This window comes from Paenibacillus endoradicis, assembly GCF_024721975.1.
On sequence record NZ_JANQBB010000012.1, the window covers coordinates 1 to 57219 of the forward strand.

Consider the following 57219-nt stretch of genomic DNA (forward strand, 5'->3'; position numbering starts at 1 on the left):
CTCGTTGTTCAGTTTTCAAAGATCAAGTGAAAATATCAAAGCGTTTCTCATTTACTTATGTAAGTGTGATTCGCATTTCGTTTTCGTGTGTGTCTCGCAATCTCTCGCGGCGACAAGAAATAATATATCATAGGGGCTGACCATAATGCAACCCCTTTTTAAAACTTTTTTCGATTTTCTTTTTAAGAATGCTAGAAACCCTTATATATCAAGGGTTTTCAGTTATCTTTGCGAACGGACATTAAGTACGTATTTCGATAATTGCTTAGGCGAAGCTATTCTGGCATACATTCTAAAGATAATTTTATATCTCTTTGTAATCGATTTTCTAATTTCACCGTCTAATCTGGAGTCTCCAAGATCAAATAACATCTCATCTAACTCTTTACGCAATACATAATCAAATTCTTTACATTCTCTATCGTTAAATAGCATTCCGAGCATTTTGTTAGCTCCTCCTTCATTTTATACCTTAAAAAACATACAAAAAAGACGATGTTAAACATCGTCTTACAGTTATGCTCATATTTGGCTTTTTTTATTACTTCTGAGAAACTAACATTTTATGTCGTTGCTAACCACATCGTTAATGTACTTTCAATGATCGCTGCTACAAAGAGAACAATCGTTATATATACTGCCATAACACCACAACGCTTCAATGTTTCTTTATAAGCAACTCCAATAGCATCTAATTTACTATGATCCATTAATAAAGCACCCATTGTACTAAATAGTAATCGACCAAGCCTCAATCCATATGCTCCCGCTACAATTAGTGCTGGTATTTCTAATATCCCATGTGGTAATAAAGTTTTGAATATAAGATCCCATACACTTATATCTATAGTCCCATCTAATGAGAGCTGAATAACGAATCCGAGAATCATTCCATTTACAATTAAGAAGAAGATCGGAAAGAGTCCAAAGAAAGCCCCTAGAAAGATAACTAATATAGATTTAATTGCGTTATTGAAGAAAATGACTGACATAAACGTTAAAGTTGGATTACTACTTTGATTCATCTGATCAACTAGTCCATCTAAAGCATTTAATTGCATCATTAGAAATTGTCTGAATGTATCATTCGAACCACCAATATACATACTCACTGCAAATAAGATTGTAGCAACAATAATACTTGATCGGGTTATACGTAAATCTTGCCAAACTTGTCTCAATCGAAACATTTTTCCACCTCTTTATTAAAACTTAGAATATCTTTGTTGTACGAGCATAGATTGTACTAATTAGGATTAGCCAAGCCTTCTGACATTAAGTAAGACGGACCTGGCTGAATAGAGAGGAGATTTATCAATCATGAATTCATTTTTTGTATTTACAGCCAGCAAAATAAAAAAGTATTTTTTCTTAACGATCGCCCTTGTATTTGCAGTAGGGGTTATCTATTCCGAGCGTGATAATATTACCGTGTTCGCACCACAACAACCAATTGCAATTTATAATGTGCCAACTGACAAAAATGTCGTAGCCTTGACATTCGATATTAGTTGGGGGGACAAGCGCCTTGAACCAATCTTGGAAGTACTAAAGGAAAAAGATGTGAAGTCTGCTACATTCTTTGTCTCTTCCGTATGGAGTCAATCTCACCCAGAGCTTGTAAAGAAAATTCAAGATGCTGGATATGAAATAGGAAGCCATGGTCACAAGCATGATAACTATTCTACACTAACCGACGATGAAATTCGCAGTCAGATTACGACTGCCCATAGTATTATAGCAGATGTAACCGGCAAAGCACCTACTCTAATCCGCTTACCTAATGGCGATTTCGATAAACGTGTATTGAAAATTGCGAGCGAATTAGAATATCAAGTCATTCAATGGGATACAGATTCTATGGACTGGTTGAGCCTTGGTACAGATAAAATAGCTGACCGTGTAATAAGTAGAGCCCACCCTGGGGACATCATTCTACTTCACGCAAGTGATTCGGCGACACAAACTCATCTAGCACTCCCAATAATCGTCGACGAACTCCGCAATAAAGGATTTGATTTCGTATCAGTTACTGATCTCATTACACAAACAGAATCGCAAGGTGAAGCTGTTACAAGCTCATCAGTTTCATCAAGTAAACTTTTAAGCGCGCAATAGATCACCTTGCGATTCATATTAATAAATTGATTATGATACTGCTGATCCTGATGGTACAACCACAGGTTCAGCAGTTTCTTTTTTCGTTAATTTAGTCATTAAGTAATTTTGATAGAAATTGCATGCAAACAATGGCAATAACATGAAGATAACAGTGTTTACATTCGTATCACCCTGTAGCGCCGGATAAGCTTCAACTGCAGTTACAACAAACATTAGGAATAACGTAGGAATAAATGCTGCCCGCTTCGTCTGCTTTACTTTGAAATAAGCTGCTACTAGCGCCATAATCATTAACACGATTGGCAACACCCAGAAGAACCAATTATTTGTTCTATCTTGGTACAATACATATCCAAGCAGAATAGCTCCAAAGAACGTTGTATACCCTTGCAATGCATTCCATAAATATTTCTTACGGAACACACTAAGTGCAATATAATTTAGAGTTAAGTAAGCGAAGAACCCCATCTGACTGAATGCACCAATCATAATTCCACCGAGAAACATATTAAATAAATTAAATCCAGTATCTACGAGCCCGATCTTTCCGACCCCTTGATCTGTTAATAACATGATTAAACCACCTACCATACAAACAACTGCACCAATAGCCATCGTACTCCAAAATAAGAAAAACCATTTTTTCAGTGTCACTACAGATATTCCTCCTGAACATTAGTCAATGTATGCTTTTACTGTATTTTACCACGTATCCACAAAAATGCTAACAAACTCCATGATAAAAGATTGAACTTTGTACATGCTATAACTATTAGAGGTAGTTCAAATAGCAGACTTTGCTAACGAAGTACTGCAAGAAGCTTAATCGGCATCGAATATGAAGCGAACTTGGGAAGGATAGCATAAGCTTTCGCTGTATGTTTCTTGCAGAAACATTGTAGGTACGTGTGTACCAATTACGTACACTTGTATTCCTCCTTTCGCAAGTAGCGCTCCATCTACTCGGTACTGAAAGCTCACTTTTTGAACATGCTATAACTATAAGACACTGTTTAAGGGAGTTTTCACTATGCGATATTTCCTAACATTACTATCCATTTTCACCATATGCTCGTTTCTGACGACAAGTTGTAGTTCTGGCAGTGGTGGCGAATCTCAACAAATGAATTACAAAGATATGAAATCAATGGTCATCGATATTCTCAAGACTGAAGATGCACAAAAAGCTTTACAAGAATCTGCTTCAACACAATCAGGATATACTGCACAAAGTTCAACTTTGCTTAATGTTCAAGATCAGGAAAAAATTAAAATTGCTGTGAAAGACGTAATAAGTTCTCCAGATTACGATTCCGTCATTAAGTCCTTAATGACCGATACTCGCTTTGCTGGTGAATTTGCTAAAGCTGTTAATGAAATGAATAAAGATTTACATGAGCAATTAGTGAAAGATCCACAGTACCAAGAGGGGCTTATTGCTGCGTTTGAAAGCGAAGAGATGCAAAAAGTAATATTAAAAGTACTAAAGGGTAGTGAATACCGTAAGGAAGTAATGAGTCTTATGCAAGAATCTTTACAAAATCCAATTTTCCGCCTTGAATTATTAGAACTAATGAAAAAAGCCGTTTCTGAGGAATTATCTACAAAACCCGAATCTGGTGGCAGCGATTCTTCTGGTGGCGATTCTTCAAGCTCATCAAATTCATCATCTAGTAATTCAAGCCAGAAGAGTTCAGATTCCTCATCTAATTAAATTGATCCAGATCATACGCCATAGATAAACACCCATTGTAGCTACCAAGCTACAATGGGTGTTTATTAGTTATATCGTTTGCGACTTTCTTTCACAGTGAGTAGTAACTTTCTCAGCAAGCTCATCATAAAGTTGTCCAATAACAGTATCTGCCGCATATACACTCGGAGAGAAGTTAGGATCAAGCGGATGGTTGTCAGCAACGCCAAGTGGGATTTGAGCAAGCAAATCGCAATGTAACGTCTCTGCTAGCTTACCTCCTCCACCTCTACCGAATACATATTCTCTCTCTCCTGTTAACTTCGATTCAAAGTAAGACATGTTCTCGACAACACCAATGATTTCATGATCTGTCTTAATAGCCATTGCTCCCGCTCTAGCTGCAACAAAAGACGCCGTTGCATGTGGCGTTGTGACAATGATTTCTTTGCTATGTGGAATCATTTGATGAACATCTAATGCAATATCTCCCGTACCTGGTGGAAGATCAAGTAATACATAATCTAACTCACCCCACTCAATTTCAGAGAAGAAGTTGCGTAGCATCTTACCAAGCATTGGCCCTCTCCATACGATTGGGCTATTATCTTCAACGAAGAATCCCATAGAGATTACTTTCACACCAAATCGTTCAATCGGAATGACACGTTCGTTGACTACTTCAGGACGTTGTTCTATCCCCATCATATCAGGGACACTAAAACCATATATATCAGCATCAATGATGCCTACTCTTTTTCCTTGTCTAGCTAATGCAGTTGCCAAATTAACTGTTACCGTTGATTTACCTACTCCACCTTTACCTGAAGCAATGGCAATGAATTGAACATTGGGTTGCTCTGTCAATAGCGTATTACCCATATTGGCTGCATGACCTTGAACAGGCTGACTCACATCCTTCTCAGAGATCGCTGTTTGTTCAGGTGCTGATCCTGCTGGAGCTGCTCCTTCTCGAAAACGACAATACACTGCTGTAGCACCACTTGTTTTTAACATATCGAATAAAGCTGTCTCTATTACGGGATGCTGTTCCTTTACTGCACCGATCACCGTAACTGAAACTTGATTATTTCTGACCATAACATCTCTAAAACTTATTGAATGTGCGCCGTATTGTGTAGTAAGTACGGTTTCAATGATTTCAATCGCTTGCTCTCGTAATAAAGTCATGACTATTCCCACCTTTATAGTTATACGCAAACAGACTACTCTCTATAGCATAGGCGGTTTATTGCAAGAAGTGAAGTCCTCTCTTCAAACTTTTCCACATCATTCAATCTTTTTCCCTTCCGTTTCGTATTGCAATATGCCTTTATAAATGGATGCTGCTACAGTCCGTTGATATTCAGCATCAACCAACAAGTTAGATTCTTTCGGATTAGAAAGGAAACCTACCTCTACTAATGCTGAAGGTAAGTCCTTCATTGCTTTTAGAATGTATATCGTTTCGACTGTAGCTGCTGATCGCTGTGTATTTTCAAGATTATATTTCAATTGTTGTTGAATGCTTATTGCAAGTTGCTCACTCGCTTTCGTTCCAGTCTTATGATAGAACGTTTGTGCACCTGACCATTTCTCTGATGGAATACTATTCATATGTACACTAATCAACATCTCTGGCTTAGCATCTTGGAGCATTGCTACTCGTTTCATCAAATCTTCTGTTTTTCGTCGACTATAGGATCTGGTATCATCTTTGGCTAGATCATAATCACCTTCTCTAGTCATAACTACAATGGCTCCTGCTTCTTGCAAGTAATCACGTAAATATAGCGCAATCGATAAATTCAGATCTTTTTCAATGGCTCCTTGCTTACTTACTGCCCCACCATCCGCTCCACCATGTCCTGCATCAATTGCAATGGTCATCCCTGATAATGGCATGTTCCATGTCGTCCAAGTACTACTCTCAGGAATTACTCTCGTTAGTAAAAATAGTAAAGCTACAACTAACAACGCCCCAATTCCTAACCGACGTTTCCCTTTGGGCGTAAGCCATACAATTAGCCTTCGTCGAAATATAGACATAGAAAAACCACCTCATAGCAATATTCATAGTATTGTACAGCTACTACATGCTTGTACTTCTATGTATATGGGACAAGGTGGTTTTTTATGATTATGGATAAGGACTAATTTACAGTATTATTATGATGTCGTTATACTCATACCTTCAATCAATATTTTTGCAACCTCTGGTCTAGAGAATTCAGGTGGTGGACATACGCCATCACGTAGCATCGCTCTTACTTTAGTTCCTGATAACGCCAAATGAACTGAACTGTCATGTGGACATGTCTTTGTCGTTGCCATATTGCCACAGCTCGTACAGAAGAAGCTATGTTCGAAGTATAACGGTGTAATGTCCAGATCTTCTGCTGGAACAGAACGTAATAAGTCTTGTGCTTCATATGTACCATAGTAATCACCTACACCTGCATGATCACGTCCAACGATAAAGTGAGTACAGCCATAGTTTTTACGAACAATCGCGTGGAATATAGCTTCGCGTGGTCCAGCATATCTCATAGCAGCTGGGAATACGCCTAAAAACACGCGGTTTTCTGGATAATAATTTTCAAGAAGTGCCACGTAGCTCTTCATACGTACATTTGCAGGTACATCATCAGACTTCGTCTCACCTACAAGTGGATTTAGGAATAATCCATCAACAATTTCCATTGCTGTTTTTTGAATATATTCATGCGCACGGTGAACCGGATTTCTTGTTTGGAATCCTACAACAGTTTTCCAGCCATTATTCGCGAAAATTTTTCGTGTGTCAGCTGGGTCAAAATAGTATTCATTGAACTTCTCAGGTAATGGACGATTCAATACCGTGATGTCACCACCGACATACGTATTACTGCGATCATACAGTTTTTGAACACCTGGATGCTCTAGATCATCTGTCTTGAATACTTGCAAGGCCTCTTGCTGTTGATCAACATTATAGATGCTAGCCACATCGATAATGCCATAGATCACATCATCTTCACCTACAAGTGCAGCCTGTTCCCCAACAGAAACTGCAGCAGCCTCTTGCTCAGTGATCGATAAGGTAATTGGAATACTCCATAACGTGCCATTAGCCAAACGCATCGTAGAAACTACTGATTGGTAATCCGCTTCCGTCATAAATCCAGATAGAGGAGAAAAAGCACCTACTCCGATAAGATCCATATCTGATATTGCCCAAGTACTAACGGAGATTTTCGGCAATTGAGCAGCTACTGCAAGTAATTGCTCGCGCTCTTCTCCTTCTGCCACTCGATTAACTAGTTCTCCACCATGTGGTTTAATTTGAGTCATTCTATATTTTCCTCCTAAAACTTTTCATTAGCTACGCGATATACTTCCCTGAAAATGAAAAGTACTTCGAAAGCATAAAACAAACTTTTCATTAGCTTCTTATTTATGAAGACCGCACTCCGTTTTTTCTTGACCAGACCATCTGCCTGCTCTAGGGTCTTCGCCCGGCAAAACTTGACGAGTACAATACTCGCAACCAATACTCGGATAATAATTATCGTGAAGTGGATTGTAGATTACATTGTTATTACGAATGTATTCCCATACATCTTCATTGGTCCAATCAGCAATCGGATTGAATTTCACTAAACCGAATTTAGTATCATATTCAATTTTCTTTGCATTAGCACGAGTAGGAGCTTGATCACGACGTATTCCAGTAATCCAAGCTTCATATTGTGTTAGGATGCGCGTTAATGGCTCAACTTTACGAATATTGCAACATCCATTCGCATCAGTCTTCCATAGTTCAGCTCCATGTTGTTCTGCTTGCTCCTCAGGAGTAATCTTTGGACTTACTTTAACAAATGGGATGCCAGGATAACGATCTACCAAACGATCTCTCGTCTCATATGTTTCTTTGAAATGAAAATCTGTGTCTAGGTAGAAAATATCTGTCGTTGGACTTACTTTTTGCAGCATATCTACAAGTACAACATCTTCAGCACCAAAACTACATGCGAATGTTATATTTGGAAATGTCTCTACAGCATATTTAATAATTTCCTCAGGAGTTGCATTTTCTAACTCAACAGCTTTCACTGCGATCAATTGTTCTTTCTCAATTAAATTCATAGTATTCCCCTCGCTTCTCTCTACAATGATTAAGGCACGCTGTACAAATTATATCTTTTTCTATAAATGACTTCAATATCTATTGTTAACAAAAATTAACTTAGTGCCAATAAAATACTTTTATCCCTATTAAATGAGCAGCATCACACTGTTATAATAGACCTATAGAATTTAGAGAGGATACTTATATGCTGAAATATACAATATGTTTTATTAGAAGAGGTAATGAGCTGTTGTTACTCAATCGTATGAAGGCACCCAATATGGGATTATGGAACGGCGTAGGAGGCAAAATAGAACCTTTTGAGCAACCTATGGACGGAATTATTAGAGAGATTCAAGAAGAGACTGGGCTGAGTGTACAGCAGGTTCAGGAAGCAGGAATTGTGAAGTGGATTAGTTCCGAAAGTGAATCAGGAATGTATTTATACTATTGCGAATTACCCATAGATACAGTATATGCAACACCAATTGAAAAAGATGAAGGGATATTAGCCTGGAAATCAATCGATTGGGTACTAGATCACGAGAATGAAGGTGTAGTAGATAATATGAAATATTTCTTACCGTATCTTCTGCGAGGAGATTTTGATAACCAACATACTTTTACATATGATGAGAATGGTATCGTCAATTATGAATGTCGTACATTAACAACAAAAAAGCTCTCAAGCAACAATGCTTGAGAGCTTTTTCCATGAATATTAACGTTTTGAGAACTGAGGCGCACGACGAGCCGCTTTAAGACCGTATTTTTTACGTTCTTTCATACGAGGGTCACGTGTTAAGAAGCCTGCACGTTTCAAAGATGGGCGTAATTCTGCATCTACTTTAAGTAGAGCGCGAGAGATACCATGACGGATAGCACCCGCTTGACCAGACATACCACCACCATGAGTTAATACTAATACATCATATTTTTCCAATGTATCAGTTAAGTTCAATGGTTGTTTAACGATCAGTTTAAGAGTTTCTAAACCGAAGTACTCGTTAATGTCGCGTTTGTTGATAATGATTCGTCCTTCACCCGGCACAAGACGTACGCGTGCAACAGAGTGCTTACGACGACCAGTTCCATAGTATTGCACTTGAGCCATGAAACATGTCCTCCTCTTTATTACCCGCGAAGTTCGTAAACTTCAGGGTTTTGTGCTTGATGTGGATGTTCCGCACCTGCGTAAACTTTAAGTTTTAATTTCATTTTGTTACCAAGACGATTCTTAGGTAACATACCGTGTACTGCTAGTTCCATCATACGTTCTGGTTTTTTAGAAAGCATTTCACCAGCTGATGTTACTTTAAGTCCACCAGTGTACATAGAGTGACGGTAGTATTTCTTGTCAGCCAATTTATTACCAGTTAAAACGATTTTGTCAGCATTGATAATGATAACGAAATCTCCAGTGTCAAGATGTGGCGTGAACTGAGGCTTATGTTTACCGCGAATTAGCGCTGCTGCTTCGCTAGCAAGACGACCAAGAGTTTTTCCCTCAGCGTCAATCAGAAGCCATTTACGTTCAACTTCATTAGCCTTAGCCATATAAGTGGTACGCATGGATGTTCCTCCTTGATTCAAATACATTCTTCTTTTTTATAACAACGGAATCGTGTGATTCTTCATTCACTGTTGAAAATTCAGTCGTACTTCTCAGTCGGGGCTGTGGGAGAGCCACTAAGAAAGCACAAAATATATTGTACTATAAGCCCATTGAATAATCAAGTGCTTTTCATTTGGCAACCACGATATTATCGCGATTTTCTCACTACATTTAGACTGAAAACTTTTCCAATAAAAGTTAGACTCAACGTAAATACTATCGTGTAATAGTCATTCATTTGGGGTCACTCCAATACGGAAAGTGCACGTCTAATCGACTGATAATAAGAGATTTTTCAAGAACGAAGAATTAAGCGGTCCTTTTGTCAGTGGGGCTGGTTGAACAACTAGTTGACATAATCTATCATATCAGTATACAACGACGTTCCAATTATTAATAGAATAACGTTTGTTATTACCATCAATTACTATACATCAAGGCGAATATTAATGATCTTTAAAGAATCATTTGTTATTCTGTGCTGCTATGCATGCATATCAACTTCAATCACACATTAACCGTGGTCAATTAGAGGTTATACGTCACTAGTTAAAGTAATTGTACACTCAACTAGCTAATCTGTATAGCATACATCTTTTAGCATTAGTCCGATTGGCAGCGCCGTTGGTCCTGCGAGACTTCTCTCACAGCCTTCTAATATAGCTACTATATCTTCTGGGTTACGTTTTCCATGTCCGATCTTAAGGAGTGTTCCTACAATGATGCGAACCATATTATACGTAAATCCATTACCAGTTAATTCTATATGAATAAATGGTCCGTCTACCATTAACTTAGCTTCGTAAATCGTACGAACATGATGCGGCTTAACCGAACGTGTCGACGTAAATGAAGTAAAGTCATGTGTACCAACAATATAAGATAGTGCCTGTCTCATCTTGTCACTATGAAGTGGCACTGGGACATGCAATCGATATTGTCGCCCGAAAAGATCAGGAAACTTTCCATTGTCGATGCTATACCGATACGTTTTACGTTTTGCAAGATGCCTAGCATGAAAATCAAGTGGCATTTCCTTAGCTTCTAGAATGATAATATCATCTGGAAGTTTAGTGTTCATTGCAATTGCAAATCGTTCGATTGGAATTTGTGATTCGGTAAGAAAATGAAATACTTGTCCGCGAGCATGTACACCTGCATCAGTTCGTCCAGAAGCATGAATATCAATCTCTTCCCTCGTTAGAATATTCAGTACTCGCTCTATCTCACCTTGCACTGTTCTACCTTTGGGTTGATTCTGAAATCCATTAAAATCAGATCCATCATAACTAACCTTCATACATATATTTCGCATCTTATGTCTCATCTACTTCCTAAATCTGCTTACACTTTTGAACTAACTTAAAATGAAGGTTCAAAAAGCGGGCTTTCAGCACCGAGCAGGTGAAACGCTACTTGAGAAAGACGGAAGCGCAAGTGTACGTTATTGGTACACGCGAACCTACTATGTTTCTGCAAGAAACATACATCGGAAGCTTACACTATACTTTCCAAGTTCGTTTCAGATGCGATGCCGAATATGCAACAACGCATAAACATCGTTATCAAAGTCCGCTTTTTGAACTACCTCAAGCTCGCAAAAAAAGGTGGCCTCGTAAGGTCCACCCTCTTATCTACTAGCCACGGTCAACTAATTCTAAGTAAACCATAGGTGCAGCGTCACCACGACGAGGTCCTAATTTAAGAATACGTGTGTATCCACCGTTACGCTCTGTATAACGAGGTGCTATTTCAGAGAAAAGCTTTTGAATAGCATCCTTCTCACCGTCAACAGTCTCACGACGAACATAAGCAGCTACTTGACGACGCGCATGAAGGTCACCCTTCTTCGCTTTCGTAATTAGTTTTTCAGCGATTGAACGAACTTCTTTCGCTTTAGCCTCAGTTGTTTGGATACGCTCATATAGGAACAAGTCAGTTACAAGATCACGGAAAAGAGCTTTACGTGCACTTGCATCACGACCTAATTTTTGATATGCCATTTTGATTTCCCCTCCCTTGCTGTTTTCTTCACTTCGATGGTTAAGAGTAACAACTACTCATCCATGCGCAAGCCAAGACCAAGCTCTTCAAGCTTCTCTTGAACTTCTTCTAAAGATTTACGACCAAGGTTACGCACCTTCATCATATCTTCTTCGGATTTCGTGATAAGCTCTTGAACGGTATTGATACCTGCACGTTTCAAACAGTTGTAAGAACGGACAGAAAGATCAAGCTCTTCGATAGTCATCTCAAGCACTTTTTCTTTCTTATCTTCTTCTTTCTCAACCATGATTTCCGCATCTTTGGCTTCATCCGTTAATCCAACGAACAAGTCCAAGTGCTCTGTCAATATTTTAGCTCCAAGGCTTACAGCCTCTTCAGGACGAATACTGCCATCTGTCCAAACTTCAAGCGTTAGCTTGTCATAGTTTGTAACTTGACCTACGCGAGTATTCTCTACGCTATAATTAACACGAGTAATGGGCGTGTAGATTGAATCTACAGGAATAACACCTATCGGTTGATCATCGCTCTTGTTCCGGTCTGCTTGCACATAACCACGTCCGCGATTAGCGAAAATTCTCATATGCAAACGAGCACCAGATGCCAAAGTCGCAATGTGAAGATCAGGGCTCAAAATCTCGACATCGCTATCAGCACGAATATCACCAGCTGTAACGATACCTTCACCGTCAGCATCAATTTCCAATACCTTTTCTTCATCCGAGTGGATTTTTAGCGAGAGTCCTTTCAAATTCAGGATGATTTCAGTTACATCTTCAATCACTCCTGGAACTGTAGAAAACTCATGCAGAACACCGTCGATTTGAACAGATGTTACTGCCGCGCCAGGCAAAGAAGATAACAAAATTCGACGAAGCGAATTTCCCAGCGTAGTGCCGTATCCGCGTTCAAGCGGCTCAACAACGAATTTACCATAAGTGCCTCCGTCGCTTACTTCTACGGTTTCGATTTTCGGCTTTTCGATCTCAATCACTAATAATACCCTCCTTCAAACGTCGCTCCGTTACCTAGTCGTTATTATGTCAAACCTCGTAGTATGCCAAACCTTCACAACCATTATTCACAGATTGTTTCCATTTGATACCACCAAGTCTACAAATTATACGCGACGACGTTTTGGTGGACGGCATCCGTTATGCGGAACTGGTGTAACGTCCTTGATCAAGTTAACTTCCAAGCCAGCAGCTTGAAGCGAGCGAATAGCTGCTTCACGGCCTGCGCCAGGACCTTTAACCATAACCTCAACCGTTCTCATACCATGCTCCATTGCAGCTTTAGCAGCAGATTCAGCAGCCATTTGAGCTGCGAAAGGTGTACTCTTACGAGAACCTTTGAAACCCATACCACCAGCACTTGCCCAAGAGATCGCATTACCATGTGGATCTGTGATCGTTACAATAGTATTGTTGAATGTGGAACGGATATGTGCAACGCCAGTATCGATATTTTTACGATCACGACGCTTAGTACGAACGACTTTTTTAGCTTTAGCCATTATCGTTTATCCTCCCTTCTTATTTCTTCTTGTTAGCTACAGTACGACGAGGACCTTTACGTGTACGAGCATTAGTTTTAGTACGTTGACCACGAACTGGAAGACCACGACGGTGACGAAGACCACGGTAGCAACCAATTTCAGTAAGACGTTTAATGTTAAGAGAAATTTCACGACGCAAGTCGCCTTCTACTTTAACTGCTTTGTCGATTTCATCACGAATCAGACCAAGCTCATCTTCTGTCAAATCGCGAACACGAGTGTCCGGATTAACACCAGTAGATGCTAGAACTTTTTTAGAAGTCGTTCTGCCGATACCAAAAATGTACGTCAGAGAGATCTCAACGCGTTTGTCACGCGGAATATCTACGCCAGCTATACGTGCCATTGATTAGTTTCCTCCTCCTTTTATCCTTGTTTTTGTTTGTGTCTCGGATTTTCACAAATGACCATTACATTGCCTTTACGACGAATGACTTTGCATTTCTCGCAAATCGGCTTTACCGAAGGTCTAACCTTCATTGTGATTACCTCCCGAATCTTTCGTAACATAGACTACTCGAGTCTACTTACGATAGGTGATACGCCCTCTTGATAAATCATAAGGCGATAACTGAATAACAACTTTGTCTCCAGTTAGAATGCGAATAAAGTGCATTCTTAATTTTCCAGATACATGAGCAAGAATTTGGTGACCGTTCTCAAGCTCAACTTTAAACATAGCATTAGGCAATGGTTCGATTACCGTGCCCTCAACTTCAATAACATCTTCTTTAGCCATATTAACTCTCCTTTCCATGTGCATACTTCTCTATGAAATAACGTAACTTTGCATTAGTAACTTTTCCTGATTCCTGCAAGCTGATTGCGACCTCTTGACTTATGAATGGTAGCAGCTCGAGATGCAGAACGTTTTTTTTCTTTGGCTGATCGAATTTACGCTTTCTACCATCAGCAACTTTCACAAAGCGCTCATCGAGCACTTCAATTACGATAGCATATCGTTCTTCGTCCTTACCTCTGAGTACTTTGATTAATTGTCCGATTTGTACTGGCTTCATTGTCGTTACCTCTAATTCTGCTCAGGTATTTTGGTCAATATCTCAAATCCGTCCTCCGTTACAGCAACTGTATGCTCGAAATGAGCACACCAGAAACCGTCCCGAGTTACAACTGTCCAATTGTCTTCGAGTGTCCGAACGTATCGTTCACCCATATTAACCATGGGTTCAATAGCTAGCACCATACCCGGCTTTAGCCGCGGACCACGATCAGGAATACCGTAGTTTGGTATTTTCGGATCTTCATGAAGTTCCTTACCAACACCGTGTCCTACATATTCTCTAACGACGGAATATCCCGCTGCTTCGATTACCCTCTGGATGGCGTGTGATATCGTATAAAGTCTAACATCTGGTTGTACAAGTGATATTCCCGCATACAGCGATTGTTCACCTATTGTCAGTAATTGTTGTACTTCAGGTGTTACTGATCCGACCGGATAGGTCCAAGCAGAATCACCGTGATACCCCTCATACTGAGCGCCAATATCAAGACTAATTATATCACCCTCGTTCAACTTACGTGAACCTGGGAAACCATGCACTAGTTCGTCATTTACTGAAGCACATACGCTGGATGGGAAACCATTATAACCTTTAAATGATGGAATTGCACCTTGACTTTGAATGTAGCTCTCTGCGATAGCATCAAGTTCACCCGTCGTAATACCTGGTTCAATTGCTTGAACCATTAATTGATGAGTCATGGCAACAATTCGCCCTGCTTCTCTCATTAATTGCAGTTCCGAATCGGATTTGCAAATGATCATTACAAGGAACCTCTTAAAGTTGAAATGATCTCAGCTGTAACAAGATTGATATCTCGTTCACCGTCAACCTCGCGCAACGTACCTTGTTCACTATAGAAGTTCAACAAAGGAGCTGTTTTGGATGTATACTCATCCAGACGAGTTCCCACTTTTTCTTCTGTATCATCTGAACGTTGATACAGCTCTCCAGCGTCTTTATCGCATACGCCATCGACTTTTGGAGGGTTGAACATTACATGATAGGTAGCTCCACAAGATTTGCAGATGCGACGTCCAGTTAGACGAGCTAATAGTAGGTTGCGATCTACACTCAAGTTAACAACATGATCAATCGTACGGCCAAGCTCTTGCAACATGCCGTCAAGTGCTTCAGCTTGTTGCAAAGTACGAGGAAAGCCATCAAGTAGAAAGCCGTTTTGACAATCAGCTTGTGCTAGTCTTTCCTTCACAATGCCGTTAGTTATCTCGTCAGGAACGAGTAAACCTTGATCGATATATTCTTTCGCTTTCAGACCAATTGGAGTGCTTTGCTTCATCGCTAGACGAAATGCATCACCAGTGGAAATGTGCGGAATATTAAATTCCTCAATGATTCTCTCCGCTTGCGTTCCTTTACCGGCTCCCGGAGGACCCATAAATAGAATATTCATAATTAAGTTCCTCACTTTAAGCACAATAGGCCTTTAGGGTACCGCCTAGCATAATTGCCAATGCGGCAACCCGTAATCGAACCTGTTGTTATTTATTGATAAACCCTTTGTAGTGGCGTTTGATCAATTGGCTTTCAATTTGCTTCATCGTATCAAGTGCAACACCGACAACGATTAGCAGTGAAGTACCACCAAGCTGTACGGAGGTCGGCAATCCTGCAAGTGATCCGAAGAGCACTGGGAAGAGTGAAATAACCGCTAAGAATGTTGCTCCTGCCAAAGTAATTCTAGTTAGAACGCGAGTCAAGTAAGATGATGTTGGTTTACCAGGACGAATACCTGGGATGTAACCACCATTTTTCTTCATTTGATCTGCCATTTGAACCGGATTAATTTGTACGAATGTGTAGAAGAATGTGAAACCGACGATTAGAAGAACATACAATACCATACCAAGTGGTTGGTCGTATTTCAAATTCTCGATAACCCAGTTAGCCCAAACTTTTCCTGACCAGAAGTTCGCAATCGTAACTGGGAACATTAGTAAAGAAATAGCGAAGATTACTGGAATTACACCTGCGCCGTTCACTTTCATAGGAATATGAGTGGATTGACCACCATACATCTTACGACCTACTACGCGTTTCGCGTATTGAACAGGGATTTTACGAATACCTTGCTGAATAAAGATAACTCCAACGATCATTAGTATTACTACTAATAAGATTAGAAGAACTTTAATATAATTCATGAAGCTTGCATCAGTTGCAAGTTCAGATGCATATATTGTACGAATGTGACCTGGTAATCCAGCTACAATCGCAGCAAAGATAATAATTGAGATACCGTTACCGATACCCTTCTCTGTAATTTGCTCACCTAGCCACATTAAGAAAGCAGTACCTGCAGTCAAAATAATAGCAATAACTAAGTAATCTACAAAGTTTGCATTTTCGATGATCGTGATCCCATACATACGATTGAAACCAATCGCTGTAGCTAGACCTTGTACTAGACCTAGAATAACTGTACCGTAACGAGTGATTTGAGCAAGTTTTTTCTTGCCATCTTCACCTTGTTTAGCCCACTCTGCAAATTTCGGAATTACATCCATAGATAACAACTGCACGATAATCGAAGCAGTAATATAAGGTGTAATACCAATTGCAAAGATAGAGAAGTTGAACAAGGCTCCACCTGAGAACGTATTTAGAAGGCCGAACAAGCTTTCACTTGAAGAACCAGCTGCTTTTAACGTTTCAGTATCAACGCCCGGTACTGGAATAAAGGCACCAATACGATAAATCAATAGTACAAATAGTGTGAACAGGATCCTTCTACGAAGATCCTGCACTTTCCATATATTGGACACGGTCGTAAACATTAGATCACCTCGGTTTTACCGCCGGCAGCCTGGATTTTCTCCACCGCAGATTGAGAGAACTTGTTAGCTTTCACTGTAAGTCCTACGTTCAATTCACCATTACCCAAGACTTTAATTCCTGCTAGCGTATTTTTAATAACGCCTTTTTCAAGAAGAACTTCTGGAGTGATTTCTGTACCTGCGTCAAAGCTGTTCAAATCTTGAATGTTAACAATCGCATACTCTTTACGGAACGGGTTGTTAAATCCACGTTTCGGTAAACGGCGATAAAGTGGGTTTTGACCACCCTCGAAACCAGGACGAACACCGCCGCCGGAACGAGCATTTTGACCTTTATGACCTTTACCTGCTGTTTTACCAGTACCTGAACCGATACCACGACCTTTACGCTTTGGCGTAAACGTGGAACCAGCAGCTGGTGCTAAATCATGTAATTTCATCGTTCGTGCACCTCCTTATATATTTCGTAACAGTATCTGTACCAAGCTTTTGGTTAAAATTAAACTTCTTCAACTTTAACCAAATGGCTAACATGATGTACCATGCCGCGAATAGCTGGGCTGTCGTTAAGAACGACCGATTGACGAATTTTGCGAAGGCCGAGCGATTGAACTGTTGCACGTTGTTTCTCGTTGCGGCCAATCAAACTGCGAACGAGGGTGATTTGCAATTTTGCCATCGATTTTCCCTCCTTAACCTAGTAGCTCTTCAACAGTTTTTCCACGAAGTTTAGCAACATCTTCAGCACGTTTTAGACGTGAAAGACCTTCTAACGTCGCGTTCACCATATTCAGGGAGTTTGAAGAACCAAGTGATTTAGTTAAAATATTACCAACGCCAGCTAGTTCTAGTACTGCACGTACTGGACCACCAGCGATAACTCCTGTACCTTCAGATGCCGGTTTCAAAAGAACTTTACCAGCTCCGAAACGACCTTCAATTAGGTGAGGAATAGTTGTTCCTACAAGTGGAACAAGGATCAGGTTTTTCTTAGCATCTTCAATACCTTTGCGAATTGCATCAGGTACTTCGCCTGCTTTACCGATCCCTGCGCCAACGTAGCCTTTTCCGTCGCCTACAACTACAAGTGCACTAAAGCTGAAACGGCGTCCGCCTTTTACAACTTTTGATACACGGTTAATGTGAACTACTTTTTCAGATAGTTCTAACGTATTAGGATCTACACGCAAGTCGTTTACCTCCTTATTGATTGATTAGAATTTCAAGCCAGCTTCGCGAGCCGCTGTAGCTAGTGCTTGAACTCTTCCGTGATATAAGTATCCGCCACGGTCAAATACTACTTCTTGAACACCTTTATCTAGAGCACGTTTTGCAATCAAATCGCCAACTTTAGTTGCAGATTCAACATTACCACCGTTACCGATAGCAGTTGCTAGATCTTTATCTTTAGTAGAAGCGGACACGATTGTCACACCAGCTACATCGTCGATTAGTTGAGCATAAATGTGCTTAGAAGAACGGAACACAGACAAACGAGGACGTGCTGCTGTTCCATTGATTTTTTTACGAACGCGGAAACGTCTTTTCAGACGAGCCTTGTTTTTATCAGCTTTAGTAATCATGCAGGTACACTCCTTTCCATAGCCTTAAGACGCAAGTATAAGCGAGCTATAAAGCTGCTTATTTCTTCTTACCGGCTTTACCTTCTTTACGGATAATACGCTCACCTTCGTACTTAATACCTTTACCTTTATACGGCTCAGGTAGACGTACAGAACGAATTTGTGCAGCGATTTGACCTACACGCTCTTTATCAATACCGTTTACGGTAATTTTAGTTGTACCATTAACCTCGAAATCAATACCGCTCTCAGGAGCGATTTCAACCGGGTGAGAGTAACCAACGTTTAATGTGATTTTATCGCCGTTCTTAATAACGCGGTAGCCGACACCAACAAGTTCAAGATTTTTCTTGAAACCATCAGTAACGCCGCTAACCATATTAGCAACAACAGAACGAGTAGTTCCGTGTAGAGAACGGTGAAGTTTGTTATCGGAAGGACGCTCGATCACGATTTCTGTTTCAGAAACGTTCACGATCATATCACTATGAAGTGTACGAGAAAGAGTTCCTTTAGGTCCTTTAACTGTAATAACTGAGTTATCAAAAGTAACAGCAACACCTGCTGGTACTGGAATAGCTTTACGACCAATACGGGACATTGTTAAACCTCCTGTCTTCGTTACTTATATTACCATACGTAGCAGACTACTTCGCCGCCAGCTTTCGCTTGACGAGCTTCTTTGTCTGTCATTACACCTTTAGACGTTGAAATAATTGCAATTCCAAGTCCACCAAGTACGCGTGGGATTTCAGTAGATTTTGTGTAAACACGTAGACCTGGCTTAGAAATACGTTTAAGACCAGTAATTACGCGCTCTTGGCTTTGACCGTATTTCAAGAAAATACGAATCATACCTTGTTTGTTATCCTCGATGTATTCTGCATCACGGATAAATCCTTCACGCTTCAGAATTTCAGCGATATCTTTCTTCACTTTTGAAGCGGGCATTTCTACAGTTTCGTGACGAACGACATTCGCGTTACGAATACGTGTCAACATATCTGCAATCGGATCAGACATAACCATTAGTGTGAACCTCCTTCCCGAACTAGGCTGATTACCAGCTTGCTTTTTTAACGCCAGGAATCTGGCCCATATGTGCTAACTCGCGGAAACAAATCCGGCAAATTTTGAATTTTTGTAAAACTGAGTGCGGACGACCACAACGTTCACAGCGTGTATATGCACGAACTTTGAACTTAGGCGCGCGTTGTTGTTTCACTTTCATCGAAGTTTTTGCCACTGGGTATTACACCTCCTAGTAGTGGATTACTTCGCAAATGGCATACCCATTTGGGTTAGCAATTCACGAGATTCTTCGTCTGTATTAGCTGTTGTAACGATGACGATATCCATACCACGTGTTTTATCAACTTTATCATACTCGATCTCCGGGAAGATAAGTTGTTCTTTCAAACCAAGTGTGTAGTTACCACGACCGTCGAAAGCTTTAGTTGATACACCTTGGAAGTCACGTACACGCGGCAACGAGATGTTGAACAATTTATCAAGGAAATGATACATACGCTCACCACGTAGTGTAACTTTAACCCCGATAGGCATGTTCTCACGAAGTTTAAATCCAGCGATGGATTTCTTCGCACGTGTTACAACCGGTTTTTGACCGGCAATGATTTGCATTTCTTCAAGTGCAACATCAAGAATTTTGGAGTTAGAAACTGCTTCACCAACACCCATATTAATTACTACCTTCTCGATTTTTGGAACTTGCATCACTGAAGTATAGTTGAACTTCTGCATCAAAGCAGGAGTGATTTCATTAAGAAAGCGACCTTTCAGTCTTGCTGTCATTAGTCATGGACCTCCTTTCGTACATAACGATTAGTCAATCACTGCTCCGGAACGTTTAGCGATCCGAACCTTTTTACCGTTATCAAGCACTTTATATCCGATACGCGTTACTTGTCCGCTCTTAGGATCTACATGCATAACATTGGAAACGTGAATTGCTGCTTCTTGCTCAATAATTCCACCTTGTGGATTAGACTGTGATGGACGAGCATGTTTTTTAACAATATTGACACCTTCAACAAGAACACGGTTTTGACGAGGATAAGCTGCGATCACGCGGCCTTTTTTACCTTTGTCTTTCCCAGAAATAACGATGACAGTGTCATCCTTTTTCACATGAAGCTTGTTGTTATGGGATTCCAATAATTTTTTCACTCTTGGCATTTATTACACCTCCTGCGCATTTCGCTTTCAGGGTTATATAAACCGAACTTTAATTAGATAACTTCTGGAGCTAGAGATACGATCTTCATGAAGTCTTTATCACGAAGTTCGCGAGCAACTGGTCCAAAGATACGAGTACCACGTGGGCTCTTGTCATCTTTAACAACTACAGCAGCATTTTCATCAAATGCGATGTATGAACCATCTTTACGACGTACGGAACGCTTTGTACGAACGATAACGGCTTTAACTACATCACCTTTTTTGACAACGCCCCCTGGTGTTGCTTGTTTAACAGAACACACGATCAAATCACCAATTGCACCAACACGGCGTCCAGTACCACCAAGTACACGGATACACATAACTTCTTTTGCACCAGAGTTGTCAGCAACTCTAAGTCGCGTAAACGGTTGAATCATTTCAACGTCCTCCTTTCAAGAAAAGTGCTTTTCTTACACACGTTCATTAAAGAATGACAGCTGCTTCAACAATTTCGACCAGTCTGAAGCGCTTGTCTTTAGATAGTGGACGAGTCTCCATGATTTTTACAACATCGCCGATTTTAGCAGTATTGTTATCATCATGTGCTTTATATTTTTTCGTAGATTTAATACGTTTATGGTACAAGTTGTGCTTTTTGTATGACTCAACAGCAACAATAATTGTTTTGTCCATTTTGTCACTTACCACTTTGCCGATTTCAACTTTACGGGCATTGCGATCGCTCATAGTTGGCCTCCTTCCTGACAGTGATTATTTTATCACTTGGCAAGTTTATTAGCTGCTTATTCCAAGTTCTCTTTGACGAAGAACCGTTTTTGCGCGAGCAATTTCTTTACGCACGTCACGAATACGAGTCGGGTTGTCCAGTTGACCTGTTGCCAATTGGAAACGAAGGTTGAACAGCTCTTCTTTGAAACCAGCGATTTGTTGCTCGATTTCAGTAGATGTTAGGTTGCGAAATTCACTAGCCTTCATTTGCTTCACCACCCACTTCTACTTCTCGTTTCACGAACTTAGTTTTAACTGGCAACTTGTGAGATGCAAGACGCATAGCTTCGCGAGCTACTTCTTCAGGAACACCAGCTAGCTCAAACATAATTTTGCCTGGCTTAACTACTGCTACCCATTTCTCAACGTTACCTTTACCACTACCCATACGAACCTCTAGAGGCTTTTGAGTAATTGGCTTATCCGGGAAAATTTTGATCCATACTTTACCACCACGTTTGATATAACGAGTCATAGCGATACGAGCCGCTTCAATCTGGCGGTTAGTGATCCATGATGGTTCAAGTGCTTGAAGACCGTATTCACCAAAAGCTAGTGTAGTACCGCCTTTAGCACGACCTTTCATGTGACCACGTTGTTGTTTACGATGTTTTACGCGTTTAGGTACCAACATGATTAGTTGCCTCCTTCCTGTGGAGCTTTCTTCTTAGTCGGAAGGACTTCACCACGGTAGATCCATACTTTAACACCTAGACGACCATAAGTCGTAGCTGCTTCTGCTGTACCGTAATCGATGTCAGCACGAAGTGTATGAAGTGGAACAGTGCCTTCGCTATATCCTTCTGAACGAGCAATCTCAGCGCCGCCTAGACGACCAGAAACTGCAGTTTTGATTCCTTTTGCACCAGAACGCATAGAGCGTTGCATAGCTTGTTTTAGAGCACGACGGAATGATACACGACGTTCTAGTTGTTGAGCAATACTTTCAGCAACAAGGATAGCGTCTAGATCAGCATGCTTGATTTCTGAAATATTGATGTGAACTTTTTTACCTTTAGCGATTTTACCTAGTTGAACACGAAGATTTTCAACTTCTGTTCCGCCTTTACCAATTACCATACCTGGCTTAGCAGTATGAATCGTTACGTTTACGCGGTTAGCGGCACGTTCGATTTCAAAGCGAGAAACAGCAGCATCTTTCAACTTGCCTTTAAGGTATTCGCGAATTTTAACGTCTTCCATTAGAAGATCGCCGAAGTCTTTTTCTGCGTACCATCTGGATTCCCAATCACGGATGATCCCGACACGCAAACCATTAGGATTTACCTTTTGACCCACTCGTTATCCCTCCTTATTTTTCAGATACGACCAAAGTGATGTGGCTGGTTCTCTTATTAATTCTACTTGCACGACCCATTGCACGTGGGCGGAAACGTTTCATCGTTGGTCCTTGGTTCGCAAATACTTGCGATACAACCAAATTGTTAACGTCAAGTTGATTATTATGCTCAGCGTTAGCAATTGCAGAGTTTAACAACTTCTCCAAAATTGGGGAAGCAGCTTTAGGCGTGTGACGCAGAATTGCGATTGCTTCGCCAACTTTCTTACCACGGATTAAATCCGCAACCAATTGAGCTTTACGAGGAGCAATACGTACAAATCGTGCATGTGCTTTAGCTTCTGCCATGTGGGAACCTCCTCTCATTCATTAGAAAGTGATCAAGGGCAAATTAACGTCTGCCCGTTTTTTTGTCATCAGACGCGTGACCTTTATACGTACGTGTTGGTGCGAATTCGCCTAGTTTGTGACCAACCATATCTTCCGTCACATAAACTGGTACGTGTTTACGACCATCATATACTGCAAAAGTGTGTCCAATGAATTGTGGGAAAATTGTAGAGCGACGAGACCAAGTTTTAACTACAGTCTTTTTCTCTGTTTCATTCAAAACCTCAACTTTTTTCAAAAGGTGTCCATCAATAAATGGACCTTTTTTCAAACTGCGACCCATGTGAGTTCCTCCCTTCACGTAAGAGCTCTTGCATAACCGAAATTATGCTGTTTGTATCAAGCTATTATTACTTCGTGCGACCACGAACGATATATTGACTTGATGCTTTTTTCTTCTTGCGTGTTTTGTAACCAAGTGTCGGTTTACCCCAAGGAGACAATGGAGATTTACGACCGATAGGAGCACGACCTTCACCACCACCGTGAGGGTGATCGTTAGGGTTCATTACTACCCCGCGGACTTGAGGACGTTTGCCCAGCCAACGATTACGACCAGCTTTACCAATTTTGATAAGCTCATGGTCACCGTTACCTACAGCACCAATTGTAGCACGGCAAGTGTTAAGAATGCGACGAACTTCGCCAGAGTTAAGACGAACCGTTACATAACTTTCTTCTTTACCAAGCAATTGAGCTTCTGTACCAGCAGCACGAACTAATTGTCCGCCTTTACCAGGTTTCAACTCAATGTTGTGGATAACTGTACCAACTGGAATGTTAGCTAGAGGTAGAGAGTTACCGATTTTAATATCAGAACCAATACCAGATTGAACTTGGTCACCAACTTTAAGACCTTTAGGTGCGATAATGTAAGCTTTCGCTCCGTCAACATAATGGATTAGCGCAATGTTAGATGTACGGTTTGGATCGTACTCAATTGTTGCAACATTACCAATAATGCCGTCTTTATTACGTTTAAAGTCAATGATACGGTATTTACGTTTGTGTCCACCACCATGGTGACGAACTGTAATTTTACCTTGATTGTTACGACCAGCTTTTTTGAAAAGCGGCGCAAGCAATGATTTCTCCGGAGTACTTGTCGTAATTTCTTCGAATGTAGAAACTGACATGTTACGACGAGCAGGAGAGGTCGGTTTGTACTTTTTGATTGGCACTTGTGTTCCCTCCTTTTCTAAACTGACGTTTCAAAGAATTCAAGTTCTTTGCTATCTTGACTTAATTGAACAATAGCTTTTTTCCAATTTGGTCTGTAGCCACTGTATTTACCATAACGTTTCGGTTTACCCGCAACGCGCATAGTGTTAACACTAGTTACTTTAACATTGAAAATTTGTTCAATAGCAAGTTTGATTTCTGTTTTGTTAGAGCGCAAATCAACTTCAAAAACATAACGTTTTACAGCCATGTAATCGCTCGTACGTTCGGTAATAATCGGGCGCTTAATGATATCGCGAGGATTCTTCATTATGCAAACACCTCCTGTACTTTCTCTACCGCTTCTTTAGTGATGATCAATTTGTCATAAACAAGAACATCACGAACATTGATGCCATCAGCAGCGACGAATTTAACTCCAGGAATGTTACGAGCAGACAATGCTACGTTATCCTCGTAGTTAGCAGTAACAACCAAAGCTTTACGCTCTACTTTAAGGTTGTTAAGAATGTTTGCGAATTCTTTCGTTTTTGGAGTTGCAAATGCAAGTTGATCCAAAACGATGATGTTTTCTGCAATTACTTTAGAAGAAAGTGCAGATTTGATCGCAAGACGACGAACTTTTTTAGGAAGTTTGAAGCCGTATGAGCGAGGTGTAGGGCCGAATACAACACCACCACCAACCCATTGTGGCGAACGGATACTACCTTGACGAGCACGACCTGTACCTTTTTGTTTCCAAGGTTTACGTCCACCGCCTCGTACTTCGGAGCGTCCTTTAGTTTTGTGCGTTCCTTGACGTTCTGCAGCTTGTTGCAGAATGACAGCACTATGCATAACATGAACATGCGGTTGGATACCGAACACACTATCAGCTAGTTCTAGTTCGCCAACTTGTGCACCACTCACGTTGAATACTGTTACTTTAGGCATTTCTTGTTCCTCCTTTCTTCAACAACAATTAGTTCTTAACCGTTTGTTTAATATTTACAAATCCATTTTTAGGACCAGGGATAGAACCTTTAATTAGAATCACGTTACGCTCAGCGTCTACACGAATAACTTCTAATTTTTGAATAGTAACTGTTTCTGTACCCATATGTCCTGGTAGGCGTTTACCTTTCGGTACGCGGTTCGCTTGGATAGAACCCATTGAACCTGGACCACGGTGATAACGAGAACCATGTGACATTGGACCAGTACTTTGACCCCAACGTTTGATTACACCCGCGAATCCTTTACCTTTAGAAATACCTGTTACGTCAACAAATTCGCCTTGTGCGAATAAGTCAGCTGACACGATTTGGCCAACTTCATACTCACCAAGATTAATTCCACGAATTTCGCGAACGTAGCGCTTAGGAGTTGCATTAGCTTTTTTAGCGTGACCAGCTTCTGGTTTATTGGATCTGCTTTCTTTTTTGTCAGCAAAACCAAGTTGAACAGCTTCATAGCCATCGTTTTCCAAGTCTTTCTTCTGTAAGACTACGCAAGGACCAGCTTCAATTACTGTTACTGGAATTACGTTACCTTCAGGAGTAAATACTTGAGTCATACCAAGTTTTTTACCTAAGATACCTTTCATGTTGACACCTCATTCCTCTCTATACTTACATTAATTCTACTTACAGTTTGATTTCGATATCTACACCGGATGGTAGATCCAGACGCATCAATGCATCAACAGTCTGCGGCGTAGGATTCACGATATCGATCAAACGCTTATGAGTGCGTTGTTCGAATTGCTCGCGAGAATCCTTGTACTTATGCACAGCACGTAGTACAGTGATGATTGTTTTTTCCGTTGGTAACGGAATCGGACCGGATACACCAGCACCGGAACGTTTTGCAGTTTCAACAATTTTCTCTGCTGACTGGTCAAGAATTCTATGATCGTATGCTTTCAAACGAATACGAATTTTTTGCTTTGCCATTTTAAGTCCCTCCTTCTATCGCCCAATTTTTTAATCGGACATACTCCGTAAGAAAACCCTACACATGCCCCATGGCAAAGGGGCCGGGTGTGTCGGCAACCTCTCACATCAACGCAACGTCAGACCAACAGTCAATATTATACACGAGTAGGCATATGATTGCAACTAGTTTTATACCTTGTACAATATTTCTTTTTTCCGACGTATTATTCTCTAATTAATAGATCAAAGCGTACGCTTATCATCACTAATAGTTGTTCCATAGAATAGCTTAATGAGTACAAGCGCGCGTTCCGAGTCATCCATTAACTTATGCACTTTTAACATTATATAAGTTTATACCGAACTTGTCATGTTCCAAATAAAAACAACGATTTTTCATCTCTGAAAATCGTTGTTTTTATTTTGTTTTTTCTATTATATATAGTTGACCATTTCAATTACTCATTAACCGAGAACAACACGATCATCAGCCATTTTTTTACCGCTTATTCGTTCGAATTCATTCAATAAACTTTCTACAGTAAGCTGTGGTTTACGAACTTCATCAACTTGCAAAATAATTCGGCCCTTATCCATCATAATTAGTCGATTACCAAGACGAATCGCTTGCTCCATATTATGTGTAACCATTATCGTAGTAAGGTTAAGATCTTTTACGATTCGTTCGGTCAAATTAGTAATTAGTTCAGCTCGAGCTGGATCGAGCGCAGCCGTATGTTCATCAAGTAACAATATTTGCGGTCTAGTGAATGTAGCCATCAATAAACTTAAAGCTTGACGCTCACCACCTGATAACAATCCTACTTTTGCACCCATACGATTCTCAAGACCAATTCCAAGCTTAGAAAGTTCCTCTTTAAATATAACCTTAGTCTTGCTCGTTACACCAAATGAGAAACCTCTACGCTGACCACGTTTGTAAGCTAGTGCTAAGTTTTCTTCAATAGACATATGCGGCGCTGTACCTGCCATTGGATCTTGGAAAACACGACCTATCCATCGACTACGACTATGTTCAGGTAGATTACTGACATCAGTACCATCGATTACTATGTTTCCAATGTCAGGTTTAAGAACTCCTGATACTACATTCATTAATGTTGACTTACCTGCCCCATTACTTCCTATAATCGTTATAAAATCTCCACTCTTTAAATGCAAGTCTGCATTTAATAATGCGATTTTTTCATCGATTGTACCTGGATTAAACAATTTGGATACTTCGTTAATGTGTAACATCTAGCGCACTTCCCCCTTTCGAGGTCGAGTTCACTTGTTGGATAACTTCTTCTGCACGCTTGCGTGATGTTTTCTTTTCCTGCATTGCATTTTTAATAGTAGGAATAATTAATGCGAAAATAATAATAAGTGCTGTAACTAACTTCATGTCTTGTGCATCCATACCCGGAATTCTTAAGGCTAATGCATAAATAACGCGATATATAATAGCTCCGAGTACAACGGCAATCGTCGCACGGAATATTGTTTTCCTACCAAATATAGCTTCACCAATAATTACAGATGCTAAACCGATAACAATCATGCCTACACCCATATTGATATTTGTTTGATTCGTTGAGAATGCGATTAGACCACCGGAAGTTGCAACAAGCGCGTTTGACAATGAAACACCAAGAATTGTAGTCATATGTGTGTTAGCGCCAAAGCTTTTGATCATTCGTTGATTATCACCAGTTGCACGTAAACTTAGGCCGATATTCGTTTTGAAAAACAGATCTAATAATATTTTTACTCCTATAGCCACAATTATTCCAATTAACCATACTGGAGCAGAACTAAATAAATTCGTAGTATCACGCAATGAAAGACTAGGCTTGCCCATTATACGTAGATTGATTGAATAGAGAGCAATCATCATAATAATACCTGATAGTAGTCCATTAATTTTACCTTTTGTATGTAGCAGTCCTGTCATTAACCCGGCAAGTGCACCGCCACAAAACGCGAATATTAAAGAAATGACAGGTGAGTATCCATTCATCGCCATAACAGTAGTTATGGCTGCTCCCGTAGTAAAACTACCGTCTACTGTAAGATCCGGAAAATCTAATACTCGATAGGTAATAAATACACCCAATGCCATTAATGCATACAGTAAACCACTTTCTAACGCTCCTACTAATGAATATAACATCGTTTTCCTCCTTACTATTCAAACGTATGCAGGGGACCAGTTCTCTGATCCCCTGCAGGTATTACCTAATATAACTAACATTATATTAGGTATTATTGAATAATGTTATTAGCTGGATCTTTCACATAAGCTTTCATTGCATCTGTCACTTCAATACCCATCTCAGCTGCAACTTTTGTATTAATAATGAAATCAAGATTTTGCGGCTTAGTCACTGTCATCTCACCTGGTTTTTTACCATTTTTCAGAATATCGACAACCATCTGTCCTACTTGATAACCATGATCATAATATTTGAATCCTACTGTTGCAAACGCACCTGCCTCAACAGTGTCACGATCGGATGAGAAGAATGGGATGTCATTTTCGTAAGCAACATCGATAATCGTACCGACGGCTTCTACCACTGAGTTATCCAGTGTAATGAAGATTGCATCAACTTTACCTACTAATGATTGAGCTGCTATTTGCACATCTGATGCATTAACAATTGGTGCTTCAATTAATTCAATACCATGTGTAGCTAGACGAGCTTGTGCTGTTGCAGCCATAACTACGGAGTTAGACTCTCCCTTATTAATAACGATACCTACTTTTTTAACAGTAGAAAATTCTTTAGCAATGAAATCCATCAGTGATTCTATTGCTTCAGGACTAGAATCCGAAGCTCCTGTAACATTGCCACCTGGTGATTCTAATGAAGGAACCAGCTTGTCAGCAATAGGATCAGTTACTGCAGCGAACACTACTGGAGTTTCAGTAATTTCATCTATAAGCCCTAACGCACTAGGAGTCGCAATCCCGATTGCAACATCTGGATTACCTTCTTTAATTTTTTGTGAAATTGGTTGTAAATTAGCAGGTTCTGCTTGTGCGTTTTGGAAGTCGATAACTAGGTTTTCACCCTCTTTAATTCCAGCATCAGCTAGCGCATCAATAATACCATCATGAACTGCATTAAGTGATGGATGCTCAACATATTGAGAAATGGCAATTTTGTAAGAATCTGAATCTTTCCCGCCTGAACATGCTGTAAGTGATAAGACTACAAGTGATAACACTAAACCAGACAATAATTTCTTTTTCAATGAAATGACCCCTTTCATAATGCGAATATTGTATGAATGCTTGTATATTCTTTCCATCATCTTAAATGTACAACGCTAATACGTCAATACTTCTATTCTATAAAGTGTTGTCGCAGCATAACTTCATCATGAAATTAAAAACTACTTTAAATTACACAAAAAAGAAGCCTCCATTTGCATGGAGGCTTCTTTATAAGCAGCTTATGCTGCGAGTTTATTAAGCTTGGATAGATGCAACCGCACCGGCACCAACTGTACGACCACCTTCACGGATGGAGAAGCGAGTACCATCTTCTACCGCGATTGGAGCGATCAATTCAACAGTTACTTCGATGTTGTCACCAGGCATAACCATTTCAGAACCTTCAGGAAGGTTGATGATACCAGTTACGTCAGTTGTACGGAAGTAGAACTGTGGACGGTAACCAGTGAAGAATGGCTTATGACGGCCACCCTCTTCTTTAGTAAGAACGTAGATTTGAGCTGTGAAGTTAGTATGAGGCTTTACAGAACCTGGTTTAGCCAATACTTGACCGCGCTCGATATCTTTACGATCTACACCACGAAGTAGTGCACCAACGTTGTCCCCTGCTGAAGCATAGTCAAGCAATTTACGGAACATCTCAACGCCTGTTACTACAGACTTACGAGTTTCTTCTTGAAGACCGATAATTTCGATCTCATCACCAATTTTGATTTCTCCACGCTCAACACGACCAGTGGCAACAGTACCACGACCAGTGATTGTGAATACATCCTCAACAGGCATAAGGAATGGTTTGTTAATATCACGTTCTGGAGTTGGGATATAAGTATCGATTTGTTCGAACAATTCGATAATTTTAGCAGCCCAAGGACCATCAGTGTTTTGTAGTGCTTCACGAGCAGAACCACGAACGATTGGAGTATCATCACCAGGGAAATCGTATTCGCTAAGAAGGTCACGAATTTCCATTTCAACAAGCTCAAGAAGCTCTTCATCATCAACCATATCACATTTGTTCAAGAATACTACGATGTAAGGAACACCTACTTGACGAGAAAGCAAGATGTGCTCACGAGTTTGTGGCATAGGACCATCAGTTGCAGATACAACTAGGATAGCTCCGTCCATTTGTGCAGCACCAGTGATCATGTTTTTAACATAATCGGCATGGCCTGGGCAGTCAACGTGTGCATAGTGACGAGATGGAGTTTCATACTCTACGTGAGAAGTAGAGATTGTGATACCACGCTCGCGCTCTTCTGGAGCTTTATCGATTTGATCAAACGCAATCGCAGCACCACCATATGTTTTAGAAAGTACAGTAGTGATTGCAGCTGTAAGAGTAGTTTTACCATGATCGACGTGACCAATAGTACCAATATTTACGTGCGGTTTAGAACGGTCAAATTTAGCTTTTGCCATTGAACTTAATCCTCCTCAATATATCTAATTTATTTTTATGTGTAAGCCGATATTAGATATTTTATATCTAATTTCGGCTAAAATCAAACTTTTCAAAAGTGAGATTATTCACCTTTGTTTTTTGCAATAATCGCTTCAGCGATAGACTTAGGAACTTCTTCATAGTGAGAAAGCTCCATAGAGAATACGCCACGACCTTGAGTACCAGAACGTAGAGTTGTAGAATAACCAAACATCTCAGACAAAGGCACTTTAGAACGAACAATTTGTGCACCTGAACGCATATCTGATCCTTCAATACGTCCACGACGAGAGCTGATCATACCCATTACATCACCGAAGTATTCTTCAGGAACTGTAACTTCTACTTTCATGATTGGCTCAAGAATAACTGGCATACATTTTTCTTTGGCAGCTTTAAGTGCCAGAGATCCTGCAATTTTGAACGCCATCTCAGAAGAATCGACATCATGGTAAGAACCGTCAACAACAGTTGCTTTAACATCAACTAGTGGGTAACCAGCGATAACACCATTTTTCATTGATTCTTCAATACCAGCTTGGATTGGTCCGATATATTCACGAGGAATAGAACCACCCACGACTTTACTTTCAAAGACAAAGCCTGAACCAGCTTCAAGAGGTTCAAATTCAACCCAGCAATGACCGAATTGACCTTTACCACCTGATTGACGAACAAATTTACCTTCCACTTTCGCAGCAGCTGTGAAAGTCTCACGGTATGCTACTTGAGGAGCACCAACAGTTGTCTCAACTTTGAATTCACGACGCATACGATCAACTAGGATTTCAAGGTGAAGCTCACCCATACCCGCGATGATTGTTTGGTTCGTTTCTTCGTCAGTGTAAGCACGGAAAGTTGGATCTTCTTCAGCAAGCTTAGAGATTGCAATACCAAGTTTATCTTGGTCAGCTTTCGTCTTAGGCTCGATAGCGATTTGAATAACTGGATCAGGGAAGTTCATGGATTCAAGGATAATTGGCGCCTTTTCATCACATAATGTATCACCAGTAGTAGTATCTTTCAAACCTACAGCTGCTGCAATATCACCAGAGAATACTTCTTGAATCTCTTGACGGCTGTTTGCATGCATTTGTAGAATACGACCAACGCGCTCACGTTTACCTTTTGTAGAGTTCAATACGTAAGAACCTGATGCAAGAACACCAGAATATACGCGGAAGAACGTCAAACGACCAACGTAAGGATCCGTCATAATTTTGAAAGCTAGAGCAGAGAAAGGTGCTGAATCATCAGATGGACGGCTACTTTCAGTACCATCTTCTAATGTACCTTTAATTGCTTCGATGTCAACTGGAGCAGGTAGGTAATCTACTACTGCATCAAGAACCAATTGAACACCTTTGTTACGGTAAGATGAACCTGCTACGACAGGATAGATCTTAGTTTCACAAACGCCTTTACGAAGCGCAGATTTGATTTCTGGAATTGAAACTTCTTCGCCATCCAAATACTTCATCATTAGATCTTCGTCAAGCTCTGAAACTTTTTCTACCAAGATTGCACGTAACTCTTCAACTTGCTCCGCGTATTGTGCAGGAATTTCACCAACAACTGGATCTTTACCAGTATCATCAACATAAGTGTAAGACTTACGTTCGATAATATCGATAACACCGATGAAATCATTTTCAGCACCCATAGGTACTTGAATTGCTACTGCATTAGCTTGTAGACGCTCACGCATGTCTTTAATTACATTTAGGTAATCAGCACCGATGATGTCCATTTTGTTAACGTAAGCAATACGAGGAACCCCGTATTTATCTGCTTGACGCCAAACAGTTTCAGACTGAGGCTCAACGCCTTCTTTAGCACTGAAAACCCCTACAGCTCCGTCCAATACACGAAGAGAACGTTCAACTTCAACGGTGAAGTCTACGTGACCCGGAGTATCGATGATATTGATGCGGTTACCCTTCCAAGCGGCTGTTGTTGCAGCAGAAGTGATCGTGATACCACGCTCTTGCTCTTGCTCCATCCAGTCCATTGTTGCAGCACCTTCATGTACCTCACCAATTTTGTGAGTACGTCCAGTGAAGAACAGGATACGCTCAGTTGTTGTAGTTTTACCTGCATCGATATGCGCCATGATACCGATATTACGTGTATTTTCCAAGGAGAACTCTCTTTTTGCCATCGAATTTTCCTCTTTTCGTGGTTTATCCTACCAACGGTAGTGAGCGAAAGCTTTGTTAGCTTCAGCCATTTTGTGTGTATCTTCGCGTTTCTTCACAGCTGCACCAGTGTTGTTCGATGCATCCATGATTTCAGCCGCCAAACGTTCTTCCATCGTTTTCTCACCGCGGTTACGGGAGTAGTTAACCAACCAACGTAATGCTAGAGCAGTACGACGTTCAGGTTTAACTTCGATAGGCACTTGATAGTTAGCACCACCTACACGGCGAGCTTTAACCTCAAGTACAGGCATGATGTTTTTCATTGCTGCTTCAAAAACTTCCATTGGATCATTTCCAGAACGTTCTTGAACCAATTTGAATGCATCATACAAAATCGTTTGAGCAGTTCCTCTTTTACCGTCCAACATGATACGGTTGATAAGACGAGTTACCAATTTCGAATTATACAACGGATCTGGTAGCACATCGCGTTTTGTAACAGGACCTTTGCGTGGCATTAGAAGTCCCCCTTTCTTCAATAAATAATTTGTGTTGGTCTAACATTGCTCCGATTAGGAGTTGCCATTATTTTTTAACTTTAGGACGTTTAGTACCATATTTAGAACGAGCTTGCATACGGTTGTTTACACCTGCAGTATCAAGCGCACCACGAACGATGTGATAACGAACCCCTGCTAAGTCTTTTACTCGACCACCACGGATAAGTACCACGCTGTGCTCTTGAAGGTTATGTCCGATACCTGGAATGTACGCTGTAACCTCTACACGGTTAGTAAGACGTACACGGGCATATTTACGAAGCGCGGAGTTCGGCTTCCTTGGAGTCATAGTACCTACACGAGTACAAACACCACGTTTTTGTGGAGATCTAGTTTCAGTAGCTTCACGTTTAAGAGCATTAAAACCTCTTTGCAATGCTGGTGATTTTGATTTAACAACTTTAGCTTGGCGTCCTTTACGAACTAGCTGATTAATTGTTGGCATGTTGCCACCCCCTTCCCATAATTATGTCATTTATATTGGTAGACATCTCACCCAAATTCAAGCCCACAGATCCAGGCGGTTCATAATGAAGTTGCATATACCCATACCCGATCACTAGGCGCACTACAATATATTAGCACTAAGTGAATGGAGATGTCAAGCAGTAGACTAACACTTTACTTTTGAATTTTTGAATCCTCTGCATTTCATTACATTAAAAAGCGATAGATCCTCATACACGTAAACGTGATGAAAATCTACCGCTAGATTTAACAGCAATTAAGCTTTTTCTACAGTAATCGCTTCACTCTGCTCATCTGAAAGAACCGCTGTTCCAGCAGTTTCTTCAATGCCTGCAAAGCGAATGTTACGGTAACGTTGCATACCAGTACCGGCAGGGATTAGCTTACCGATAATAACGTTCTCTTTAAGACCGAGCAATTGGTCAACTTTACCTTTGATCGCTGCATCAGTAAGAACACGTGTTGTTTCTTGGAATGATGCGGCAGACAAGAAGGAATCAGTTTCAAGAGATGCTTTAGTAATACCAAGTAGTACAGGCTTAGCAATAGCTGGATCTTTACCCGTCAGAATTGCATCAAGGTTCGCCGCTTCATATTCATGCATATCCACGAATGAACCAGGTAATAGTGTAGTATCACCAGCAATAACGATACGGATTTTACGTAGCATTTGCTTAATCATAACCTCAATGTGTTTATCATTGATTTCTACACCTTGGTTACGATATACGCGTTGTACTTCTTGTAGAATATAGTTTTGAACGCCACGAATACCTTTGATACGTAGCATATCTTTAGGGTCGATAGAACCATCAGTAAGTTCATCTCCGGCTTCAACATGCTGACCTTCAGTTACACGAATACGAGATCCGTAAGTAACAGGGTATTCTTTGGATTCTGCTTCACCTTGAATTTCAATAACACGACGATCTTTCGTCTCATGAATTTTCTTCACGACACCATCAAGCTCAGAAATAAGTGCTTGACCTTTAGGATTACGTGCTTCGAATAGTTCTTGGATACGCGGAAGACCTTGTGTAATATCATCTCCGGCTACACCGCCCGTATGGAACGTACGCATTGTCAACTGTGTTCCTGGCTCACCGATAGATTGAGCTGCGATAATACCAACCGCTTCACCAATCTCAACGTGCTTACCAGTAGCAAGGTTACGACCATAACATACTTTACATACGCCGTGACGAGCACGACAGCTAAGTACAGAACGGATTTGAAGTTTTTCAACACCGGCTTCAACGATTGTTTCAGCTTTATCTGCATCGATAAGTTCATTACGGTTAACAAGAACTTCACCAGTTTTCGGATGACGAACCGTTTCGAATGAATAACGACCTTCAATACGGTCAAATAGGTCTTCAATAACCTCTTTACCATCTTGAATTTTGCTAACGATAAAGCCTTTATCAGTACCACAATCTTCTTCACGAACGATAACATCTTGCGCAACGTCAACTAGACGACGAGTTAGGTAACCTGAATCGGCTGTACGTAACGCTGTATCGGCAAGACCTTTACGAGCACCATGCGTAGAGATAAAGTACTCTAGTACTGTAAGGCCTTCACGGAAGTTAGATTTGATCGGTAACTCAATGATACGACCAGATGGATTGGCCATTAGACCACGCATACCACCAAGTTGTGTAATTTGAGATTTATTACCACGGGCTTTAGAGTCAACCATAAGCATGATGTTATTATAGCGATCCATAGATTTCATTAGGACTTCTGTAATTTCATCCTTACACTTACTCCAAATGCTAATGATACGGTCATAACGCTCTTCATTCGTAATAAGACCACGACGATATTGGTTCATAACTGTTGCTACTTTATCTTCTGATAGTTTCATAATTCCAGCTTTTTCTTTTGGAATAATGATATCAGATACACCGATAGTAATACCGGCTTTAGTAGAATAAGTGAAACCAAGCTCTTTGATCAAATCAAGAATAACAGACGTTTTAGTTGTGTGATATTTACGGAAACATTCCGCGATAATTGTTCCTAGGTAGTCTTTACCAACCGCAGGAGCTATCGGGAAGTCATTCATAATTTTTTGTAGGTCAGCACCTTTTTCGTATACGAAATAGTGATCAGGAATACCATTAATCAAGTTAGTTTTAGTCGCTTCGTTGATATAAGGGAATTCAGATGGGAATATTTCGTTGAAAATTACTTTACCTACTGTTGTGCAAAGAAGTGCTTCATTTTGTTTATCTGTAAAGCTTGTTTTGTTCAAAGCTTTGGCAGGGATAACAATACGAGCATGAAGAGCCGCAGCACCACGTTGATAAGAAGAAACTACTTCATTCACCGTAGCATAGATACCGCCACTACCTTTAGCTTCTTTGTTGTCCATTGTAAGGTAGAATGAACCTAGAACCATATCCTGAGACGGTGTAACTACTGGCTTACCATCTTTAGGGTTCAAGATATTACCAGAAGCAAGCATAAGCATACGAGCTTCAGCTTGAGCTTCAGCAGACAATGGAACGTGAACCGCCATTTGGTCACCATCAAAGTCAGCGTTATAAGCTGTACATACTAATGGATGCAATTTAATTGCGCGACCTTCAACAAGAATCGGTTCAAATGCTTGAATACCAAGTCTATGCAATGTTGGGGCACGGTTTAGAAGGACTGGATGCTCTCTAATAACTTCTTCAAGTACATCCCAAACTTCTGCACTTACACGCTCAACTTTACGCTTAGCACTCTTAATGTTATGTGCTAGACCTTTATTAACAAGTTCTTTCATAACGAAAGGCTTGAACAATTCTAGCGCCATTTCTTTTGGTAAACCACATTGGTACATTTTCAAGTTAGGACCTACAACGATAACCGAACGACCAGAATAGTCGACACGTTTACCTAGTAAGTTCTGACGGAAACGACCTTGTTTACCTTTAAGCATATGAGACAATGATTTTAATGGACGGTTACCAGGACCCGTTACAGGGCGGCCACGACGACCATTATCGATCAATGCATCAACAGCTTCTTGAAGCATACGTTTCTCATTTTGCACGATAATATCAGGAGCACCAAGATCAAGAAGACGTTTTAGGCGGTTATTACGGTTAATAACACGACGATATAGATCATTCAAGTCAGATGTAGCAAAACGACCACCATCTAATTGAACCATCGGACGAAGTTCTGGAGGAATGACAGGAAGTACATCCATAACCATCCACTCAGGCATATTACCGGAATTACGGAATGCTTCAACTACTTCAAGACGTTTAATCGCACGATTACGACGTTGGCCTTGAGCAGTGCGCAATTCTTCCTTCAACGTTACTAGTTCACCTTCAATATCAATATCTTGAAGCAATTTCTTGACAGCTTCAGCACCCATGCCTGCTTGGAAACCATAACCATATTTTTCACGGTAGCTACGATATTCCTTCTCGGACAATAGTTGTTTTTTCTCAAGTGGAGTTTCACCAGGATCAGTTACAACATATGATGCAAAATAGATAATCTCTTCAAGAGAACGAGGAGACATATCTAGCGCTAGACCCATACGACTTGGAATACCTTTAAAGTACCAAATATGAGTGACAGGCGCTGCTAATTCAATGTGCGCCATACGTTCACGACGTACTTTAGCACGAGTGACTTCAACGCCACAGCGATCACAAACTACGCCTTTATAACGTACACGTTTGTATTTACCGCAATGACATTCCCAGTCCTTTGTTGGTCCGAAAATCTTTTCACAGAAAAGACCTTCTTTCTCCGGTTTCAACGTTCTATAATTGATGGTTTCCGGCTTTTTAACCTCTCCGCGGGACCATGAGCGAATCTTGTCTGGCGATGCCAAACCAATTTTCATATACTCGAAGTTGTTCACGTCCAACAAGGAGCAACCCTCCTTCGTCATGTATGACTATGTCTTATTAAGCACCAAACTTCAATCAGCGAGAGTATTCTCTACACTGACTGAAGCTTAGTTTGTGCTTTGTGAAATTATGCTAAATCAAGATTATCTTCATCTTCTTCAGTAAACTCTTCATCTTGTGATTCTGAGTTACTAGCTACTACAGGAGCAGTTTCGAATGCTTCAACTTCAACGTCGTCAAGGTTAAGCTTTTCGCTCGTACCGTCATCGTCGTCATCCATCTCTTTCATTTCGATCTCTTCTTCGTTTTCCGATAGGATCTTAACGTCCATACCCAAACTTTGAAGCTCCTTAATCAATACTTTGAATGATTCTGGAACGCCTGGTTCTGGAACATTTTCACCTTTAACGATGGATTCGTATGTTTTCACACGTCCAACAACGTCATCGGATTTAACAGTAAGAATTTCTTGTAGTGTATACGCAGCACCATATGCTTCAAGTGCCCATACCTCCATCTCACCGAAACGCTGTCCACCAAATTGAGCTTTACCTCCAAGTGGCTGTTGTGTAACAAGTGAGTAAGGACCAGTAGAACGAGCATGGATTTTATCTTCAACCATATGCGCCAGTTTGATCATGTACATGACACCAACTGTAACTTCACGTTCAAACTCATCACCGGTACGTCCATCATAAAGAATAGTTTTACCGCTACGGTTCATACCAGCTTCTTCCATAGTATCGAAGACGTCATTCTCATTGGCACCATCGAATACTGGAGTTGCAGCATGAATTCCAAGCAATTTACAAGCCATACCTAAGTGAACCTCAAGCGCTTGACCGATGTTCATACGTGATGGTACGCCTAGTGGGTTAAGAACAACCTCTACTGGAGTTCCATCTGGTAAGAACGGCATATCTTCTTCTGCCATAATACGTGCGATGACACCTTTGTTACCGTGACGTCCCGCCATTTTATCGCCTTCAGAGATTTTACGTTTTTGAGCAATGTATACACGTACTAGATGATTAACTCCCGGTGGAAGTTCATCGCCATTTTCACGAGTAAATACTTTGACATCAACAACGATACCAGTCGTACCATGCGGTACACGTAGAGAAGTATCACGAACTTCACGAGCTTTCTCACCAAAGATCGCATGTAGTAGACGTTCTTCAGCAGTAAGTTCTGTTACACCTTTAGGCGTAACTTTACCAACTAGAATGTCACCAGAATTAATCTCAGCACCAACGCGGATTATACCACGTTCATCAAGATTGCGAAGTGCGTCTTCACCAACGTTAGGAATGTCACGAGTAATTTCCTCTGGTCCAAGCTTCGTATCACGAGCTTCAGATTCATACTCTTCTATATGGATAGATGTATAAACATCTTCTTTAACTAGTTTTTCACTAAGTAGGATAGCATCCTCATAGTTATAACCTTCCCAAGTCATAAACGCGACAACCACGTTACGACCTAGAGCCAATTCACCCTTCTCAGTAGAAGGACCATCCGCAAGAATATCACCTTTTTTGATGACATCACCTTTACGAACTAGTGGACGTTGGTTAATACAAGTACCTTGGTTAGAACGCATAAATTTGTGAATCTTATGTCTAACTAGATCACCTTGTACTTCCTTACCGTCTACGATTTCTACACGACGAAGAAGAATTTCATTTGCTGTAGCACGTTCGATGACACCATCAAATTTGGCTACAACACATACACCCGAATCTTTAGCTGCCTTATGCTCCATACCAGTACCAACAAGTGGTGATCTAGGGATAAGCAAAGGAACTGCTTGACGTTGCATGTTCGATCCCATTAGCGCACGGTTGGAGTCATCATTCTCTAGGAATGGAATCAACGCTGTCGCAACAGAAACGACTTGCTTAGGCGATACATCCATATAGTCAACACGGCTACTTGGCATTGTTAAGATGTTATCAGCTTGCTTATTGAAACGTACAATCGTTTCTTTCTCAGCAAACTTACTATCATCCGTAAGTGGTGCATTCGCTTGTGCAACAATATAGTTATATTCCTCATCGGCAGTCATGTAAGAGATACGCTCTGTTACAATGCCTGTTTCAGGATCAACCCAACGATATGGAGCTTCAATGAAACCATATTCATTGATACGTGCATATGTTGACAAGGAGTTGATCAAACCGATGTTTGGTCCCTCTGGCGTTTCAATCGGACACATACGACCATAGTGAGAGTTATGAACGTCACGCACTTCAAAGCCTGCGCGTTCACGCGTCAAACCACCGGGTCCTAGTGCAGATAGACGACGCTTATGCGTCAATTCCGCTAGTGGGTTTGTTTGGTCCATAAATTGAGACAATTGAGAAGAACCGAAGAACTCCTTAATTGATGCAATTACAGGACGAATATTAATTAACGCTTGAGGCGTAATAGCATTAGCATCCTGAATCGACATTCTCTCACGAACAACACGTTCCATACGAGAAAGACCGATACGGAATTGGTTTTGTAGCAATTCGCCAACTGAACGCAAACGACGGTTACCTAAATGGTCAATATCGTCTACATCGCCTACACCTTGTAATAAGTTAAGGAAGTAGTTGATAGAAGAGATAATATCTGCAGGCGTAATATGCTTAACAGATTTATCAATAATACCGTTAGCGATAATTTTGATGATTTTGGTATCATCATTAGGAGCATACACACTAATCGTTTGAAGAGGAATATCATGGGATTCTAACACACCGTTACCAACGGAATATGTTTTGAAGCCGATATCTGATTCAAGACGATCAAGAATTTGGTCTAGTATACGACGGTCAATCACTTGTCCCTTTTCAGCAACAATTTCACCAGTCGAAGCATCAATCAAATCTTCTGCAAGACGTTGATTGAACAGACGATTCTTAATGTGAAGCTTCTTGTTAATCTTGTAACGACCAACATTCGCCAAATCATAGCGTTTTGGATCGAAGAAACGAGCAACTAGCAAGCTTCTAGCATTATCCAATGTCGGAGGTTCACCTGGACGAAGACGCTCATAGATTTCAATCAGAGCTTTCTCTGTTGAATCTGTGCTGTCTTTATCAAGTGTGTTACTGATGTATTCATCATGACCAAGAAGATCAAGAATTTCAGCATCAGTACCAAATCCAAGCGCACGAAGAAGTACTGTTACTGGGATTTTGCGTGTACGGTCAATACGAACGTAGACGATATCCTTAGCATCAGTTTCAAGCTCAAGCCATGCACCACGGTTAGGAATTACAGTAGCCGTGAATGCTTTTTTACCGTTTTTATCAACTTTAGTGCTGAAATACACACTCGGGGATCGTACCAATTGGCTGACGATAACGCGTTCCGCCCCGTTAATGATAAACGTGCCGGTCTCTGTCATTAGTGGGAAATCACCCATAAAGACTTCTTGTTCCTTAACCTCGCCTGTCTCCTTGTTGATTAAACGCACTTTCACGCGTAAAGGAGCTGCAAACGTAACATCCCGTTCTTTCGATTCATCGACTGAATATTTCGGTTCACCTAAGCTGTAATCAATAAACTCAAGCGATAAATTGCCCGTAAAGTCCGAAATCGGAGAGATATCCTGGAATAACTCAATTAAGTCATTGTCCAAAAATTTCTCATACGATTTTTGTTGGATTTCAATCAGGTTCGGGACTTCCAGCACCTCTTTGATTCGACTGTAGCTCCTACGAGTACGTCGACCATACTGAACAAGTTGTCCTGCCAACTTAACCTCACCCCTCATGTCTGTCTAACAGCAACGTAATTTCCACAGCTGTTGCGATAACTACATATTATGACTATAGTTATCATAAAAATAAAGAAAAGCCCTTATCGAATACTTTCGAAAAAAGAGCATGTTTCTGGCAGTTAACCATCCGTCACGCGATAACGAAGGTCATATCAAGTAATTTTGCCCAAATTCTTACTGTTTACTCAAAAAATACCAAATTATTTCAAATCGCGTACAATTCGGCACTTGACATTTTAGTTAACTAAAGAGATTATAAGCAATTTTATGCTGACATTCCACAATACTAACATATTAGAAATGTCAAGTCAAATGTTTTTGAGTCTTTTCAGTATAATTTTCATAAAAATGTTATTTAGCTTTTACCGCCTTGAAAATACGATACCCTTTATCCTTGGTCACTTCTTCAACTTCACCGAATAATTGTTCCAATTTTTCGAATGCTGAAGGAGCACCTTGTTTCTTTTGAATAACAATCCACATACTACCGCCAGCATTGAGCAAGTTATAACCTTCTTCAAAAACACGATGTACAACTACTTTACCAGCACGAATCGGTGGATTACTAATGATGCAATCAAAATGTTGATCTTTCACTGATTCATAAAGATCACTTTGTAATACAGTTACATTACTTACTCCATTTTGTTTGGCATTAGCTTTGCTTAGTTGTACCGCTCGCTCATTAATATCAATCATTGTGATGTGACCTTGTGGCGCGAGCTTAGCTGCAGTAATTCCAATCGGGCCATAGCCACAACCTACATCTAATACGGTAGCATTCTCAGCAAATTGCATGACATCTATCAATACTTGACTACCATAATCAACACCAGATTTTGAAAATACTCCAGCATCGGTTGCTAGTTTAATATTAAAACCTCTTAAATTCCATTCACGTTGTTGCTTTGAACTTGCTACTGTTGGTTGCTTTGAATAGTAATGATTGGACAACCGTTTCACCAACCTTCAATCGTTCATATAAGAAGCCCCTTGAAACCTAGGCTTCAAGGGGCTCTGTTATACTCGCCATTTAGTTAGCAAGTAAGATTGTATCCGTTAATTACTTAACTTCTACAGATGCGCCAGCTTCTTCAAGTTTAGCTTTAATAGCGTCTGCATCTTCTTGGCTAATGCCTTCTTTAACTGCTTTAGGAGCGCCATCAACAAGTTCTTTAGCTTCTTTCAAGCCAAGACCAGTGATTTCACGAACAGCTTTGATTACGTTGATTTTAGAAGGACCAGCGTTGTTAAGGATAACATCGAATTCAGTTTGAGCAGCAGCAGCAGTATCTCCGCCACCAGCAACTGCAGCAACTGGAGCTGCAGCAGTTACGCCGAATTCTTCTTCGATAGCTTTAACAAGATCGTTTAATTCAAGAACAGTCATACCTTTAATTGATTCTAAGATTTGTTCATTAGACATGATATTACCTCCGGTAATTATATTATTTTTTTGGTTTGATTTGCGATGCAAGATGCATCAATGTTGAAGCATAAATCTATGAAACGAAATTAAGCTTGTGCTTCTTGTTTTTCTGCAACAGCTTTAACTGCAAGCGCGAAGTTGCGAACTGGTGCTTGTAGTACGCTGAGTAGCATAGAAAGAAGACCATCGCGAGAAGGAAGTTCTGCAAGAGCTTTAACTTGATCTCCATCAACGACTTTACCTTCAACTAGACCGCCTTTAAGTTTCAAAGCGTCATTTTTCTTAGCGAAATCGTTAAGAATTTTAGCAGGAGCAATAGCGTCTTCTGCGCTAAATGCAATTGCTGTAGGACCAGAAAGAATATCGTTAAGCGCTGAGTAATCAGTACCTTCAGTCGCACGACGAACGATTGAGTTTTTAAGAACTTGGAACTCAACACCAGCTTCGCGAAGCTGTTTACGAAGTTCAGTTACTTGAGCAACGTTCAATCCGCGATAATCAGCAACGATTGTACTTGGGCTGGAAGCAAGCTTCGCAGCTACCACGTCAACTGCTTCTTGTTTCTTTTGGATAATTTTAGCGTTAGCCAAACTGTACACCTCCCGTTATTTGTTACATCCCGTGTAATTTAGAGAGATCCTATCCTCGATGCATGAGAAAGGCCCTCGCAGATTAAGCAAGGGCCATGATTCCGTTCGCTATTCAATACAATTGAATGCTATAAACGCTCTATCATAACACCTCGGTAGGATATTTAAGCCACTAGGGCACCTACTGTCTACGGTATGCATATTCAAAGTTAATTCAATGTTTCTTGTCTATCAATTAGCGGTAGCTAGCAGTATTAACGCGAGCACCTGGACCCATTGTAGAAGAAACAGAGATGTTTTTCAAGTAAACACCTTTAGCAGCAGCTGGTTTCGCACGAATCAAAGCATCTAACAATGCTTTCAAGTTTTCATTCAATTTTTCAGAATCGAATGATACTTTACCGATTGGAGCGTGAATTTGACCGGCTTTATCAAGACGGTATTCAATTTTACCCGCTTTGATTTCTTGAACAGCTTTAGTAACATCAAATGTTACTGTGCCAGCTTTAGGGTTCGGCATAAGACCTTTACCACCAAGGATACGACCAAGTTTACCAACTTCAGCCATCATGTCTGGAGTTGCTACGCAAACATCGAAATCGAACCAACCTTGTTGGATTTTGTTGATCATATCTGTGTCGCCAACATAGTCAGCGCCAGCAGCTTCTGCCTCTTTAATTTTTTCGCCTTTAGCGAAAACTAGAACTTTTTTAGTTTTACCAGTACCGTGTGGTAGTACTACTACACCACGAACAGCTTGGTCTTGCTTACGAGGGTCTACACCCAAACGTACAGCAACTTCAACAGACTCGTCAAACTTAGCTGTTGCAGTTTTTTTCACAAGATCAATTGCCTCTTGTGGCTCGTAGCTAGCTTCGCTATCAATAAGCTTAGCAGCTTCAACATACTTTTTACCATGTTTAGCCATTGTAAGTTCCTCCTAATGTGGTTTTAACGGAGTAGCATTCGAGATGCACTCCTCCCACCTGTGAAGCAAAGCTTCACGAAGCGAGATGCCGCTTTACATCAGCGTTACAATCATTTCGACTAGTCGACGATTGTAATACCCATAGAACGAGCAGTACCTTCAACCATAAGCATAGCTGTTTCTACAGAAGCAGCGTTAAGGTCAGGCATTTTAGTTTCAGCGATTTCGCGAACTTTGTCACGTTTAACCGTTGCAACTTTTTTCTTATTCGGTTCACCAGAACCTTTTTCGATACCTGCTGCTACACGAAGCAATACTGCTGCCGGTGGCGTTTTAGTTTCGAATGTAAAGGAGCGATCCTCGAATACTGTGATAACAACTGGAATAATCAATCCAGCTTGGTCTGCTGTACGAGCGTTAAACTCCTTACAGAATGCCATGATGTTCACACCAGCTTGACCTAGAGCAGGACCGATTGGTGGCGCTGGATTAGCTTTACCAGCAGGAACTTGAAGCTTAACCAATTTAATGACTTTCTTTGCCATGATTCACACCTCCTTGACTTGATATACAGACATTCTCTCGAGCATCTGCTTGAGAACCAACCTAAAATAATTAGATTTTTTCCACCTGAGTATAATCTAGCTCAAGCGGGGTTTCTCTGCCAAACATGTTGACGTGAACCTTCAGCTTCGCCTTGTCGAGTAGAATTTCTTCTACCGATCCGACAAAGTCTGCAAAAGGACCTACTTTGACGCGAACAGTTTCTTTTAGCTCGAACTCAATCTTCGGCTTAGGCTCATCCATTCCCATGTGCTTAAGAATTTGTTCCACTTCTTCAGGCAACAATGGGGTAGGTTTTGAACCTGAACCCGTAGATCCTACAAAACCCGTAACTCCAGGTGTATTTCGAACAACATACCATGAATCATCAGTTTGAACCATCTCGACAAGAACGTATCCAGGATAAACCTTACGTTGGACGACTTTTTTCTTACCGTCCTTCTCCACGATCTCTTCTTCCATTGGCACAAGGACACGGAAGATTTTGTCTTCCATATTCATTGATTCAACGCGACGTTCCAAATTGGCTTTCACCTTGTTCTCATAACCGGAGTACGTGTGCACGACGTACCATCTTTTTTCCATCACAAATCCACCTTTGGGCCTTCTCAGACAATTAGATTTACGAGAGCTGAAATCCCGATGTCTAGAAGCCAGAAGTAAATCGTCACAGCCACAACCGTCACCAAGACAACGATAGAATAGCTAGTTAATTCCTTGCGATTAGGCCAACGGACTTTCTTTAACTCTGCCCAACTGTCAGCAAAAAAACTAAACGTCGTACTAAAGCTCTGTTTCACTTTCGCCAAAAATGTCACGGTCACACCTCCCATTGACTATCTCGTCTCGCGATGAGGAGTCTGCTCGTTACAAAACTTGCAAAACTTCTTCAACTCGATGCGGTCGGGGTGATTGCGTTTGTTCTTAGTTGTCGCATAGTTTCTCTGTTTGCAGTTTGTGCATGCCAGCGTGATGATAACCCGCATTGAATAACACCTCCCGAACTGCTAAAAAATAAGAAGCAAAAAGCTCAAATTCTACGCCCTGTGTCGATTTCGCCATAACGAAAAAACCTTTTCCAAGGCCTACCTTACAACTTTAGCATAAGGCATCCGTCATGTCAATGCAAAACAACTGTCTCGGGCGTGCAATATACCATGATTTTCAAGATTGTATCGCTATACTTCTTATTACTTCTAGCTTTATCAACCCTCGTCCATCTAGTATATTCCAATTACTGTCTCATTAAACCAATGGACTGTCTTCGGTGCCTGAAAATTTCAGACAGCAAAGACAGTCCGTTGTTCGTTAATTTCTATATATTACGTATGATTCATATGATAGCTGTCATAGTTGGTCTGATGTGTCTCTAACTTCCAAGTATTTTTCAAGTTTACGTTTTACTCGTTGCAAAGCATTATCAATCGACTTTACATGACGCTTCAAATCAACAGCAATTTCTTGATACGAACGACCATCTAGATAAAGCATAAGTACTTTACGTTCCAAATCACTAAGTATCTCCGCCATCTTATCTTCAAGTCCTGAAAATTCTTCTTGATTAATTATTAACTCTTCCGGGTCCGACACTCTAGTACCGCATATAACATCTAATAGCGTACGGTCGGAATCTTCATCGTATATCGGTTTGTCCAAAGAAACATAGGAATTAAGAGGAATATGCTTTTGGCGAGTAGCAGTTTTGATTGCGGTAATAATCTGACGTGTAATACAAAGTTCAGCAAATGCTTTAAAGCTAGACAACTTGTCTCCCTTATAGTCACGAATCGCTTTGTATAATCCTATCATACCTTCTTGAACAATATCTTCTCGATCAGCACCTATTAAAAAGTACGACCTAGCCTTCGCTCTCACGAAGTTTTTATATTTATTGATCAAGTATTCCAAAGCTATACTTTCACCATTACGGACAGCTTCTACAATTTCTTCATCCGTATTATTATCATATTCGAGCGTACTCCATTCTTTGAGGTCGATACTCATACCCCATCCCTCCGGCCTGCAAGGCGTACACCGCTAGATTTGTATGCACAAAACATAGAGTCAGTATACATGAAAATAGGCTTTTCAGTCAACCGAGATGAGCCTATTTCCTGTATATTCTATAACATAATTAGAATTTAATGGTTAATTTTCCACAAGACGCAACAATATGCTCAATCTGGCTTCTGCCCACGTCTTAATTTTTCAAGTTTCAACCATACTTCATCCGTCACACGATTATCTATAGAATGACGTTTCTTAGTGGCAGGTTCAGTAATGGTTTGTTTAATATCAACATTATTCTGCTTGATCTCGATAAGCAGTTCACGAGCCGACATCCTCAGTGCACCTTGTCCAAAAATTACATGCTGCTCCATCATATCAGAAGTTGCAACATATACATTACGTCTGCGACTTTTCCACTCACTACAAATGCGTTCAATGCATTCATCTGCTGTTTCTTTTTCTTTCGTATAGACGACGGTTAATCTGTGCTGATTGTATGTCGCTCCAATACCTGGCATTTGATGGGCGTCAAAAATGACATATACATGTAGACCGGTAAAGCCTTGATAATCAGCCAACATATGTAGGAGCTTATCTCTTGCTTCTTCCAAGCCAATATCTTTCAAGCGCGCCAGTTCTGGCCATGCTCCGATCATATTATAGCCATCAACAAGTAGCACATCATTACGCCTATTTATCATAACTATAAACCTCTACGTTGTCTTAGCACCTCATACATCAGCACACCAGCAGCTACTGATGCGTTAAGCGAATTCAATTGTCCAGCCATAGGAAGCTTCACAAGAAAATCGCATTTTTCTTTAATTAAACGTCCTAAACCACTACTTTCATTACCAATGACTAATGCAAGTGGCATATCGAATTTATTGGCATATACATCGGCAGTTGCCCCAACATCAGCACCTGCTATCCATACTCCCGCTTCTTTCATCACTTCAATCGTCTGTGCCAAATTCGTTACACGTGCTACAGGTATGTGTTCTGCAGCGCCTGCTGAAATTTTCAAAACAGTAGCTGTCAGCCCCGCCGAACGTCGCTTAGGAATAATAACACCATGTACTCCAGTACATTCCGCAGTTCTAAGGATGGAACCTAAGTTATGCGGATCTTCAATTTCATCAAGAATGATGAATAGTGGTATCTCACCTTTCTGTGCTGGAATAGCAAGTAAATCTTCCAGTTCAATATAATCAACAGCTGCAGCTTGAGCAACAACTCCTTGATGTGTTACTCCAGGTACAAGTTGATCCAACTTACGCTTATCAACGAATTGAATAACGATTGCATTTTTCTTCGCTTCTCCAAGAATGGAACTTGTTACGCTTTTTTGTGCACCTTCAGCAATCCAAATCTTATTAATTTCACGACCTGAGCGTAATGCTTCCAGCACAGGATGCTTTCCGGCGATCAAACCTTCTGTATTATGAGTCTCTGACATGTTGTTCACCCTTTCTTACCTTTAGAGGTAGCTCAAGACATTCCCTTGTGATCACGATGATTGGCCAACGTAGCTTAATCGGCATCAAAACTGCCATTCATCGCTAGTTCCGGTGCACTGTACCAACTACGTACACTCCGCTCCTCACGTCACTAGCTTTATGGCATTTTCTCAGTGCTGACAAGCAAATGTTTTGATCTTTCATTTTAAGTTTGAATTATTCCAATGGGGTTCAAAAAGTGGACGTTAGCCTAATCATCGTTATCAAATTCCACTTTTTGAACTACCTTCAATGCCGATTTCTAGTAATTGCCCTAGACGTTCGACCCGTCCTTCAAAATATAAATAACCAACTAATGCTTCCAGTGCAGTGGCATGCCGATAATCTAACATATCTGCATTTTTCGGAGGATTACCGGATTTAGTGTTACGACCACGTCGAACGATATCCGCTTCTTCCTCCGTAAGGTGCGAATGCCATTTTTCTAACATTTTGCGTTGTGCCTTTGCAGACACGAATTGCGTAGCTTCTTTATGCAAATGATGTGACTTATGATTAGGTAAGGAAATCAAATATTGTCTTATCATCATCTCATATACCGCATCACCCATATAAGCTAATACTACAGGCGAGACAAGATTCGGTGATTTACTAGGTTTATGAAATGCAAATGAATTATCCATAGTTCACACTCACTTACGGCGCCAGCGAATACCTTGCGGAGTATCCTCTAGTACGATATTCATTTCATTAAGCAAATCACGAATCTCATCTGCTCTTGCCCAATTTTTTGTCGCTCTTGCTTCTGTACGTTCAACAATAAGTTGCTCGACTTGCTCTTCTAAATTATCTACTTCCGCTTGCTCAGGCAATAATCCAAGAACATTATTGAATGCTAGGAATAATTTTTGAATAGCTTCGATAGACGAGTAGCTTAGATTAGAATCCTGTAAATTTGTATTCGCAAGCGCCACTAACTCGAACAAAGCAGTAATTGCATCTGGCGTATTGAAATCATCATTCATTTTACTATTAAAATTATTTTCAATTCGCTGTAGTTCAGCCTGTAATTGTGCATCTACACTACCTGGCTCTTGATCTTTAGCAAGTTCAAGACGGTGAACGACATTGTTATAACCGTTAGTAATACGATCAACGCTATTCAATGCCTGAGCCACCGTATCATCACTAAAGTTCAGCGGGCTACGATAATGAGCAGCAAGCATAAAGTAACGGATCGCTTGTGGTTTTACTTTTTTCACGATTTCACGAACGGTAATACCATTACCAAGTGATTTAGACATTTTCTCATTATTAATATGAATGTACCCATTATGCATCCAATAATGAGCAAGTGACTCTCCAGTTAAGCACTCCGATTGTGCAACTTCACACTCATGATGTGGGAATTGCAGATCAAGTCCGCCGCCATGGATATCCAGCGTATCGCCCAAATATTTACGTGCCATTGCCGAACATTCGATATGCCAACCTGGACGGCCTTTACCCCAAGGACTATCCCAGTTGATTTCACCAGGTTTAGCTGATTTCCATAGTACAAAATCTTGTGCATTCTCTTTGCGCTCATCAAGTTCAACACGAATACCATGTTGTAACTCATCGAGGTTCTGATGTGATAGTTTGCCGTAGTCAGGGAATGTAGAAGTACTAAAATAGACGTCTCCTGCACTTTCATAAGCGTGTCCTTTGTCTACTAGTCCAGCAATAAATTCAACGACCTCATCGATATGATCCATTACACGTGGGTTCAAGTTCGCCGGGCGAATACCAATTGCTGCAGTATCTTCATGGAAAGCTGCAATAAATTTATCTGCGACTTCATTAACTGTTGTACCAAGCTCGTTAGCTTTACGAATCAGCTTATCGTCTACATCTGTAAAATTAGAAATGTAATTCACTTCAAGTCCCGTATGCTCCAAATAACGTCGAACGACATCAAAGAAAATTGCAGGACGTGCATTCCCAATATGAATATAATCATATACCGTCGGTCCACACACATACATTCGCACTTTGCCCGCTTCAATCGGTACAAACTGCTCTTTTTGACGTGTGATGGTATTATAAATCGTAACTGACATTAAAGTAACCCTCCACCCTAATTAACTACTCAGATCATTATCTTTTCTAAATTTTTTTAGTATATCAATCTCTTGTTGCATTTCTCTCAGCATTTCAATAATAGGATCCGGTAACTGTGTATGATCAAGTCGATCGCGAACTTTCTCACCGTTTCGTTTCACTATTCGACCTGGATTACCTACAACGGTACAATTGTCCGGTACTTCCCGAAGGACAACCGCGTTGGAACCAATACTAGAATTATTCCCTACAGAGAAAGAACCTAACACCTTAGATCCGGAGCCAATAACAACATTATTGCCAATGGTTGGGTGTCGCTTACCTTTTTCTTTACCTGTACCGCCCAATGTCACACCTTGATAGATAACTACATCATCGCCAATGATACAAGTTTCACCAATAACGACTCCCATACCATGATCGATAAATAAACGGTCACCGATCTGTGCTCCAGGATGTATTTCGATACCTGTGAAAAATCTACTTACTTGAGAAATAACTCTAGCTAGTGTATACCATCTTCCATTATAGCAAGCATGAGCAATACGGTGCGCCCATATTGCGTGTAAACCAGAATAAGTGAAAATAACTTCAAACCGACTTCTTGCAGCTGGATCATTCTCTATTACTGCTTGGATGTCGGATCGGAAATGCCGAAACATACACGTTTCCCCCTTTTCACTTGTCAGTACGATGTCTGGCTTCGCAGTTTATTCGACTTCGTAGTTGTCATTCATCGATCGCTCCGATACTCGTGTACCAACCACGTACACTCCGTTTCTCACGTCACTAGCTTCATGTCAACTACTCGGTCCTGACAAGCGAAATATTCGATGATGCTGCTTGTGGGTAGGTCTATGGTGAACTGCTATTGATTCGCTTCGATGATTCAACGCCGGATCTTTGATCCTAGTTGAATGGTTTCAAAATCGTGATCACAATTGGAAAGCTTCCTTCTGCGGAAGCTTGTGCTGAATGACTTGTTCTACGCCGATTAAACTACGTCAGCATAATCCTCGTGATCACAGTCATGCAAATTGAACATCCTTTACAAAAGAACAAAAAAGCCTCTGTAGCACATATAGTGCCACAGAGGCGTCAAAGATCGCGGTTCCACTCTGTTTAATAAGAGAAATGACAACATGCTGAGCATTCTCCTATTATCTTAGCATCTTTAACGCAGATGATACGTTGTGACCTACCCTGTTCATACGAGAACAGATCGGAACAAAGCTCACAGGTGCAACTTCAATTATTGTGATGAGATAATTTTCAGCCCACGTATTCTCTTCTATAGGAGAAAACGCTGATTATCCTCTCTGAACATCGACATCTAATTTACTAATCCTGATCAGTGCTTCTATGTTATTCAATAGTATACAGTATAACGAATACCCCACATACTGACAAGCATCAGTTCGCTTGTGATCACGATGATTACGCTGACGACTCTTACTCGACTTCGTAGTTGGCATTCATCGCTTGCTCCAATACTCGTGTACTACTTTGTACACTCCGTTTCTCACTTCACTAGCTTCATGCCAACTACTCGGTGCTGACAAGCGAACATTCGATGATGCCCCCCTATGAGTAACCCTCTACGATACGCTTCGATGATTCAACTTCGAATCTTTGATCTTGGTTGAATATAAGCGACATCTAACTATGCCCTATTGTGAGTAAACCCTCCGTGAATCACTTCGATGCTTCAACGTCGGATCTTTGATCCTGGTTGAATACAACCTAGCATACCTATTACATCAGACCCGCTACAACGACACAATTATGCTAGGCGTGCTTGTAGGCGTGATACTACTTTATCGTGCCCTAACAATACAAGCGATTGGTTCAAGTCAGGACCGTGTGTTTGGCCAGTGATGGCAGCACGGATTGGCATGAACAGCGCTTTACCTTTGCATCCTGTTGATTTCTGTACAGACTTAATCATTGCTTTAATTCCGTCCACTGTAAATTCTGCACCATCTGTTTGTAATTCCGCTAGGAAAGCTGATAATACAGTAGGTACTGTTTCTTCTGCTAACACTTCGATGGCTTCTGCTTCATCTTCAACTGTCTCACGGAAGAATAAAGCTGTATGTTCAATAATTTCAGATGCGCAGCGAAGTTTATCTTGATGTAGGGCAACTAGATCGTGTACCCAAGATAGTACTTCTTCGCTAGGTTGTTCTGCTATTAATCCCGCACTTTGTAGATGAGGTAGACATAACGCAACGATACGATCGATATCTGCCTTCTTAATGTATTCATTATTCATCCACGCAAGTTTTTGTGAATCAAAAACAGCAGGACTTTTACTTAGACGACTAGCGTCGAACACTTCAATAAGTTGTTCAGAACTATACATCTCTTGTTCACCTTCTGGTGACCAACCTAACAATGCGATAAAGTTAATTAATGTTTCAGGCAAATAACCTAATTTATCATATTGTTCGATAAATTGAATAATGGATTCATCACGTTTGCTTAACTTCTTCTTATTCTCATTCACGATTAATGTCATATGCGCAAATTGTGGTGGCTCCCACCCGAATGCTTCATAGATCATTAATTGTCTAGGCGTATTAGAAATATGGTCTTCTCCACGTAGAACATGACTAATTTTCATTAAATGATCATCAAGGGCTACCGCAAAGTTATACGTAGGAATTCCATCTTTTTTCACGATAACGAAGTCACCCATTTCATTCGTATCGAAAGAAATAGTTCCTTTAACCATGTCATTGAATGTATACGTACGATCTGCAGGAACTTTGAAGCGAATGCTAGGAATACGACCTTCCGCTTCAAAAGCAGCTCTTTGCTCATCTGTTAGATTACGGTGCTTACCAGAATAGCGAGGCGTTTCATTACGAGCAGTTTGTTCTTCACGCTCTTGCTCTAGCTCTGCTTCTGTACAGTAACAACGGTAAGCTAAGCCACGATCGATAAGATCTTGCCAATACTTATTATATATATCAAGACGTTCAGTCTGACGATATGGACCATACTCCCCGCCAACATCAATACTTTCATCCCAATTAATACCAAGCCATTTCAAGTATTTCAACTGGCTTTCTTCACCACCAGCAACATTACGTTTAACATCAGTATCTTCGATACGTATAATAAACTTTCCACCTAAATGACGTGCATATAAATAATTGAATAATGCCGTTCTTGCGTTACCAATATGTAGATGACCCGTTGGTGACGGTGCATATCTAACTCTAATATCTGACATAGTCTATTTCCTCCTAAAATTTTTCTGAGCTTTATAACTCAACTTCCTCGTACAGAAAAATACATCGGAAGTATAAACTAAAGTTCGAACTTCAAATAAAGGTTAAAAGTGGGCTTTCAGAACCAAGAAGATGGAGTTTATTTGAGGAAGGAGGAAACGTAAATGTACGTTATTGGTACATGCGTACCGGACTTCCCAAATTAACTTCATCTTCGACGTCGAGTAACCTACGTTAGCTCTACATCGTTATCAAAGTCTACTTTTTAACCAACAAGACGACTGCTTGTGAAGCGATACCTTCACCGCGTCCAGCAAAGCCGAGCTGCTCTGTAGTCGTTGCCTTAACATTGACCTGAGAATGATCAGCATGTAATACATTTGCAATCACTTCAACCATCGCAGGAATGTACGGAAGCATTTTAGGCTTTTGCGCAATAATTGTAGCATCTACATTGCCAAGTTGGTAGCCTCTATTTTCGACCATTTCCCAAACTTTACGTAATAATTCTACACTATCCGCGTCTTTATAAGCAGCATCTGTATCAGGGAAATGTTTACCAATATCTCCTAAAGCGAGCGCACCTAGAATAGCATCTGTTATTGTGTGCAACAATACATCCGCATCTGAGTGTCCTAGTAACCCTTTTTCATAAGGAATAGTCACTCCGCCAATAATTAACGGACGATCCTCTACTAATTGATGTACATCAAACCCTTGTCCAATTCTAATCATAGTTTATTTCCCCCTAAAACTTTTTGTTGGCTTCCTGGATTGCTTCATTTGAAACAAAAAGTAGCATCGGAAGCATAAACCTCTATTAAGATATCTCATTATCCATCTTAGAAAGCAGTTGTTCCGCCCAAGGCAAATCTTCAGGAGTCGTAATTTTAATATTCGTATACTCACCCTCAGATACAACTACAGGTAACCCTGCCCATTCTACAACCATTGCGTCATCTGTTCCAAGTAACCCTTTTGTTAACGCATCTTCATGTGCTTGTAGCAATAAGTCATGACGAAAAGCTTGCGGGGTTTGAATAGCCCACAAGCTTTTACGATCTGGAGTAGCTGTAATTACACCTTCGCTATTCACTTGCTTGATCGTATCTTTCACTGGAACTGCTAGAACAGCAGCACCGTGTTCTACGGCCTTCGCACAACATGCTTTTACGGCATATTCAGAGACGAATGGTCTAACCCCATCATGAACCATAACCCATGATGATTCTATATGTTGCAATCCTGCATACACAGAATGCTGACGCTCTGTACCGCCCGGTATAATAACCTTTAACTTCATAATGTTATATTGGTCACGCCATTGCTGACAACGCTCTACATCTTCAGCGCTTACCACAAGTACAATTTCACTAATGTCCTTCATCATTTGAAATCGCTCTAGTGTATGTACAAGTATCGGTCTATCGCCAAGTTGTAAATATTGTTTACTTTCACTCGTACCCATACGTGTTCCACGTCCTGCAGCTACGATTACGACACCCCAAAGTTCATTCATGAGTGATACCTACCTTAGACCATACTATATATAATAGTATTATCATACCTTGTTATAGCGCTTTTTCCAATAACTTTGGCTTAGCAAATATCATTCTACCTGCAGATGTTTGTAATACGCTCGTTACAAGTACTTCCATCGTATGTCCAATATATTCTCTCCCACCTTCAACAACGATCATCGTACCGTCATCTAGATAGGCAACGCCTTGCCCATTTTCCTTGCCATCTTTAATAACTTGCACAACGATTTCTTCGCCTGGCAAAACTACCGGTTTTACGGCATTAGCAAGATCATTAATATTAAGAACAGATACACCTTGTAGTTCGCATACTTTATTCAAATTAAAGTCGTTCGTGACTACTTTACCAGATAAAACCTTTGCAAGCTTAACAAGTTTACTGTCCACTTCACTAATTTCTTCGAAGTCTCCTTCGTAGATTAAAACATGAACATCTAACTCTTTTTGGATTTTGTTCAGTATATCTAAGCCACGACGACCTCGATTACGTTTTAACAAATCAGAAGAATCAGCGATATGCTGTAATTCCTCAAGCACGAATTCAGGAATAACGAGAGTCCCTTCAATAAACCCAGTCTTACAAATGTCAGCTATACGACCATCGATAATTACACTTGTATCAAGTATTTTATGCTCTTCATATCCTTTAACTTCGCCTTGAGAAGCAACTACTTTCTGTTTTTCCAGTAACTGTCCTACAACTACTGCCAATTCATCTTGCTTTCGAACGCCAATCATTACACCAATGTAACCACTTATTAACGCTAACGCAACAGGTACAAGCTTCCACATCCCGCCGAGAAGTGCAATTGCAGGATAGACCAGTGCAGCTATAAATAGCCCTACACATAATCCACCAATTGCAGATAATAATTGACGAAGTGGCATTCCTTCTGTTTTACTTACTCCGCTGTTCAGCAATTGCACGAGTGGTTTGGCAAATATACTAGTCACCATCCACCCTAGAAATGCTCCAATTGCTACGTTCATGTAATAAGTGCCTGAGTGCTGTAAGAAAGGATACGCTGAATTAGACCATGCCATACTAGAATTGAACCAACTAGACATTTCGGCTCCTATCATCGCACCAATACAAATACCTATAATAATAATCAATTTTTTCATAGGTTACCTTTCACCTCCATTACAATTATTAGCAATTTTTCGAAAGGTTAACCGTCTGTTTGCAACAAAATATACACAAAGTGGAAATCGCATGAAATAATGTTTATAATATAGCCATAATACACTTTAAGAGGCAGGTGAAGATTGTGTCTTCAAAGGAGAGTCCCTCGCTAGATCAATTTCAAGATCAAGTATCACAACTACTTCTTAGACATCGAAGTGTGCTTGACATTATGTCCAAGTTAGATCAGACAAGTGCAGCTGTTAATCGATCTGTTACAAAGGCAATTACTGACTGTGGTTGTATCGAATTAAATGCATCCAAGCAACCATTCAATGAATTACAATCTCTAGATGCCTCACAATCAACAATTAACAATCATCTCTCAGGTCAATTATGTGAACATTGCAAGGAATTTGTCGAATCTTCATTAGGTCGCAATCTTTTCTA

General features: G+C 40.5%; 72 protein-coding genes and 1 other annotated feature (1 of these 73 only partly in view). Of the genes, 4 read left to right on the forward strand and 68 right to left on the reverse strand.

Annotation, left to right across the window (positions count from 1 at the left end; translation table 11 throughout):
• Window positions 1-222 precede the first annotated feature (222 nt).
• Window positions 223-444, reverse strand: a complete 222-nt coding sequence (locus tag NV377_RS25365; protein WP_258203630.1) for a hypothetical protein — start codon at window positions 442-444, stop codon at window positions 223-225.
• A 119-nt stretch (window positions 445-563) separates the two neighbouring features.
• Window positions 564-1190, reverse strand: a complete 627-nt coding sequence (locus tag NV377_RS25370) for a stage II sporulation protein M (RefSeq protein ID WP_258203631.1) — start codon at window positions 1188-1190, stop codon at window positions 564-566.
• A gap of 130 nt (window positions 1191-1320) precedes the next feature.
• Between NV377_RS25370 and pdaB the strand changes: the two genes are divergently transcribed.
• Window positions 1321-2118 carry a polysaccharide deacetylase family sporulation protein PdaB gene (pdaB, locus tag NV377_RS25375; RefSeq protein WP_258203632.1) on the forward strand — a complete coding sequence of 266 codons (798 nt, stop codon included), beginning with the start codon at window positions 1321-1323 and terminating at the stop codon, window positions 2116-2118.
• Window positions 2119-2148: 30 nt separating this feature from the next.
• Here the strand turns inward: pdaB and NV377_RS25380 are convergent, their stop codons facing one another.
• Window positions 2149-2775, reverse strand: a complete 627-nt coding sequence (locus tag NV377_RS25380) for a KinB-signaling pathway activation protein (protein WP_258203633.1) — start codon at window positions 2773-2775, stop codon at window positions 2149-2151.
• Window positions 2776-3151: 376 nt separating this feature from the next.
• On the opposite strand from NV377_RS25380, the gene gerD reads away from it, so the two are divergent.
• A complete protein-coding gene (gene gerD / locus NV377_RS25385; RefSeq protein WP_258203634.1) occupies window positions 3152-3835 on the forward strand; it encodes a spore germination lipoprotein GerD in 684 nt (227 codons plus the stop codon).
• 69 nt (window positions 3836-3904) lie between these two features.
• Here gerD and salA read toward each other — a convergent pair whose 3' ends face one another.
• The 4 genes from salA to NV377_RS25405 all read right to left on the reverse strand — a co-directional run bounded on the left by salA (window position 3905) and on the right by NV377_RS25405 (window position 7942).
• Window positions 3905-5005, reverse strand: coding sequence for an iron-sulfur carrier protein/transcriptional regulator SalA (gene salA, locus NV377_RS25390; RefSeq protein WP_308860227.1), 1101 nt, complete (start codon window positions 5003-5005; stop codon window positions 3905-3907).
• A 99-nt stretch (window positions 5006-5104) separates the two neighbouring features.
• Window positions 5105-5863 (reverse strand): N-acetylmuramoyl-L-alanine amidase CwlD, encoded by a 759-nt coding sequence (gene cwlD / locus NV377_RS25395; RefSeq protein WP_258203635.1) that lies wholly within the window; start codon window positions 5861-5863, stop codon window positions 5105-5107.
• 120 nt (window positions 5864-5983) lie between these two features.
• The gene (gene sat, locus NV377_RS25400) at window positions 5984-7147 is read right to left on the reverse strand and encodes a sulfate adenylyltransferase (protein WP_258203636.1); all 1164 of its coding nucleotides are present in this window, start codon (window positions 7145-7147) and stop codon (window positions 5984-5986) included.
• A gap of 99 nt (window positions 7148-7246) precedes the next feature.
• Complete coding sequence (locus NV377_RS25405) at window positions 7247-7942, reverse strand: phosphoadenylyl-sulfate reductase (RefSeq protein ID WP_258203637.1); 696 nt, start codon at window positions 7940-7942, stop codon at window positions 7247-7249.
• Window positions 7943-8130: 188 nt separating this feature from the next.
• Here NV377_RS25405 and NV377_RS25410 point away from each other — a divergent pair, with 188 nt between their 5' ends.
• The gene (locus tag NV377_RS25410) at window positions 8131-8628 is read left to right on the forward strand and encodes an NUDIX hydrolase (protein ID WP_258203638.1); all 498 of its coding nucleotides are present in this window, start codon (window positions 8131-8133) and stop codon (window positions 8626-8628) included.
• An 18-nt stretch (window positions 8629-8646) separates the two neighbouring features.
• Here the strand turns inward: NV377_RS25410 and rpsI are convergent, their stop codons facing one another.
• From rpsI to NV377_RS25715, 61 genes are all read right to left on the reverse strand, one after another.
• Window positions 8647-9039 (reverse strand): 30S ribosomal protein S9, encoded by a 393-nt coding sequence (rpsI, locus tag NV377_RS25415; RefSeq protein ID WP_258203639.1) that lies wholly within the window; start codon window positions 9037-9039, stop codon window positions 8647-8649.
• 20 nt (window positions 9040-9059) lie between these two features.
• On the reverse strand, window positions 9060-9497 hold the full coding sequence (gene rplM, locus NV377_RS25420) for a 50S ribosomal protein L13 (RefSeq protein ID WP_258203640.1): 438 nt from the start codon (window positions 9495-9497) through the stop codon (window positions 9060-9062).
• Window positions 9498-10114: 617 nt separating this feature from the next.
• On the reverse strand, window positions 10115-10855 hold the full coding sequence (gene truA / locus NV377_RS25425) for a tRNA pseudouridine(38-40) synthase TruA (protein WP_258203641.1): 741 nt from the start codon (window positions 10853-10855) through the stop codon (window positions 10115-10117).
• 322 nt (window positions 10856-11177) lie between these two features.
• A complete protein-coding gene (gene rplQ / locus NV377_RS25430) occupies window positions 11178-11543 on the reverse strand; it encodes a 50S ribosomal protein L17 (protein WP_258203642.1) in 366 nt (121 codons plus the stop codon).
• 53 nt (window positions 11544-11596) lie between these two features.
• On the reverse strand, window positions 11597-12541 hold the full coding sequence (locus tag NV377_RS25435; protein ID WP_258203643.1) for a DNA-directed RNA polymerase subunit alpha: 945 nt from the start codon (window positions 12539-12541) through the stop codon (window positions 11597-11599).
• 126 nt (window positions 12542-12667) lie between these two features.
• Window positions 12668-13063 carry a 30S ribosomal protein S11 gene (gene rpsK, locus NV377_RS25440; RefSeq protein WP_258203644.1) on the reverse strand — a complete coding sequence of 132 codons (396 nt, stop codon included), beginning with the start codon at window positions 13061-13063 and terminating at the stop codon, window positions 12668-12670.
• A gap of 19 nt (window positions 13064-13082) precedes the next feature.
• Window positions 13083-13451 (reverse strand): 30S ribosomal protein S13, encoded by a 369-nt coding sequence (rpsM, locus tag NV377_RS25445; RefSeq protein WP_258203645.1) that lies wholly within the window; start codon window positions 13449-13451, stop codon window positions 13083-13085.
• A gap of 20 nt (window positions 13452-13471) precedes the next feature.
• Entirely contained in the window at window positions 13472-13585 is a 114-nt protein-coding gene (gene rpmJ / locus NV377_RS25450) for a 50S ribosomal protein L36 (protein ID WP_015253313.1), read from the reverse strand.
• A gap of 43 nt (window positions 13586-13628) precedes the next feature.
• A complete protein-coding gene (gene infA / locus NV377_RS25455; RefSeq protein WP_015847200.1) occupies window positions 13629-13844 on the reverse strand; it encodes a translation initiation factor IF-1 in 216 nt (71 codons plus the stop codon).
• 1 nt (window position 13845) lies between these two features.
• On the reverse strand, window positions 13846-14124 hold the full coding sequence (locus NV377_RS25460) for a KOW domain-containing RNA-binding protein (protein ID WP_258203646.1): 279 nt from the start codon (window positions 14122-14124) through the stop codon (window positions 13846-13848).
• Window positions 14125-14135: 11 nt separating this feature from the next.
• Window positions 14136-14894, reverse strand: coding sequence for a type I methionyl aminopeptidase (map, locus tag NV377_RS25465; RefSeq protein WP_258203647.1), 759 nt, complete (start codon window positions 14892-14894; stop codon window positions 14136-14138).
• Window positions 14894-15544 carry an adenylate kinase gene (locus NV377_RS25470; RefSeq protein ID WP_258203648.1) on the reverse strand — a complete coding sequence of 217 codons (651 nt, stop codon included), beginning with the start codon at window positions 15542-15544 and terminating at the stop codon, window positions 14894-14896. The genes map and NV377_RS25470 overlap by 1 nt, the downstream gene beginning before the upstream one ends.
• Before the next feature lie 88 nt (window positions 15545-15632).
• A complete protein-coding gene (gene secY / locus NV377_RS25475) occupies window positions 15633-16928 on the reverse strand; it encodes a preprotein translocase subunit SecY (protein WP_258203649.1) in 1296 nt (431 codons plus the stop codon).
• The gene (gene rplO, locus NV377_RS25480) at window positions 16928-17368 is read right to left on the reverse strand and encodes a 50S ribosomal protein L15 (protein WP_258203650.1); all 441 of its coding nucleotides are present in this window, start codon (window positions 17366-17368) and stop codon (window positions 16928-16930) included. Before rplO ends, secY begins: the two co-directional genes overlap by 1 nt.
• 59 nt (window positions 17369-17427) lie before the next feature.
• Window positions 17428-17607 (reverse strand): 50S ribosomal protein L30, encoded by a 180-nt coding sequence (rpmD, locus tag NV377_RS25485; RefSeq protein WP_258203651.1) that lies wholly within the window; start codon window positions 17605-17607, stop codon window positions 17428-17430.
• 13 nt (window positions 17608-17620) lie between these two features.
• Window positions 17621-18118, reverse strand: a complete 498-nt coding sequence (gene rpsE / locus NV377_RS25490) for a 30S ribosomal protein S5 (RefSeq protein ID WP_258203652.1) — start codon at window positions 18116-18118, stop codon at window positions 17621-17623.
• A 24-nt stretch (window positions 18119-18142) separates the two neighbouring features.
• On the reverse strand, window positions 18143-18511 hold the full coding sequence (rplR, locus tag NV377_RS25495; protein ID WP_258203653.1) for a 50S ribosomal protein L18: 369 nt from the start codon (window positions 18509-18511) through the stop codon (window positions 18143-18145).
• A 58-nt stretch (window positions 18512-18569) separates the two neighbouring features.
• Window positions 18570-19112, reverse strand: coding sequence for a 50S ribosomal protein L6 (rplF, locus tag NV377_RS25500; protein WP_258203654.1), 543 nt, complete (start codon window positions 19110-19112; stop codon window positions 18570-18572).
• 29 nt (window positions 19113-19141) lie between these two features.
• Complete coding sequence (gene rpsH / locus NV377_RS25505; protein ID WP_258203655.1) at window positions 19142-19540, reverse strand: 30S ribosomal protein S8; 399 nt, start codon at window positions 19538-19540, stop codon at window positions 19142-19144.
• 31 nt (window positions 19541-19571) lie between these two features.
• Window positions 19572-19757, reverse strand: coding sequence for a type Z 30S ribosomal protein S14 (locus NV377_RS25510; RefSeq protein WP_258203656.1), 186 nt, complete (start codon window positions 19755-19757; stop codon window positions 19572-19574).
• A gap of 26 nt (window positions 19758-19783) precedes the next feature.
• Entirely contained in the window at window positions 19784-20326 is a 543-nt protein-coding gene (gene rplE / locus NV377_RS25515) for a 50S ribosomal protein L5 (protein WP_258203657.1), read from the reverse strand.
• 30 nt (window positions 20327-20356) lie between these two features.
• Window positions 20357-20710: a 50S ribosomal protein L24 gene (gene rplX / locus NV377_RS25520; RefSeq protein ID WP_258203658.1), complete on the reverse strand. Its 354-nt coding sequence runs from the start codon at window positions 20708-20710 to the stop codon at window positions 20357-20359.
• Window positions 20711-20763: 53 nt separating this feature from the next.
• Complete coding sequence (gene rplN, locus NV377_RS25525) at window positions 20764-21132, reverse strand: 50S ribosomal protein L14 (RefSeq protein ID WP_258203659.1); 369 nt, start codon at window positions 21130-21132, stop codon at window positions 20764-20766.
• 46 nt (window positions 21133-21178) lie between these two features.
• The gene (gene rpsQ / locus NV377_RS25530) at window positions 21179-21442 is read right to left on the reverse strand and encodes a 30S ribosomal protein S17 (RefSeq protein WP_258203660.1); all 264 of its coding nucleotides are present in this window, start codon (window positions 21440-21442) and stop codon (window positions 21179-21181) included.
• 48 nt (window positions 21443-21490) lie between these two features.
• On the reverse strand, window positions 21491-21691 hold the full coding sequence (rpmC, locus tag NV377_RS25535; protein ID WP_258203661.1) for a 50S ribosomal protein L29: 201 nt from the start codon (window positions 21689-21691) through the stop codon (window positions 21491-21493).
• Window positions 21681-22118 (reverse strand): 50S ribosomal protein L16, encoded by a 438-nt coding sequence (rplP, locus tag NV377_RS25540; RefSeq protein ID WP_258203662.1) that lies wholly within the window; start codon window positions 22116-22118, stop codon window positions 21681-21683. The genes rpmC and rplP overlap by 11 nt, the downstream gene beginning before the upstream one ends.
• Before the next feature lie 2 nt (window positions 22119-22120).
• Window positions 22121-22783, reverse strand: a complete 663-nt coding sequence (gene rpsC, locus NV377_RS25545) for a 30S ribosomal protein S3 (protein ID WP_258203663.1) — start codon at window positions 22781-22783, stop codon at window positions 22121-22123.
• Window positions 22784-22796: 13 nt separating this feature from the next.
• Window positions 22797-23132, reverse strand: a complete 336-nt coding sequence (gene rplV / locus NV377_RS25550; protein ID WP_258203664.1) for a 50S ribosomal protein L22 — start codon at window positions 23130-23132, stop codon at window positions 22797-22799.
• A gap of 43 nt (window positions 23133-23175) precedes the next feature.
• Complete coding sequence (gene rpsS, locus NV377_RS25555) at window positions 23176-23457, reverse strand: 30S ribosomal protein S19 (RefSeq protein WP_258203665.1); 282 nt, start codon at window positions 23455-23457, stop codon at window positions 23176-23178.
• 67 nt (window positions 23458-23524) lie between these two features.
• The gene (gene rplB, locus NV377_RS25560) at window positions 23525-24355 is read right to left on the reverse strand and encodes a 50S ribosomal protein L2 (protein ID WP_258203666.1); all 831 of its coding nucleotides are present in this window, start codon (window positions 24353-24355) and stop codon (window positions 23525-23527) included.
• Between the two features lie 17 nt (window positions 24356-24372).
• Window positions 24373-24666, reverse strand: a complete 294-nt coding sequence (rplW, locus tag NV377_RS25565) for a 50S ribosomal protein L23 (RefSeq protein ID WP_258203667.1) — start codon at window positions 24664-24666, stop codon at window positions 24373-24375.
• On the reverse strand, window positions 24666-25289 hold the full coding sequence (gene rplD / locus NV377_RS25570) for a 50S ribosomal protein L4 (RefSeq protein ID WP_258203668.1): 624 nt from the start codon (window positions 25287-25289) through the stop codon (window positions 24666-24668). The genes rplW and rplD overlap by 1 nt, the downstream gene beginning before the upstream one ends.
• A gap of 28 nt (window positions 25290-25317) precedes the next feature.
• On the reverse strand, window positions 25318-25941 hold the full coding sequence (gene rplC / locus NV377_RS25575) for a 50S ribosomal protein L3 (RefSeq protein WP_258203669.1): 624 nt from the start codon (window positions 25939-25941) through the stop codon (window positions 25318-25320).
• A 40-nt stretch (window positions 25942-25981) separates the two neighbouring features.
• Window positions 25982-26290 carry a 30S ribosomal protein S10 gene (gene rpsJ / locus NV377_RS25580; protein ID WP_258203670.1) on the reverse strand — a complete coding sequence of 103 codons (309 nt, stop codon included), beginning with the start codon at window positions 26288-26290 and terminating at the stop codon, window positions 25982-25984.
• Window positions 26291-26737: 447 nt separating this feature from the next.
• Window positions 26738-27532 carry an ABC transporter ATP-binding protein gene (locus tag NV377_RS25585; RefSeq protein WP_258203671.1) on the reverse strand — a complete coding sequence of 265 codons (795 nt, stop codon included), beginning with the start codon at window positions 27530-27532 and terminating at the stop codon, window positions 26738-26740.
• Window positions 27519-28448: an ABC transporter permease gene (locus NV377_RS25590; RefSeq protein WP_258203672.1), complete on the reverse strand. Its 930-nt coding sequence runs from the start codon at window positions 28446-28448 to the stop codon at window positions 27519-27521. The genes NV377_RS25585 and NV377_RS25590 overlap by 14 nt, the downstream gene beginning before the upstream one ends.
• A 92-nt stretch (window positions 28449-28540) precedes the next feature.
• Window positions 28541-29536, reverse strand: a complete 996-nt coding sequence (locus tag NV377_RS25595; protein WP_258203673.1) for an ABC transporter substrate-binding protein — start codon at window positions 29534-29536, stop codon at window positions 28541-28543.
• Window positions 29537-29753: 217 nt separating this feature from the next.
• Entirely contained in the window at window positions 29754-30944 is a 1191-nt protein-coding gene (tuf, locus tag NV377_RS25600; protein ID WP_258203674.1) for an elongation factor Tu, read from the reverse strand.
• Window positions 30945-31048: 104 nt separating this feature from the next.
• On the reverse strand, window positions 31049-33127 hold the full coding sequence (gene fusA, locus NV377_RS25605) for an elongation factor G (protein WP_258203675.1): 2079 nt from the start codon (window positions 33125-33127) through the stop codon (window positions 31049-31051).
• Window positions 33128-33154: 27 nt separating this feature from the next.
• Window positions 33155-33625 (reverse strand): 30S ribosomal protein S7, encoded by a 471-nt coding sequence (rpsG, locus tag NV377_RS25610; protein WP_258203676.1) that lies wholly within the window; start codon window positions 33623-33625, stop codon window positions 33155-33157.
• Between the two features lie 67 nt (window positions 33626-33692).
• A complete protein-coding gene (gene rpsL / locus NV377_RS25615) occupies window positions 33693-34112 on the reverse strand; it encodes a 30S ribosomal protein S12 (protein ID WP_258203677.1) in 420 nt (139 codons plus the stop codon).
• A gap of 279 nt (window positions 34113-34391) precedes the next feature.
• Complete coding sequence (rpoC, locus tag NV377_RS25620; protein ID WP_258203678.1) at window positions 34392-38024, reverse strand: DNA-directed RNA polymerase subunit beta'; 3633 nt, start codon at window positions 38022-38024, stop codon at window positions 34392-34394.
• Window positions 38025-38131: 107 nt separating this feature from the next.
• Window positions 38132-41755, reverse strand: a complete 3624-nt coding sequence (gene rpoB / locus NV377_RS25625) for a DNA-directed RNA polymerase subunit beta (RefSeq protein ID WP_258203679.1) — start codon at window positions 41753-41755, stop codon at window positions 38132-38134.
• Window positions 41756-42130: 375 nt separating this feature from the next.
• A complete protein-coding gene (locus tag NV377_RS25630) occupies window positions 42131-42733 on the reverse strand; it encodes a class I SAM-dependent methyltransferase (RefSeq protein ID WP_258203680.1) in 603 nt (200 codons plus the stop codon).
• A 109-nt stretch (window positions 42734-42842) separates the two neighbouring features.
• On the reverse strand, window positions 42843-43205 hold the full coding sequence (gene rplL / locus NV377_RS25635) for a 50S ribosomal protein L7/L12 (RefSeq protein WP_258203681.1): 363 nt from the start codon (window positions 43203-43205) through the stop codon (window positions 42843-42845).
• An 89-nt stretch (window positions 43206-43294) separates the two neighbouring features.
• Window positions 43295-43798, reverse strand: coding sequence for a 50S ribosomal protein L10 (rplJ, locus tag NV377_RS25640; protein ID WP_258203682.1), 504 nt, complete (start codon window positions 43796-43798; stop codon window positions 43295-43297).
• A 55-nt stretch (window positions 43799-43853) separates the two neighbouring features.
• Window positions 43854-44010: a sequence feature (ribosomal protein L10 leader region), on the reverse strand.
• Window positions 44011-44033: 23 nt separating this feature from the next.
• A complete protein-coding gene (rplA, locus tag NV377_RS25645) occupies window positions 44034-44726 on the reverse strand; it encodes a 50S ribosomal protein L1 (protein ID WP_258203683.1) in 693 nt (230 codons plus the stop codon).
• A 119-nt stretch (window positions 44727-44845) separates the two neighbouring features.
• Window positions 44846-45271 carry a 50S ribosomal protein L11 gene (rplK, locus tag NV377_RS25650; RefSeq protein ID WP_258203684.1) on the reverse strand — a complete coding sequence of 142 codons (426 nt, stop codon included), beginning with the start codon at window positions 45269-45271 and terminating at the stop codon, window positions 44846-44848.
• Window positions 45272-45341: 70 nt separating this feature from the next.
• On the reverse strand, window positions 45342-45875 hold the full coding sequence (gene nusG, locus NV377_RS25655; RefSeq protein ID WP_258203685.1) for a transcription termination/antitermination protein NusG: 534 nt from the start codon (window positions 45873-45875) through the stop codon (window positions 45342-45344).
• Between the two features lie 23 nt (window positions 45876-45898).
• A complete protein-coding gene (gene secE / locus NV377_RS25660) occupies window positions 45899-46108 on the reverse strand; it encodes a preprotein translocase subunit SecE (RefSeq protein WP_258203686.1) in 210 nt (69 codons plus the stop codon).
• 18 nt (window positions 46109-46126) lie between these two features.
• A complete protein-coding gene (gene rpmG, locus NV377_RS25665) occupies window positions 46127-46276 on the reverse strand; it encodes a 50S ribosomal protein L33 (RefSeq protein WP_082967189.1) in 150 nt (49 codons plus the stop codon).
• Window positions 46277-46637: 361 nt separating this feature from the next.
• Window positions 46638-47294 carry an RNA polymerase sporulation sigma factor SigH gene (sigH, locus tag NV377_RS25670; protein ID WP_258203687.1) on the reverse strand — a complete coding sequence of 219 codons (657 nt, stop codon included), beginning with the start codon at window positions 47292-47294 and terminating at the stop codon, window positions 46638-46640.
• A gap of 173 nt (window positions 47295-47467) precedes the next feature.
• Window positions 47468-48001, reverse strand: a complete 534-nt coding sequence (locus NV377_RS25675; protein ID WP_258203688.1) for an NYN domain-containing protein — start codon at window positions 47999-48001, stop codon at window positions 47468-47470.
• A 2-nt stretch (window positions 48002-48003) separates the two neighbouring features.
• The gene (gene rlmB, locus NV377_RS25680) at window positions 48004-48759 is read right to left on the reverse strand and encodes a 23S rRNA (guanosine(2251)-2'-O)-methyltransferase RlmB (protein ID WP_258203689.1); all 756 of its coding nucleotides are present in this window, start codon (window positions 48757-48759) and stop codon (window positions 48004-48006) included.
• A 264-nt stretch (window positions 48760-49023) separates the two neighbouring features.
• A complete protein-coding gene (locus tag NV377_RS25685) occupies window positions 49024-49443 on the reverse strand; it encodes a Mini-ribonuclease 3 (RefSeq protein WP_258203690.1) in 420 nt (139 codons plus the stop codon).
• Between the two features lie 9 nt (window positions 49444-49452).
• A complete protein-coding gene (gene cysS / locus NV377_RS25690; RefSeq protein ID WP_258203691.1) occupies window positions 49453-50862 on the reverse strand; it encodes a cysteine--tRNA ligase in 1410 nt (469 codons plus the stop codon).
• A 21-nt stretch (window positions 50863-50883) separates the two neighbouring features.
• Window positions 50884-51525: a serine O-acetyltransferase gene (gene cysE / locus NV377_RS25695; RefSeq protein WP_258203692.1), complete on the reverse strand. Its 642-nt coding sequence runs from the start codon at window positions 51523-51525 to the stop codon at window positions 50884-50886.
• Between the two features lie 1121 nt (window positions 51526-52646).
• Entirely contained in the window at window positions 52647-54104 is a 1458-nt protein-coding gene (gltX, locus tag NV377_RS25700) for a glutamate--tRNA ligase (protein WP_258203693.1), read from the reverse strand.
• Between the two features lie 256 nt (window positions 54105-54360).
• Entirely contained in the window at window positions 54361-54837 is a 477-nt protein-coding gene (gene ispF, locus NV377_RS25705) for a 2-C-methyl-D-erythritol 2,4-cyclodiphosphate synthase (RefSeq protein WP_258203694.1), read from the reverse strand.
• An 85-nt stretch (window positions 54838-54922) separates the two neighbouring features.
• Window positions 54923-55621 (reverse strand): 2-C-methyl-D-erythritol 4-phosphate cytidylyltransferase, encoded by a 699-nt coding sequence (gene ispD / locus NV377_RS25710; RefSeq protein WP_258203695.1) that lies wholly within the window; start codon window positions 55619-55621, stop codon window positions 54923-54925.
• A 52-nt stretch (window positions 55622-55673) separates the two neighbouring features.
• A complete protein-coding gene (locus NV377_RS25715; RefSeq protein WP_258203696.1) occupies window positions 55674-56768 on the reverse strand; it encodes a PIN/TRAM domain-containing protein in 1095 nt (364 codons plus the stop codon).
• 146 nt (window positions 56769-56914) lie between these two features.
• On the opposite strand from NV377_RS25715, the gene NV377_RS25720 reads away from it, so the two are divergent.
• Window positions 56915-57219, forward strand: the 5' portion of a protein-coding gene (locus tag NV377_RS25720; RefSeq protein WP_258203697.1) for a DUF1573 domain-containing protein. The gene runs 100 nt beyond the window's last position; the window shows 305 of its 405 coding nt (coding positions 1-305); it begins with the start codon at window positions 56915-56917; its stop codon lies off the right edge, out of view.

Excerpts from the sequence above, each read along its gene's own strand:
- NV377_RS25365 (WP_258203630.1), bottom strand. The coding sequence starts at position 444 with ATGCTCGGAATGCTATTTAACGATAGAGAATGTAAAGAATTTGATTAT.
- NV377_RS25370 (WP_258203631.1), bottom strand. The coding sequence starts at position 1,190 with ATGTTTCGATTGAGACAAGTTTGGCAAGATTTACGTATAACCCGATCA.
- pdaB (WP_258203632.1), top strand. The coding sequence starts at position 1,321 with ATGAATTCATTTTTTGTATTTACAGCCAGCAAAATAAAAAAGTATTTT.
- gerD (WP_258203634.1), top strand. The coding sequence starts at position 3,152 with ATGCGATATTTCCTAACATTACTATCCATTTTCACCATATGCTCGTTT.
- salA (WP_308860227.1), bottom strand. The coding sequence starts at position 5,005 with ATGACTTTATTACGAGAGCAAGCGATTGAAATCATTGAAACCGTACTT.
- cwlD (WP_258203635.1), bottom strand. The coding sequence starts at position 5,863 with ATGTCTATATTTCGACGAAGGCTAATTGTATGGCTTACGCCCAAAGGG.
- sat (WP_258203636.1), bottom strand. The coding sequence starts at position 7,147 with ATGACTCAAATTAAACCACATGGTGGAGAACTAGTTAATCGAGTGGCA.
- NV377_RS25405 (WP_258203637.1), bottom strand. The coding sequence starts at position 7,942 with ATGAATTTAATTGAGAAAGAACAATTGATCGCAGTGAAAGCTGTTGAG.
- NV377_RS25410 (WP_258203638.1), top strand. The coding sequence starts at position 8,131 with ATGCTGAAATATACAATATGTTTTATTAGAAGAGGTAATGAGCTGTTG.
- rpsI (WP_258203639.1), bottom strand. The coding sequence starts at position 9,039 with ATGGCTCAAGTGCAATACTATGGAACTGGTCGTCGTAAGCACTCTGTT.
- rplM (WP_258203640.1), bottom strand. The coding sequence starts at position 9,497 with ATGCGTACCACTTATATGGCTAAGGCTAATGAAGTTGAACGTAAATGG.
- truA (WP_258203641.1), bottom strand. The coding sequence starts at position 10,855 with ATGCGAAATATATGTATGAAGGTTAGTTATGATGGATCTGATTTTAAT.
- rplQ (WP_258203642.1), bottom strand. The coding sequence starts at position 11,543 with ATGGCATATCAAAAATTAGGTCGTGATGCAAGTGCACGTAAAGCTCTT.
- rpsK (WP_258203644.1), bottom strand. The coding sequence starts at position 13,063 with ATGGCTAAAGCTAAAAAAGTCGTTCGTACTAAGCGTCGTGATCGTAAA.
- rpsM (WP_258203645.1), bottom strand. The coding sequence starts at position 13,451 with ATGGCACGTATAGCTGGCGTAGATATTCCGCGTGACAAACGCGTTGAG.
- rpmJ (WP_015253313.1), bottom strand. The coding sequence starts at position 13,585 with ATGAAGGTTAGACCTTCGGTAAAGCCGATTTGCGAGAAATGCAAAGTC.
- infA (WP_015847200.1), bottom strand. The coding sequence starts at position 13,844 with ATGGCTAAAGAAGATGTTATTGAAGTTGAGGGCACGGTAATCGAACCA.
- NV377_RS25460 (WP_258203646.1), bottom strand. The coding sequence starts at position 14,124 with ATGAAGCCAGTACAAATCGGACAATTAATCAAAGTACTCAGAGGTAAG.
- map (WP_258203647.1), bottom strand. The coding sequence starts at position 14,894 with ATGATCATTTGCAAATCCGATTCGGAACTGCAATTAATGAGAGAAGCA.
- NV377_RS25470 (WP_258203648.1), bottom strand. The coding sequence starts at position 15,544 with ATGAATATTCTATTTATGGGTCCTCCGGGAGCCGGTAAAGGAACGCAA.
- secY (WP_258203649.1), bottom strand. The coding sequence starts at position 16,928 with ATGTTTACGACCGTGTCCAATATATGGAAAGTGCAGGATCTTCGTAGA.
- rplO (WP_258203650.1), bottom strand. The coding sequence starts at position 17,368 with ATGAAATTACATGATTTAGCACCAGCTGCTGGTTCCACGTTTACGCCA.
- rpmD (WP_258203651.1), bottom strand. The coding sequence starts at position 17,607 with ATGGCAAAATTGCAAATCACCCTCGTTCGCAGTTTGATTGGCCGCAAC.
- rplR (WP_258203653.1), bottom strand. The coding sequence starts at position 18,511 with ATGATTACTAAAGCTGATAAAAACAAGGCTCGTCTGAAAAGACGTTTC.
- rplF (WP_258203654.1), bottom strand. The coding sequence starts at position 19,112 with ATGTCCCGTATTGGTCGTAAAGCTATTCCAGTACCAGCAGGTGTTGCT.
- rpsH (WP_258203655.1), bottom strand. The coding sequence starts at position 19,540 with ATGGTTATGTCTGATCCGATTGCAGATATGTTGACACGTATTCGTAAC.
- rplE (WP_258203657.1), bottom strand. The coding sequence starts at position 20,326 with ATGACAGCAAGACTGAAAGGTCGCTTTCTTAATGAAATCACTCCTGCT.
- rplX (WP_258203658.1), bottom strand. The coding sequence starts at position 20,710 with ATGCCAAGAGTGAAAAAATTATTGGAATCCCATAACAACAAGCTTCAT.
- rplN (WP_258203659.1), bottom strand. The coding sequence starts at position 21,132 with ATGATTCAACCGTTTACGCGACTTAGAGTTGCTGACAACTCTGGTGCA.
- rpsQ (WP_258203660.1), bottom strand. The coding sequence starts at position 21,442 with ATGAGCGATCGCAATGCCCGTAAAGTTGAAATCGGCAAAGTGGTAAGT.
- rpmC (WP_258203661.1), bottom strand. The coding sequence starts at position 21,691 with ATGAAGGCTAGTGAATTTCGCAACCTAACATCTACTGAAATCGAGCAA.
- rplP (WP_258203662.1), bottom strand. The coding sequence starts at position 22,118 with ATGTTGGTACCTAAACGCGTAAAACATCGTAAACAACAACGTGGTCAC.
- rplV (WP_258203664.1), bottom strand. The coding sequence starts at position 23,132 with ATGGCAGAAGCTAAAGCACATGCACGATTTGTACGTATTGCTCCTCGT.
- rpsS (WP_258203665.1), bottom strand. The coding sequence starts at position 23,457 with ATGGGTCGCAGTTTGAAAAAAGGTCCATTTATTGATGGACACCTTTTG.
- rplW (WP_258203667.1), bottom strand. The coding sequence starts at position 24,666 with ATGAAGAATCCTCGCGATATCATTAAGCGCCCGATTATTACCGAACGT.
- rplD (WP_258203668.1), bottom strand. The coding sequence starts at position 25,289 with ATGCCTAAAGTAACAGTATTCAACGTGAGTGGTGCACAAGTTGGCGAA.
- rplC (WP_258203669.1), bottom strand. The coding sequence starts at position 25,941 with ATGAAAGGTATCTTAGGTAAAAAACTTGGTATGACTCAAGTATTTACT.
- rpsJ (WP_258203670.1), bottom strand. The coding sequence starts at position 26,290 with ATGGCAAAGCAAAAAATTCGTATTCGTTTGAAAGCATACGATCATAGA.
- NV377_RS25585 (WP_258203671.1), bottom strand. The coding sequence starts at position 27,532 with ATGTTACACATTAACGAAGTATCCAAATTGTTTAATCCAGGTACAATC.
- NV377_RS25590 (WP_258203672.1), bottom strand. The coding sequence starts at position 28,448 with ATGTTATATTCATTAGTAGGAGCGTTAGAAAGTGGTTTACTGTATGCA.
- tuf (WP_258203674.1), bottom strand. The coding sequence starts at position 30,944 with ATGGCAAAAGCTAAATTTGACCGTTCTAAACCGCACGTAAATATTGGT.
- fusA (WP_258203675.1), bottom strand. The coding sequence starts at position 33,127 with ATGGCAAAAAGAGAGTTCTCCTTGGAAAATACACGTAATATCGGTATC.
- rpsG (WP_258203676.1), bottom strand. The coding sequence starts at position 33,625 with ATGCCACGCAAAGGTCCTGTTACAAAACGCGATGTGCTACCAGATCCG.
- rpsL (WP_258203677.1), bottom strand. The coding sequence starts at position 34,112 with ATGCCAACAATTAATCAGCTAGTTCGTAAAGGACGCCAAGCTAAAGTT.
- rplL (WP_258203681.1), bottom strand. The coding sequence starts at position 43,205 with ATGTCTAATGAACAAATCTTAGAATCAATTAAAGGTATGACTGTTCTT.
- rplA (WP_258203683.1), bottom strand. The coding sequence starts at position 44,726 with ATGGCTAAACATGGTAAAAAGTATGTTGAAGCTGCTAAGCTTATTGAT.
- rplK (WP_258203684.1), bottom strand. The coding sequence starts at position 45,271 with ATGGCAAAGAAAGTCATTAAATTGGTTAAGCTTCAAGTTCCTGCTGGT.
- nusG (WP_258203685.1), bottom strand. The coding sequence starts at position 45,875 with ATGGAAAAAAGATGGTACGTCGTGCACACGTACTCCGGTTATGAGAAC.
- rpmG (WP_082967189.1), bottom strand. The coding sequence starts at position 46,276 with ATGCGGGTTATCATCACGCTGGCATGCACAAACTGCAAACAGAGAAAC.
- sigH (WP_258203687.1), bottom strand. The coding sequence starts at position 47,294 with ATGAGTATCGACCTCAAAGAATGGAGTACGCTCGAATATGATAATAAT.
- NV377_RS25675 (WP_258203688.1), bottom strand. The coding sequence starts at position 48,001 with ATGATAAATAGGCGTAATGATGTGCTACTTGTTGATGGCTATAATATG.
- rlmB (WP_258203689.1), bottom strand. The coding sequence starts at position 48,759 with ATGTCAGAGACTCATAATACAGAAGGTTTGATCGCCGGAAAGCATCCT.
- NV377_RS25685 (WP_258203690.1), bottom strand. The coding sequence starts at position 49,443 with ATGGATAATTCATTTGCATTTCATAAACCTAGTAAATCACCGAATCTT.
- cysS (WP_258203691.1), bottom strand. The coding sequence starts at position 50,862 with ATGTCAGTTACGATTTATAATACCATCACACGTCAAAAAGAGCAGTTT.
- cysE (WP_258203692.1), bottom strand. The coding sequence starts at position 51,525 with ATGTTTCGGCATTTCCGATCCGACATCCAAGCAGTAATAGAGAATGAT.
- gltX (WP_258203693.1), bottom strand. The coding sequence starts at position 54,104 with ATGTCAGATATTAGAGTTAGATATGCACCGTCACCAACGGGTCATCTA.
- ispF (WP_258203694.1), bottom strand. The coding sequence starts at position 54,837 with ATGATTAGAATTGGACAAGGGTTTGATGTACATCAATTAGTAGAGGAT.
- ispD (WP_258203695.1), bottom strand. The coding sequence starts at position 55,621 with ATGAATGAACTTTGGGGTGTCGTAATCGTAGCTGCAGGACGTGGAACA.
- NV377_RS25715 (WP_258203696.1), bottom strand. The coding sequence starts at position 56,768 with ATGAAAAAATTGATTATTATTATAGGTATTTGTATTGGTGCGATGATA.